Source organism: Agarivorans sp. Z349TD_8 (assembly GCF_050870825.2).
GTDB lineage: Bacteria > Pseudomonadota > Gammaproteobacteria > Enterobacterales > Celerinatantimonadaceae > Agarivorans.
The window spans coordinates 3,572,878-3,630,548 of record NZ_CP194037.2; the positions used below are offsets into that span (position 1 = coordinate 3,572,878).

At 45.5% G+C, this 57,671-nt stretch carries 47 protein-coding genes, 2 tRNA genes, 1 other RNA gene and 1 CRISPR repeat array (2 of these 51 only partly in view); of the genes, 8 read left to right on the forward strand and 42 right to left on the reverse strand.

Translation table 11 applies throughout. From position 1 onward, the window contains the following. The 12 genes from truB to rlmE all read right to left on the reverse strand — a co-directional run. Nucleotides 1-439, reverse strand: partial view of a tRNA pseudouridine(55) synthase TruB gene (gene truB, locus ACRRS1_RS16130; protein ID WP_432467395.1) — the 5' portion only. It extends 509 nt beyond the left edge of the window; only the first 439 of its 948 coding nucleotides appear in the window; the start codon lies at nucleotides 437-439; its stop codon lies beyond the left edge, outside the window. Then, nucleotides 439-867: a 30S ribosome-binding factor RbfA gene (gene rbfA, locus ACRRS1_RS16135; RefSeq protein ID WP_432456153.1), complete on the reverse strand. Its 429-nt coding sequence runs from the start codon at nucleotides 865-867 to the stop codon at nucleotides 439-441. Before rbfA ends, truB begins: the two co-directional genes overlap by 1 nt. A gap of 91 nt (nucleotides 868-958) precedes the next feature. Further along, a complete protein-coding gene (gene infB, locus ACRRS1_RS16140) occupies nucleotides 959-3,610 on the reverse strand; it encodes a translation initiation factor IF-2 (RefSeq protein ID WP_432452180.1) in 2,652 nt (883 codons plus the stop codon). Between the two features lie 23 nt (nucleotides 3,611-3,633). Then, the gene (gene nusA / locus ACRRS1_RS16145; protein ID WP_432452179.1) at nucleotides 3,634-5,130 is read right to left on the reverse strand and encodes a transcription termination factor NusA; all 1,497 of its coding nucleotides are present in this window, start codon (nucleotides 5,128-5,130) and stop codon (nucleotides 3,634-3,636) included. A gap of 12 nt (nucleotides 5,131-5,142) precedes the next feature. Beyond that, nucleotides 5,143-5,601, reverse strand: coding sequence for a ribosome maturation factor RimP (gene rimP / locus ACRRS1_RS16150; protein WP_432452178.1), 459 nt, complete (start codon nucleotides 5,599-5,601; stop codon nucleotides 5,143-5,145). A 145-nt stretch (nucleotides 5,602-5,746) separates the two neighbouring features. Next, nucleotides 5,747-5,823: transfer RNA gene (locus ACRRS1_RS16155), tRNA-Met, on the reverse strand. A 54-nt stretch (nucleotides 5,824-5,877) separates the two neighbouring features. Further along, nucleotides 5,878-5,963, reverse strand: a tRNA-Leu gene (locus ACRRS1_RS16160). 8 nt (nucleotides 5,964-5,971) lie between these two features. Next, nucleotides 5,972-6,316, reverse strand: coding sequence for a preprotein translocase subunit SecG (gene secG, locus ACRRS1_RS16165; RefSeq protein ID WP_432452177.1), 345 nt, complete (start codon nucleotides 6,314-6,316; stop codon nucleotides 5,972-5,974). 171 nt (nucleotides 6,317-6,487) lie between these two features. Beyond that, nucleotides 6,488-7,825: a phosphoglucosamine mutase gene (glmM, locus tag ACRRS1_RS16170; protein WP_432467394.1), complete on the reverse strand. Its 1,338-nt coding sequence runs from the start codon at nucleotides 7,823-7,825 to the stop codon at nucleotides 6,488-6,490. Beyond that, entirely contained in the window at nucleotides 7,825-8,655 is an 831-nt protein-coding gene (gene folP / locus ACRRS1_RS16175; protein WP_432463649.1) for a dihydropteroate synthase, read from the reverse strand. Before folP ends, glmM begins: the two co-directional genes overlap by 1 nt. A 61-nt stretch (nucleotides 8,656-8,716) precedes the next feature. After that, nucleotides 8,717-10,639 carry an ATP-dependent zinc metalloprotease FtsH gene (gene ftsH, locus ACRRS1_RS16180; protein WP_432452174.1) on the reverse strand — a complete coding sequence of 641 codons (1,923 nt, stop codon included), beginning with the start codon at nucleotides 10,637-10,639 and terminating at the stop codon, nucleotides 8,717-8,719. A 47-nt stretch (nucleotides 10,640-10,686) separates the two neighbouring features. Then, nucleotides 10,687-11,316 carry a 23S rRNA (uridine(2552)-2'-O)-methyltransferase RlmE gene (rlmE, locus tag ACRRS1_RS16185; RefSeq protein ID WP_432452173.1) on the reverse strand — a complete coding sequence of 210 codons (630 nt, stop codon included), beginning with the start codon at nucleotides 11,314-11,316 and terminating at the stop codon, nucleotides 10,687-10,689. Nucleotides 11,317-11,430: 114 nt separating this feature from the next. Between rlmE and yhbY the strand changes: the two genes are divergently transcribed. Further along, nucleotides 11,431-11,727, forward strand: a complete 297-nt coding sequence (gene yhbY, locus ACRRS1_RS16190) for a ribosome assembly RNA-binding protein YhbY (protein ID WP_432452172.1) — start codon at nucleotides 11,431-11,433, stop codon at nucleotides 11,725-11,727. Between the two features lie 386 nt (nucleotides 11,728-12,113). On the opposite strand, the gene ACRRS1_RS16195 is transcribed toward yhbY, so the two are convergent. The 11 genes from ACRRS1_RS16195 to dnaK form a co-directional block, all read right to left on the reverse strand. Beyond that, on the reverse strand, nucleotides 12,114-12,719 hold the full coding sequence (locus ACRRS1_RS16195) for an HAD family hydrolase (RefSeq protein ID WP_432452171.1): 606 nt from the start codon (nucleotides 12,717-12,719) through the stop codon (nucleotides 12,114-12,116). A gap of 60 nt (nucleotides 12,720-12,779) precedes the next feature. After that, nucleotides 12,780-13,256 carry a transcription elongation factor GreA gene (greA, locus tag ACRRS1_RS16200; protein WP_432452170.1) on the reverse strand — a complete coding sequence of 159 codons (477 nt, stop codon included), beginning with the start codon at nucleotides 13,254-13,256 and terminating at the stop codon, nucleotides 12,780-12,782. A 145-nt stretch (nucleotides 13,257-13,401) separates the two neighbouring features. Next, complete coding sequence (gene carB / locus ACRRS1_RS16205; protein ID WP_432467393.1) at nucleotides 13,402-16,620, reverse strand: carbamoyl-phosphate synthase large subunit; 3,219 nt, start codon at nucleotides 16,618-16,620, stop codon at nucleotides 13,402-13,404. A gap of 19 nt (nucleotides 16,621-16,639) precedes the next feature. After that, the gene (gene carA, locus ACRRS1_RS16210; RefSeq protein ID WP_432467392.1) at nucleotides 16,640-17,782 is read right to left on the reverse strand and encodes a glutamine-hydrolyzing carbamoyl-phosphate synthase small subunit; all 1,143 of its coding nucleotides are present in this window, start codon (nucleotides 17,780-17,782) and stop codon (nucleotides 16,640-16,642) included. Between the two features lie 460 nt (nucleotides 17,783-18,242). Next, nucleotides 18,243-22,211, reverse strand: a complete 3,969-nt coding sequence (pulA, locus tag ACRRS1_RS16215; protein WP_432467390.1) for a pullulanase-type alpha-1,6-glucosidase — start codon at nucleotides 22,209-22,211, stop codon at nucleotides 18,243-18,245. A 333-nt stretch (nucleotides 22,212-22,544) separates the two neighbouring features. Continuing rightward, nucleotides 22,545-23,357: a 4-hydroxy-tetrahydrodipicolinate reductase gene (gene dapB, locus ACRRS1_RS16220; protein WP_432467389.1), complete on the reverse strand. Its 813-nt coding sequence runs from the start codon at nucleotides 23,355-23,357 to the stop codon at nucleotides 22,545-22,547. Between the two features lie 444 nt (nucleotides 23,358-23,801). Further along, on the reverse strand, nucleotides 23,802-24,422 hold the full coding sequence (locus ACRRS1_RS16225) for an FKBP-type peptidyl-prolyl cis-trans isomerase (RefSeq protein ID WP_432452165.1): 621 nt from the start codon (nucleotides 24,420-24,422) through the stop codon (nucleotides 23,802-23,804). Nucleotides 24,423-24,488: 66 nt separating this feature from the next. Continuing rightward, a complete protein-coding gene (locus ACRRS1_RS16230; protein ID WP_432467388.1) occupies nucleotides 24,489-24,962 on the reverse strand; it encodes a GNAT family N-acetyltransferase in 474 nt (157 codons plus the stop codon). A 4-nt stretch (nucleotides 24,963-24,966) separates the two neighbouring features. Then, the gene (locus tag ACRRS1_RS16235) at nucleotides 24,967-25,791 is read right to left on the reverse strand and encodes a M48 family metallopeptidase (RefSeq protein WP_432452163.1); all 825 of its coding nucleotides are present in this window, start codon (nucleotides 25,789-25,791) and stop codon (nucleotides 24,967-24,969) included. Between the two features lie 327 nt (nucleotides 25,792-26,118). Further along, complete coding sequence (dnaJ, locus tag ACRRS1_RS16240) at nucleotides 26,119-27,258, reverse strand: molecular chaperone DnaJ (RefSeq protein ID WP_432467386.1); 1,140 nt, start codon at nucleotides 27,256-27,258, stop codon at nucleotides 26,119-26,121. Nucleotides 27,259-27,371: 113 nt separating this feature from the next. Continuing rightward, a complete protein-coding gene (gene dnaK / locus ACRRS1_RS16245) occupies nucleotides 27,372-29,288 on the reverse strand; it encodes a molecular chaperone DnaK (protein WP_432467385.1) in 1,917 nt (638 codons plus the stop codon). Between the two features lie 290 nt (nucleotides 29,289-29,578). Here dnaK and ACRRS1_RS16250 point away from each other — a divergent pair, with 290 nt between their 5' ends. After that, nucleotides 29,579-30,913 carry a dicarboxylate/amino acid:cation symporter gene (locus ACRRS1_RS16250; RefSeq protein WP_432452160.1) on the forward strand — a complete coding sequence of 445 codons (1,335 nt, stop codon included), beginning with the start codon at nucleotides 29,579-29,581 and terminating at the stop codon, nucleotides 30,911-30,913. 54 nt (nucleotides 30,914-30,967) lie between these two features. On the opposite strand, the gene can is transcribed toward ACRRS1_RS16250, so the two are convergent. The 3 genes from can to grpE all read right to left on the reverse strand — a co-directional run bounded on the left by can (nucleotide 30,968) and on the right by grpE (nucleotide 32,927). Further along, nucleotides 30,968-31,576 carry a carbonate dehydratase gene (can, locus tag ACRRS1_RS16255; RefSeq protein WP_432467383.1) on the reverse strand — a complete coding sequence of 203 codons (609 nt, stop codon included), beginning with the start codon at nucleotides 31,574-31,576 and terminating at the stop codon, nucleotides 30,968-30,970. 83 nt (nucleotides 31,577-31,659) lie between these two features. Then, nucleotides 31,660-31,917 (reverse strand): DUF1289 domain-containing protein, encoded by a 258-nt coding sequence (locus ACRRS1_RS16260; protein WP_432467382.1) that lies wholly within the window; start codon nucleotides 31,915-31,917, stop codon nucleotides 31,660-31,662. A gap of 380 nt (nucleotides 31,918-32,297) precedes the next feature. Further along, a complete protein-coding gene (gene grpE / locus ACRRS1_RS16265) occupies nucleotides 32,298-32,927 on the reverse strand; it encodes a nucleotide exchange factor GrpE (RefSeq protein ID WP_432452157.1) in 630 nt (209 codons plus the stop codon). Between the two features lie 153 nt (nucleotides 32,928-33,080). Between grpE and nadK the strand changes: the two genes are divergently transcribed. Then, nucleotides 33,081-33,962, forward strand: a complete 882-nt coding sequence (nadK, locus tag ACRRS1_RS16270) for an NAD(+) kinase (protein WP_432452156.1) — start codon at nucleotides 33,081-33,083, stop codon at nucleotides 33,960-33,962. Between the two features lie 34 nt (nucleotides 33,963-33,996). Next, entirely contained in the window at nucleotides 33,997-34,701 is a 705-nt protein-coding gene (locus ACRRS1_RS16275; protein ID WP_432452155.1) for a flagellar brake domain-containing protein, read from the forward strand. A gap of 57 nt (nucleotides 34,702-34,758) precedes the next feature. On the opposite strand, the gene ACRRS1_RS16280 is transcribed toward ACRRS1_RS16275, so the two are convergent. From ACRRS1_RS16280 to ACRRS1_RS16300, 5 genes are all read right to left on the reverse strand, one after another. Beyond that, nucleotides 34,759-35,967, reverse strand: a complete 1,209-nt coding sequence (locus ACRRS1_RS16280; protein ID WP_432467381.1) for a multidrug effflux MFS transporter — start codon at nucleotides 35,965-35,967, stop codon at nucleotides 34,759-34,761. 299 nt (nucleotides 35,968-36,266) lie between these two features. Continuing rightward, nucleotides 36,267-37,121, reverse strand: coding sequence for an ABC transporter permease (locus ACRRS1_RS16285; RefSeq protein ID WP_432452153.1), 855 nt, complete (start codon nucleotides 37,119-37,121; stop codon nucleotides 36,267-36,269). An 11-nt stretch (nucleotides 37,122-37,132) separates the two neighbouring features. Next, nucleotides 37,133-37,990 (reverse strand): ABC transporter permease, encoded by an 858-nt coding sequence (locus tag ACRRS1_RS16290; RefSeq protein WP_432452152.1) that lies wholly within the window; start codon nucleotides 37,988-37,990, stop codon nucleotides 37,133-37,135. Beyond that, on the reverse strand, nucleotides 37,980-39,095 hold the full coding sequence (locus ACRRS1_RS16295) for an ABC transporter ATP-binding protein (protein WP_432452151.1): 1,116 nt from the start codon (nucleotides 39,093-39,095) through the stop codon (nucleotides 37,980-37,982). The genes ACRRS1_RS16290 and ACRRS1_RS16295 overlap by 11 nt, the downstream gene beginning before the upstream one ends. 57 nt (nucleotides 39,096-39,152) lie before the next feature. Beyond that, nucleotides 39,153-40,223, reverse strand: coding sequence for an extracellular solute-binding protein (locus tag ACRRS1_RS16300; protein WP_432459872.1), 1,071 nt, complete (start codon nucleotides 40,221-40,223; stop codon nucleotides 39,153-39,155). A 560-nt stretch (nucleotides 40,224-40,783) separates the two neighbouring features. On the opposite strand from ACRRS1_RS16300, the gene recN reads away from it, so the two are divergent. Both recN and ACRRS1_RS16310 read left to right on the forward strand, forming a co-directional pair. Continuing rightward, complete coding sequence (gene recN, locus ACRRS1_RS16305) at nucleotides 40,784-42,451, forward strand: DNA repair protein RecN (protein WP_432467380.1); 1,668 nt, start codon at nucleotides 40,784-40,786, stop codon at nucleotides 42,449-42,451. Between the two features lie 77 nt (nucleotides 42,452-42,528). After that, complete coding sequence (locus ACRRS1_RS16310; RefSeq protein WP_432452148.1) at nucleotides 42,529-42,894, forward strand: outer membrane protein assembly factor BamE; 366 nt, start codon at nucleotides 42,529-42,531, stop codon at nucleotides 42,892-42,894. 49 nt (nucleotides 42,895-42,943) lie between these two features. Here the strand turns inward: ACRRS1_RS16310 and ACRRS1_RS16315 are convergent, their stop codons facing one another. Both ACRRS1_RS16315 and ACRRS1_RS16320 read right to left on the reverse strand, forming a co-directional pair. Beyond that, complete coding sequence (locus ACRRS1_RS16315; protein ID WP_432467379.1) at nucleotides 42,944-43,285, reverse strand: RnfH family protein; 342 nt, start codon at nucleotides 43,283-43,285, stop codon at nucleotides 42,944-42,946. A 2-nt stretch (nucleotides 43,286-43,287) separates the two neighbouring features. Continuing rightward, nucleotides 43,288-43,716, reverse strand: coding sequence for an SRPBCC family protein (locus tag ACRRS1_RS16320; protein ID WP_432452146.1), 429 nt, complete (start codon nucleotides 43,714-43,716; stop codon nucleotides 43,288-43,290). A gap of 101 nt (nucleotides 43,717-43,817) precedes the next feature. Between ACRRS1_RS16320 and smpB the strand changes: the two genes are divergently transcribed. Beyond that, nucleotides 43,818-44,303, forward strand: coding sequence for an SsrA-binding protein SmpB (gene smpB / locus ACRRS1_RS16325; protein WP_432452145.1), 486 nt, complete (start codon nucleotides 43,818-43,820; stop codon nucleotides 44,301-44,303). A gap of 86 nt (nucleotides 44,304-44,389) precedes the next feature. Beyond that, nucleotides 44,390-44,756: a transfer-messenger RNA gene (ssrA, locus tag ACRRS1_RS16330) on the forward strand. Nucleotides 44,757-44,824: 68 nt separating this feature from the next. Beyond that, a CRISPR array of direct repeats spans nucleotides 44,825-47,288; the repeat unit is 32 nt; unit sequence GTTTCAATCCACGCCCCTGCGTGAGGGGCGAC. A gap of 162 nt (nucleotides 47,289-47,450) precedes the next feature. Here ssrA and cas2 read toward each other — a convergent pair. The 9 genes from cas2 to ACRRS1_RS16375 all read right to left on the reverse strand — a co-directional run. Next, nucleotides 47,451-47,744 (reverse strand): CRISPR-associated endonuclease Cas2, encoded by a 294-nt coding sequence (cas2, locus tag ACRRS1_RS16335; protein ID WP_432452144.1) that lies wholly within the window; start codon nucleotides 47,742-47,744, stop codon nucleotides 47,451-47,453. Between the two features lie 10 nt (nucleotides 47,745-47,754). Beyond that, nucleotides 47,755-48,783: a type I-C CRISPR-associated endonuclease Cas1c gene (cas1c, locus tag ACRRS1_RS16340; RefSeq protein ID WP_432452143.1), complete on the reverse strand. Its 1,029-nt coding sequence runs from the start codon at nucleotides 48,781-48,783 to the stop codon at nucleotides 47,755-47,757. Then, complete coding sequence (gene cas4 / locus ACRRS1_RS16345) at nucleotides 48,780-49,406, reverse strand: CRISPR-associated protein Cas4 (protein ID WP_432467378.1); 627 nt, start codon at nucleotides 49,404-49,406, stop codon at nucleotides 48,780-48,782. Before cas4 ends, cas1c begins: the two co-directional genes overlap by 4 nt. A 3-nt stretch (nucleotides 49,407-49,409) precedes the next feature. Further along, complete coding sequence (gene cas7c / locus ACRRS1_RS16350; RefSeq protein WP_432467377.1) at nucleotides 49,410-50,279, reverse strand: type I-C CRISPR-associated protein Cas7/Csd2; 870 nt, start codon at nucleotides 50,277-50,279, stop codon at nucleotides 49,410-49,412. A gap of 4 nt (nucleotides 50,280-50,283) precedes the next feature. Further along, a complete protein-coding gene (cas8c, locus tag ACRRS1_RS16355; protein ID WP_432467376.1) occupies nucleotides 50,284-52,323 on the reverse strand; it encodes a type I-C CRISPR-associated protein Cas8c/Csd1 in 2,040 nt (679 codons plus the stop codon). After that, a complete protein-coding gene (gene cas5c, locus ACRRS1_RS16360; RefSeq protein ID WP_432467375.1) occupies nucleotides 52,320-53,024 on the reverse strand; it encodes a type I-C CRISPR-associated protein Cas5c in 705 nt (234 codons plus the stop codon). The genes cas8c and cas5c overlap by 4 nt, the downstream gene beginning before the upstream one ends. 12 nt (nucleotides 53,025-53,036) lie before the next feature. Beyond that, entirely contained in the window at nucleotides 53,037-55,511 is a 2,475-nt protein-coding gene (gene cas3, locus ACRRS1_RS16365) for a CRISPR-associated helicase Cas3' (protein ID WP_432467374.1), read from the reverse strand. A 116-nt stretch (nucleotides 55,512-55,627) separates the two neighbouring features. Beyond that, nucleotides 55,628-56,446 carry a helix-turn-helix transcriptional regulator gene (locus ACRRS1_RS16370; protein WP_432467373.1) on the reverse strand — a complete coding sequence of 273 codons (819 nt, stop codon included), beginning with the start codon at nucleotides 56,444-56,446 and terminating at the stop codon, nucleotides 55,628-55,630. 391 nt (nucleotides 56,447-56,837) lie between these two features. Then, a protein-coding gene (locus tag ACRRS1_RS16375; protein ID WP_432467372.1) for an alpha/beta hydrolase crosses the window boundary here: on the reverse strand, nucleotides 56,838-57,671 show its 3' portion. Its footprint extends 126 nt past the window's final position; the window shows 834 of its 960 coding nt (coding positions 127-960); its start codon lies beyond the right edge, outside the window — the gene reads right to left on this strand; the stop codon is at nucleotides 56,838-56,840.

Consider the following 57,671-nt stretch of genomic DNA (forward strand, 5'->3'; position numbering starts at 1 on the left):
TCGAGATCCCTTCCCGGGCATAACTATATAAAGGCTTACCATTATGTTTTAGGGCTGAAAACATCGATGGGACCTGATTAATGGGTCCGCGAAATGAAGCTAAAGCCTGCTCAATTTGAGTTTTAGTCACCTGAACCGGACGCGTGTCGACCACTTCACCATCCGAGTCTGAAGTATTGGTTCGAACACCTAACTGAGCCGTCACCTGATAACGCTTATCTGAATCGAGTAAAAACTGAGAAAATTTAGTCGCTTCACCTAAGCAAATCGGTAACATACCGGTAGCCAGTGGATCAAGTGCGCCAGTGTGTCCAGCCTTCTGGGCGAAATAAATACGCTTCACTCGCTGAAGGATACCGTTTGAGGAGACCCCCGTCGGTTTGTTTAGCAGTAAGATGCCATCAATCGCACGGCCCTTTTTTCTGCGCCCTTGCACCATTACTCGTCCTCTTTCGCTTGCTCATCTGATTGTTCTTGTTCAAGAGTACGACCCGATGCAGCGGCTTTCTGCTGATCATTTTTCACTGCGCTACTCGCCAACTCAGTCATCCTCAAACCTTCACGTAAAGAACCATCATATTGGAAACGTAGTTCCGGCACTGCACGTAGACGCATTGCTTTGGCTAACAAGTGGCGAACATAGGGTTGATGTTCACTTAACGCTTCCAAGCTAGCTTTAACCGCTTCTTCGCTGTCATCTAAGAAAGTGACAAACACTTTGGCATAGGATAAATCACGGGTCACATCAACGGCAGACACCGTGACCAGACTTAAACGGGAATCACGTACTTCGCGTTGTAATATCACCGCGACTTCTTTCTGAATTTGTTGGGCCACCCGGTCTGGACGGCTAAATTCTCTAGGCATCATTATTCTCCTGATACCACTCCCATAGGGAGCGTAGAAACAACAATGGGGGCGCAAGCCCCCATTTAAGAGATATCGTTAAACCTTACACCTAAAGTGTACGTTGAACTTCAACAATCTCAAATACTTCAATTTGGTCGCCAGCACGAACATCATTATAGTTCTTCACGCCGATACCACATTCCATACCGTTACGAACTTCGTTCACATCATCTTTAAAGCGACGTAATGATTCAAGCTCGCCTTCATAGATAACAATATTATCACGTAATACACGAATAGGATTTGAGCGCTTCACGCTACCTTCCAGAACCATACAACCAGCAATCGCACCCAGTTTTGGTGACTTAAATACGTCACGAACTTCAGCTAAGCCCATAATTTGTTGTTTGAATTCTGGCGCTAATAGGCCGGTCATTGCGCTCTTCACTTCATCGATCAGATCGTAAATTACACTGTAGTAATGTAAGTCAACGTTTTCTGATTCGATAATACGGCGAGCGGTCGCATCGGCACGAACGTTAAAGCCAAGCACAATCGCATTTGAAGCGGCAGCTAAAGTCGCATCAGTTTCGGTAATACCACCAACACCACGGCCAATGATACTAACTTTGACTTCATCAGTAGACAATTTTTGCAATGAATCCGAAATCGCTTCTAGTGAACCTTGTACATCAGACTTCAAGACAATATTTAATTCTTGAACTTCACCTTCTTCCATGTTGGCAAACATGTTTTCTAGTTTAGATTTTTGCTGACGCGCTAGTTTCACATCACGGAATTTACCTTGGCGATACAAGGCAACTTCACGCGCTTTTTTCTCATCACGAACAACCGTTGCTTCATCACCCGCTTGCGGAACACCAGAGAGACCAAGAATCTCTACAGGAATAGACGGTCCGGCACCTTCGATGTCTTTACCATTTTCATCTTTCATGGCGCGAATACGTCCGTACTCTAAACCACAAAGTATAATGTCACCACGTTTCAATTGGCCATGTTGAACCAAGATTGAAGCTATCGGGCCGCGGCCTTTATCAAGACGAGATTCGATGACCACACCCGATGCAGCACCGACATGACTCGCTGTAAGCTCTAATACATCAGACTGCAATACAATGGCTTCTAAAAGCTCATCGATCCCTTCACCACTTTTCGCCGAGACGTGAACAAACTGAACATCACCGCCCCAGTCTTCTGGGATAACTTCGTGTTGAGAAAGCTCATTTTTGACCCGATCCGGATCAGCGCCTTCTTTATCCATCTTGTTCACAGCAACCACTAACGGAACGCCAGCTGCGCGAGCGTGCTGGACGGCCTCTACAGTCTGTGGCATCACACCGTCATCAGCAGCAACGACTAATACCACGATATCAGTCGACTTAGCACCACGAGCACGCATAGAGGTAAACGCCGCGTGTCCCGGAGTATCTAAGAAGGTGATCATGTTACCATTAGTTTCTACATGGTAAGCACCAATGTGCTGGGTGATACCGCCAGCTTCACCATCGGCAACTTTAGCGCGACGAATATAGTCAAGTAAGGATGTTTTACCGTGGTCAACGTGGCCCATGATGGTCACAACTGGCGCACGGGTTGTTTTCTCACCCGTCGATTCAGCTTCTTGCATCACTTGTTCTTCAAGCGCGTTTTCTTTAACCAGCACCACTTTATGACCAAGCTCTTCAGCAACCAAAGTTGCAGTTTCTTGATCGATGACTTGGTTAATGGTTGCCATTGCACCCATCTTCATCATCGCTTTAATGACTTCGGTCGCTTTTACCGCCATTTTAGAGGCTAGCTCGCCGACAGAAATGGTTTCACCAATGCGCACTTCACGTTCTACTGGTTGAGCTGGTTTGTTAAAACCATGCTGCATTGCTGTAGGCGTAGCCACTTGACGTTTGTTTCCTTTGCGGCCACCACGACGAGAGTTGTTATCGTCGTTTTGCTTCGCTTTACGCTTCTTACGACGAGGAGCTTCGGCTTTTTGCTCTTGCTCATCTTCAGCAGCACGCGCATAAGTAGACGTTGTTACATGGTAATCAGCTGACTCTTCTCGCTTCTTACGTAGTTTTTCTTCTTCAGCCCAGCGCGCAGCGTTTTCAATCGCTAGCTTTTTAGCTTCTTCTGCTTTTTTCTCAGCTTCAGCTTCAGCTTTAGCCACTGCAGCTTCTTCTTGCTTGCGTAAAATATCAGCCGCTTCTTTCTCTGCAGCTAATTGCTCTGGTGATTTTGCTGCATCGGCCTGTTGCTTCTCAGCTTCCTTCGCTTTAGCGGCTTTCGCTGCAGCGGCAGCTTTTTCTTCGCGTTTCACTTTTTCTTCAGCTTCGCGCTTAGCATTTTCTTCAGCCGCTTTCTTAGCCGCTTCAGCTGCAACTAAACGTGCTTGTTCTTCCGCTTCAAGACGCGCTTTTTCTTCGGCTTCTTGTTTCGCTTGCTCTTCTACGGTGCTACGTTTGACATAAGTGCGTTTTTTACGCACTTCAACTTGCACTGCGCGCTTACCGCCGCTACCCGCGACACTCAAGGTGCTCTTGGTGGTGCGTTTAAGTGTCATACGGCTTGGAGAGCTCTCTTCGCCGTGCTGTTGTTTTAGATGCTCAAGAAGCTTAGCTTTCTCTTCTTGAGTCACCGAGTCCGTTAAAGATTTCTGAATGCCTGCATCTGCAAATTGCTGAATTAGCTTATCTTCGTTTGTTCCCACGTCGGTCGCGAGTTGTTTAATTGAAACTTCTGTCATCGGGCTATTATCCTCCGTCGACCTTATTCTTCGTCGCCAAACCAGCAAATCTGTCTGGCAGCCATAATTAGTTCGCCGGCTTTTTCGTCCGACAATTCTTCAATATCTTCTAGCTCATCAATCCCTTGTTCTGCGAGATCTTCAAGGGTCACAATCCCCTTACTTGCCATAACAAATGCCAAGTGGCGCTCCATTCCCTCGAGAGCGAGTAATTCTTCGCTAGGCTCAGCATTATCCAAAGACTCTTCTTTCGCTAAAGCTTCGGTCACCAATGCCGCCTTGGCTCGTTCACGCAAGGCATTAACCGTGTCTTCATCAAGACCATCAATACTTAACAGCTCATTCACTGGTACGTAAGCGATCTCTTCTAAAGTGGTAAAACCTTCATCAGCCAGTACCGTTGAAAACTCTTCATCAATATCAAGGTATTGAATAAAAGTATCGATGGCTTTTTGTGCTTCCGCTTGATGCTTGTTATTTGCCTCTTCAACTGTCATTACGTTCAGTTCCCAGCCAGTAAGCTGTGAAGCCAAACGAACATTCTGACCGTTGCGGCCAATTGCTTGAGCTAGATTATCTTGTTCAACGGCGATATCCATAGAATGGCTATCTTCGTCGACAATGATAGAAGCAACTTCCGCTGGAGCCATTGCGTTAATCGCAAACTGTGCGGCGTTGTCATCCCATAATACAATATCAACACGCTCATTATCCAACTCACCCGAGACGGCTTGAACACGTGCACCACGCATACCAACACAAGCACCCACAGGGTCAATGCGTCGGTCATTACTCTTCACCGCAATTTTTGCACGAGAACCAGGATCACGAGCAGCCGCGACGAGATCGATCATCTCTTCAGCGATTTCTGGAACTTCAATGCGGAATAACTCAATCAACATTTCCGGACGAGTACGGCTCATAAATAACTGAGCACCGCGAGCTTCCGGCTTCACTTCGTATAGCAAACCGCGTACTCGGTCACCGGGGCGAAACGCTTCACGCGGTAGCGATTCTTCGCGATGGATAACCGCTTCTGCATTGTTGCCTAAATCAACAATGATATTTTCGCGGCTTACTTTTTTAACAATACCGGTTACTAATTCATTCACTTGATCAAAGTACTGTTCGACCACTTGAGCACGTTCTGCTTCACGTACTTTTTGAACAATAACTTGCTTAGCTGTTTGCGTGGTAATCCGGTCAAATACAACCGACTCAATTTGTTCCTCAACGTAATCACCAAGTTCGATGCTAGGCTCTTCATATTGAGCCGCATCTAGGGTGATTTCACGATATGGATTTTCAATGGCTTCTTGATTTTCTACCACTCGCCAGCGACGGAACGTTTCAAAACTACCGTCTTTTCGGTCAATATCGACACGAACTTCGATATCACCTTCGTATTTTTTCTTGGTTGCTGTAGCTAAAGCCACTTCCATAGCTTCAAAAATCTTCTCGCGCGGCAATGCTTTTTCATTCGATACCGCGTCAACAACCAACAAGACTTCTTTGTTCATTCCTCACCCTCTTCAATCAAATTGGGGAACTAGATGCGCTTTTTGCACGTTGCCTAGCGCTATCCGATGTTGTTCTGATGCAACTGCGAGCACGACGGTGTCGTCTTCAACAGCAATGATTTCGCCCTGCCATTTTCGACGGTTACTCACTGGCATACGTAATTGAATAAATACAATTTCGCCAATAAAACGTTGATAATGCTCTGCTTTAAACAGAGGACGTTCTAAACCAGGAGATGACACCTCAAGGTTATATTCTGTACTAATTGGATCTTCTACATCCAATATGGCGCTAGCTTGTCGACTAACATCCGCGCAATTGTCTACATTAATCCCATCTTCATGATCGATGAAAAGACGAACAATAGAATGCTTGCCAGCACTTACGTATTCGATGCCTAACAACTCAAACCCTAGCGCTTCAACCGCTGGTGTAAGCATGTCAGTGAGTCTTTGTTCTACAGTTGCCAAGGTTTCCCTCCAGAAACAAAAAAAGGGCGTAATAGCCCAGTTCTAGCACCTAAGGTGCGGCGAAAAAATAACAAAAAGCCCCGATGAAGCGGGGCTTTTAAATTTCTGAGCCTTTAAAAACTATTCACACCAGGTGTTGAATAGTTGGTTGCGGGAGCCGGATTTGAACCGACGACCTTCGGGTTATGAGCCCGACGAGCTACCAGACTGCTCCATCCCGCGTCCGAATTGCCGAAGATTATACCAATCACTCGTCAAGGATGCAAAAATAACTATTGGTGCCGAGAGCGGGACTTGAACCCGCACGTCCATAGGACACTACCCCCTCAAGGTAGCGTGTCTACCAATTCCACCACCTCGGCAGTTTAAACTAGTTTGGAACGTCACTACCTGGTGTAGCCGGCAATGCTGGTACATCACCTTCAGGTACTACTTGCTCAGCAACTGGCTGAGACAAATCGCTCCACTCATCAACTTGTTTACTTTGTTTGGCTGAAAGGTTGCCTAACGCCAAGCTGATAAGAATAAATAACATTGCACAAATAGCGGTTGAACGAGTTAGGAAGTTACCTGAACCAGAAGAACCAAATACTGTGTTAGATGCACCGGAACCAAAAGATGCACCCATATCAGCGCCTTTGCCTTGTTGGATCAATACGAGACCAATCAACGACAATGCCACTAACAAATAAACTACTAATAAAATTTCGTACATTCTCTTTCACCTAAGTGTGGGTCGGTCATTATTCCGACCGTCAATTAGTGAAACACAAGTCACCAAAGCGGGCGAGATATTAGCGAACCTATGCGTTTAATACAAGCAACAACTTAAAAAAAGTCACATTCTTCGTTCAACCGTTTAAATATCGTGCACTTCAAACAAATATTAAGCACATGCGGCGCGCACGGCTTCGGCAATATCATTGGCACATTGTTCAACCAGAGCTGAATCAGCCCCTTCGACCATCACTCTTAATAACGGCTCGGTTCCAGACTTGCGCAATAAAACTCGACCACTATCGGCCAATTGTTGTTCAGCTTTCGCCTGCGCTAATTTAACCAGTTCACTATTTAAGGGATCCGACTCACCTTTAAAACGAACATTCACCAATAACTGAGGATAAAGAGTGAGCTCAGCCAACAAACCACGTAGGCTTTGCTTTTGAGCCAACATCGCCGCTAATACTTGTAAGGCGGCAACAATACCATCACCGGTGGTGGTATGTCCTAAACAAATAATATGTCCTGAGTTTTCTCCACCGAAAGACCAACCTTTCTCTGAGAGCTGCTCCATGACATAGCGGTCACCAACTTTGGCTCGACTAAACGGAATATCCATGCCAAAAAAGGCTTGCTCAAGCGCCAAATTACTCATCAGAGTCCCCACAACACCACCGCTTAGGCGCTGACCTAACTGGGCATCTTTGGCTAAAATATAAAGGATCTCATCACCATCAACTTCGACACCATATTGGTCAATCATCATGACGCGGTCACCATCACCATCGAGGGCAATTCCTAAATCTGCTTGATGCTCTAATACTTGCTCCGCCAATAAACGGGTATCGGTCGCACCACACTTGTCATTGATGTTTAATCCATTGGGTTGGTTACCAATAGCGACAACCTCGGCACCCAGTTCACTGAAGACCTTCGGCGCAATGTGGTAAGTCGCACCATGCGCACAGTCAACCACAATTTTTAAGCCCGCGAGACTAAATTTGTTAGGAAACGTACTCTTGCAAAATTCGATATAACGACCAGCTGCATCTTCAATACGTCTGGCCTTCCCCAAGCTGGCTGAATCGACACAAGTCATGGGATTGTCCAACTCTGCCTCAATCGCCAGTTCAACATCGTCAGGTAACTTGGTTCCACCCGCAGAGAAAAATTTAATGCCGTTATCGTAATAAGGATTATGTGAAGCGCTAATCACAATGCCAGCTTCGGCTCTAAAGGTGCGTGTTAGATAAGCCACCGCAGGAGTGGGCATAGGCCCCACAAAACTGGCTTGAACACCGGCTGCGGATAAACCTGCTTCTAGGGCCGATTCCAACATATAACCAGAAATCCGCGTGTCTTTGCCAATTAATACTTTTCGAGTGCCAGTACTCGACAATACCTTCCCTGCAGCCCAACCCAATTTTAATGCAAATTCTGGGGTAATTGGGTAATCACCCACCTTACCGCGGACACCATCCGTGCCAAAATATTTTCTTGTCATTATTTACTCATCTGTACCATAGAAAAAACCTTTAAAGCGTCAGCCGTGGCTTGCACATCATGCACACGAAAGATCTGCGCCCCTTGTTCAGCAGCCAGCATAACGCCGGCAATACTCGCAGCCAACAACTGTTCCGTCGGCCGATCCAGCAACTTACCAAACATGCTTTTACGAGACATACCGGCCAACACTGGCAGTTGCAACTGTTGACACTCGGCTAAGCGCGCTAACAGTTGATAATTATGCTGTACGCTCTTACCAAAACCAAAGCCAGGATCAACAATTATATTAGAACGAACGATTCCTGCTGCTACACAGTTCTCAACTCGCATTTTTAGATAATCAATCACCTCTGTAACAACATCCTTATATTCTGGATTCGCCTGCATGGTTCTTGGTTGCCCTTGCATATGCATTAAGCAAACGGGTACCGCTAGCTCTGCCGCGACTTCCAATGCTTGAGGCTGACTCAGTGCACAAATGTCATTAATCATGTCAGCGCCATTTAATACCGTTTGACGCATCACTTCAGCCTTGCTGGTATCGATAGATACCAGGCATGAAAAGCGCTGTTTAATCGCCGCAACTAAGTCTACGGTGCGGGCTAATTCGTCTTCTAGGCTCACCGCTGGCGCGCCAGGGCGAGTTGATTCCCCGCCAATATCGATAATGTCGGCACCCTCAGCCAACATTTGTTCAACTCGCTGCAATGCCCGCTGCTTAGAGAGATACTGACCACCATCTGAAAATGAATCAGGGGTAACATTAAGAATGCCCATGATAACTGGACGAGTGAATTGGTGAGGGCCAATTTGAAAGGATTGTGTCATATCATTTTACTTATAAAAAAGCCCTGTAAGTAACTTACAGGGCTAATAGCTCAATGAGCAATTACTGTGCTGGATCTTCGCCCATAGACTTAGGCTGATCTACCGAATCAGACGAGTTGTCATCTGGCTTAATATCCGCTTTAGAAGGAGTGTCTCCATCATCCCAATCCGCTGGTGGACGAGGCGTTTTACGCATCATCAAATCATCAATCTGTTTCGCATCAATCGTCTCGTATTTCATCAAGGTGTCTTTCATGGCATGCAAAATATCTATATTTTCTGCAAGCAAGGATTCAGCACGGTGATAATTACGATCAATGACCGAGCGAATTTCAAGATCAATGGCTTTCGCAGTATCGTCGGACATATGCTTGGTTTTCGCTGCAGTACGCCCTAAGAACACTTCACCTTCTTCATCAGCGTACAACAATGGCCCCATCGATTCCGACAGGCCCCACTGAGTCACCATTTTACGAGCAATTTCAGTGGCGCGTTCGATATCATTACTGGCACCTGTGGAAACTTTCTCATCACCATAAATAATCCGCTCCGCGAGGCGTCCGCCATACAAACTCGAGATCATGCTCTCAAGATGCTGTTTACTATGGCTCACCCGATCCTGCTCAGGCAGGTACATGGTTACCCCCAGTGCGCGGCCACGTGGTATAATACTCACCTTATAAACTGGATCATGCTCTGGCACCAAGCGGCCAACAATCGCATGACCCGCTTCGTGATAGGCTGTCATTTCTTTTTCGCTTTCAGTCATCACCATTGACTTGCGCTCAGCACCCATCATGATTTTGTCTTTGGCTTTTTCAAACTCTTCCATGGCGACCACTCGCTTACTACCACGAGCAGCGAATAATGCGGCTTCATTGACCAGGTTAGCCAAATCGGCACCAGAAAAACCAGGCGTTCCACGAGCAATGACACTTGGATCGACGCCATCGCCTAAAGGCACTTTACGCATATGGACTTTAAGGATCTGCTCACGACCGCGAATATCTGGTAAACCAACAGTGACCTGACGGTCAAATCGACCAGGACGTAACAAAGCGGGGTCAAGTACATCGGGGCGGTTGGTTGCCGCAATCACAATAATCCCTTCGTTACCTTCAAAACCATCCATTTCGACTAACATTTGGTTTAAAGTCTGTTCACGCTCATCATGTCCGCCGCCGAGACCAGCTCCACGCTGGCGACCAACTGCATCGATTTCATCGATGAAAATAATACAGGGCGCTGACTTTTTAGCTTGTTCAAACATGTCTCGTACCCGTGAGGCACCCACACCAACAAACATTTCAACGAAGTCTGAACCAGAAATGGTAAAGAAAGGTACTTTTGCTTCACCAGCAATCGCTTTGGCGAGTAGCGTTTTACCTGTACCAGGAGGACCTACCATCAAAATACCAGTGGGAATTTTTCCGCCCAGTTTTTGGAATTTAGTTGGGTCACGCAAGTAATCGACTAACTCAGCAACTTCTTCTTTTGCTTCATCACAACCAGCTACGTCAGCAAAATTAGTCTTAATTTGATCTTCGCTCATCAAGCGTGCTTTGCTTTTACCAAAAGACATTGCCCCTTTACCACCGCCGCCTTGCATTTGACGCATGAAGAATATCCATACCCCAATCAGCAGTAACATAGGGAACCACGAGATGAAGATCTGCGCCAACATGCCTTGCTCTTCTGGCTGCTCGCCCAACACTTTCACATTATGATTAATCAAATCATTTAGTAAGTCTTTGTCGTGTAAAGGAATAATGGTGGTAAACTGCTCGCCAGTACGCTTAGTACCTTTAATATCTTGCCCACTAATTCTCACTTCACGGATCTGCTCTTGATTCACATCCTTAACAAAGGTTGAGTAATCCATTTGCCGACCATTGTTTGAATCAGGACTAAAGCTTTGAAATACGGACATCAATACAACCGCAATCACTAGCCACAGAATCAGATTTTTTGCCATGTCACTCAAGACGAAAACCTCATCGGTTATTTAAATACGAATTATTACCTAGCGTACTATAGTTTAAAGCCACTAGCTACTATATAGACCTCTCTAGAGCGAGCCCTAGAGGAATCTGGTTTGCGCGTTTTTACACTACTGAACATAGAACGCACATCTTGCAGATATCGATCAAAGCCTTCACCTTGAAACACCTTCACCACAAAGCAGCCTTTGGGGGCTAATACTTCACGGCACATCTCTAAAGCTAACTCAACCAGATACATCGCTCGTGATTGGTCAACATTACTATTACCACTCATATTCGGTGCCATATCAGAAAGCACCACATCTACTTTCTTCTCACCGACTCGTTCGAGCAGAGCATTTAACACGTCTTCTTCACGAAAATCTCCGCATAAGAAATCAACGCCAGCAATCGGGTCCATTGGTAAGATATCGCAAGCAATTACATGCCCATTCAAGCCTAGTTGCTCAACACAATATTGCGACCAACCGCCAGGAGCGGCACCTAAATCAACCACCGTCATACCAGGTTTTAATAACTTATCTTTATTTTGGATCTCTTCTATCTTAAACACTGCGCGAGAACGCAGCCCAAGTTTCTGAGCTTTTTGAACATAATGATCATCAAAATGTTCGGTTAACCAGCGTTTGGAGCTCGCCGTATGTTTTTTATTGGTCACAGATAGTTTCCACTATAGTTACAAAACCACACCGTATAGTGATTATAAAATAGTATTCATCCATAGATGGCGCTAGAATGTGCCTTTTTCAACCCCGAGTAAGCAGAAAGTTTCATGCGACTGACTAACAAACAAAAACAGCACCTAAAATCCTTGGCTCATAACCTTAAGCCAGTTGTGATGCTTGGGTCGAATGGACTCACCGAAGGAATTCTAGCAGAAATTGATATCGCCTTGGCGCATCACGAGCTGATTAAGGTGAAAATTGCAACCGACGACAGAGAAATGAAACAATTAATTGCCGATACCATCGTCAGCAAGGCGGAAGCGGTCAAGGTCCAAGTGATTGGTCACATTTTAATTCTTTACCGTCCGAGTGAAGCGCAAAAAATAGAATTACCTAAGAAATAAAAAAAGCGGCAATAGCCGCTTTTTTTATACTGCAAATTTCAGTACTTGAGAAAACGCTGAGCTTGGATGCTGGCTAGCACCCTATTTTGCGTGAAATTAACCAACTCTGATGGCGGTTACTGCAGCAAGTCATCAATGATGCGAGAAACAACGCGTTAGTTTAAGAGCAACACCCAGCTTTTTTTCGCGGGTATGCTCCCATCGATTGCCAACTAAAACACCTCTTTGCCCCGACTCGACGAGCAGCCGTTTTACCGATAAATTTCGAGCGATTACCGAGTATGTAAAGGCTCATGGCGCTGAGCAACTCTCTCTATATGCCTTAGCCAACGAAGCGAAATCGTCAACGAGTATCACCACCAGATACAACAAACGCTCGCATTTATTTAACCTGCGGCAACAAACTCAGCCAAACTAAAATCTTTCACCAGCACACAATCCATTTTCGCATTTTGTGCGGCCTGTAAGCCAAAAGGGGTATCTTCAAACACCAAACAGCGTTTGGCAGGCACATTCAACCGCCTTGCGGCTTCAAGAAAGGTATCAGGTTCAGGCTTATGCGCATTCACATCATCGGCACTGACCAAAGCCGAAAAATGTCCAGTTAAATTTAAATTATCCATAATACGCTGCATATTAACTCGCTCGGCTCCTGTTCCCAATGCAAAGCGCTTATGCCCTTTAAAGCGATCCAAGAGTTGGCAAGTCACTTCTATCTTATTTACCTGTTCCCAGTGGCCTTCAAAGCAGGCTCGCTTATCCATCAATAACTGCTGAGCATCGAGTGTGAGCTGAAAATGCTGCTGATATTGTTGGGCAATTTTTAAGGTCGGCATACCGCCTCGTTGGCCGATAAAGTCGATATATGCCGGTAGATTTTGCTTTGCCAAGGCCTGTTCCCAAGCCGCTAAATGCGCAGGCATCGAATCAACTAAAGTCCCATCCATATCAAAAATTAAAGCATCGTATTTCGAGTAATCAATATCTAACACTGCGCATCTCCAACAAAAAACGCAGCAAATTGCTGCGTTTAAGTGAATCAAATAACTAGGTTATTTATATTCAACATTAACAATTTCGTATTCAACTTCACCGCCAGGGGTAATCACATTGACACAGTCATCCATTTCTTTACCGATCAACGCTCTGGCAATTGGTGAATTAACTGAAATAAGATTCTTTTTAAAATCAGCCTCATCATCACCCACAATACCATAGGTAACTTCTTTATCGGTCTCAACATTTAACAAGGTGACCGTGGCACCAAAAATCACTTTACCAGCATTCACTATCTTCGTAACGTCAATCACCTGAACATTACTCAACTTGCCTTCAATATCTTGAATTCGGCCTTCACAAAAACCTTGCTGCTCGCGAGCCGCATGATATTCAGCATTTTCTTTTAAATCACCATGCTCACGAGCAGTGGCAATATCTTCAATAATTCTAGGGCGAACAACCGTTTTCAGATGTTCTAACTCTTCACGTAATTGCGTCGCACCACGCACCGTCATTGGAACAGGTTTCATATTCACTAACTCAATCAAACAAGAAAAACAGAAAAAAATTGGCTGTCGATGACAGCCAATTTACTTTTATTTATAGATGCAGTGTAACGCGATTTTAAGCTGCGGTGAAGTGATTCACCGCCAAAGTCATCGCGATTACTAATGATTACACAATACGTTTATGCAAATCTTGGAGGGAAGTCACAGTACCACGGTCATCGGCACTATGTGCCAAACAAGTTGCAAAGGCCCCATTTAAAGTGGTGGTATAGTTTATTTTTTGCACCAAAGCAGCCCGCCGCAATTGACGAGAATCTTCAATAGATTGACGCCCTTCAGTGGTATTGATGACATAACTGTACTCACCATTTTTTAAACGGTCCAAAATGTGTGGCCGACCTTCGTGTACCTTATTCACCAAACGAGGATTAATACCCGCTTCGCCAAGCGCCACAGCTGTACCATGAGTAGCATCGAGTTGATAACCCAACTCGACCAGCTTAGCCGCAAGCTCTGCCACACGCTTCTTATCGGAATTACGCACCGACAACAACACACGACCACTCTTCGGTCCGTCATTGCCAATCCCTAGCTCAGCTTTAGCGTAGGCTTCAGCGAAAGTATCACCTACCCCCATCACTTCACCCGTAGAACGCATTTCAGGGCCTAAGATAGGGTCAACACCGTGGAATTTGTTAAACGGCAATACCACTTCTTTAACAGAATAAAAAGGAGGGATCACTTCTCTGGTAATGCCCTGCTCAGCTAAGGATTTACCAGCCATAACCCGAGCAGCCACTTTAGCAATTGGAACCCCGGTTGCCTTAGAAACAAATGGCACGGTACGCGCAGCACGAGGGTTGACTTCGATTAAGTAAATTTCGTCATCTTTCACTGCAAACTGGGTATTCATTAAGCCAATCACACCCAGCTCTAAAGCTAAGGCTTTCACCTGTTCACGCATTCGATCTTGAATTTGTGGGCTTAAGGTATAAGCAGGCAATGAACAGGCAGAATCACCCGAGTGAACTCCCGCTTGCTCAATGTGCTCCATAATGCCGCCAATCACCACATCTTTACCGTCACAAATGGCATCAATATCGATTTCAATGGCATCATTTAGGAAGCTATCAAGCAGTACTGGCGAGTCATTCGATACACTAACCGCTTCTTTGAAGTAGCGACGTAAATCGATTTCGTCATAAACAATTTCCATGGCTCGTCCGCCTAACACATAAGAAGGACGTACCACCAAGGGGTAACCAATACGCCCTGCAGAAATGACGGCTTCTTCAGTCGTAGTTACCGTATCATTTTCAGGTTGTTTAAGCTTCAAACGATCAACGGCTAATTGGAAACGTTCACGATCTTCAGCACGGTCAATCGCATCCGGCGAAGTACCAATAATCGGCACGCCAGCCGCTTCCAGCTCACGTGCGAGCTTCAACGGGGTTTGGCCGCCATATTGTACAATCACGCCTGTCGGCTGTTCAACACGGACAATTTCCAGCACGTCTTCCAAGGTGACTGGCTCAAAGTACAAGCGGTCAGAAGTATCATAATCGGTCGATACCGTTTCTGGGTTACAGTTCACCATAATGGTTTCGTAGCCGTCTTCTCGCATCGCAAGCGCGGCATGAACACAACAGTAGTCGAATTCAATCCCTTGCCCAATACGGTTAGGACCGCCGCCTAAGACCATAATTTTTTTATTATTCGTAGGATTGGCTTCACACTCTTCATCGTAAGTTGAATACATGTAAGCGGTGTCAGTTGCAAACTCTGCCGCGCAAGTATCCACCCGTTTGTAAACCGGCAGCACTGCTAAACGATGGCGAAGCTTACGTATTTCTTTCTCTGAAACACCAGTCAATTTGGCTAAGCGTGCATCGGCAAAACCTTTGCGTTTAAGTTTACGCATCGTCGCCGCATCAAGGCTGGCTACGCCGGCTTTGGCAACTTGATTTTCCAGCAGTATAATGTCTTCAATTTGTACCAAGAACCAACGGTCAATATTGGTCAGGCCAAAGATATCTTCAACGCTCATTCCGGCACGGAATGCGTCTGCGATATACCAGATACGGTCACAGCCTACGTTTTGCAATTCGTGACGAATAGTTTCCATGGCATCAGGCGCATTTAAATCAACAATCGGGTCAAAACCATCCACCCCAACTTCTAGGCCGCGTAGCGCTTTTTGCAGTGACTCTTGTTGGTTACGACCAATCGCCATCACCTCACCCACCGACTTCATCTGGGTGGTTAAGCGGTCGTTAGCACCAGCAAACTTCTCAAAGTTAAAGCGAGGGATTTTAGTGACTACATAGTCAATGGAAGGCTCAAACGACGCTGGTGTCTGACCACCGGTAATATCGTTTTGCAGCTCATCAAGGGTAAAGCCGACGGCTAACTTAGCTGCAATTTTTGCGATGGGGAAACCGGTTGCTTTAGACGCGAGTGCAGATGAGCGCGATACCCGCGGGTTCATCTCAATAATCACCATACGGCCAGTGTTTGGACAAATCCCAAACTGAACGTTAGATCCACCCGTTTCTACGCCAATTTCGCGTAAAACCGCTAACGAGGCATTACGCATCAATTGGTATTCTTTGTCAGAAAGCGTTTGTGCAGGAGCAACCGTGATTGAGTCACCGGTATGTACGCCCATTGGGTCGAAGTTTTCAATAGCACAGACAATGATACAGTTGTCGTTTTTATCACGAACCACTTCCATCTCGTACTCTTTCCAACCAATTAAACTTTCGTCAATCAATAACTCACTGGTTGGAGAAAGGTCTAAGCCTCGAGTACAAATTTCATCGAATTCTTCTTTGTTATAAGCGATACCGCCACCGGTACCCCCCATGGTGAAAGAGGGTCGAATAATACAAGGGAAGCCGACTTCGTCTAAGACCTTGTAAGCCTCTTCCATAGAATGAGCAATACCAGCATTTGGACAAGCTAAACCAATACTTTTCATAGCCTTGTCGAAACGGCTGCGATCTTCTGCTTTATCAATCGCGTCCGCTGTAGCACCAATCATTTCAACATTGTATTTTTCGAGTACGCCTTTGCTCTCAAGCTCTAGCGCACAGTTCAATGCGGTTTGACCACCCATCGTCGGCAGAACTGCATCCGGACGTTCTTTGGCGATAATTCGTTCTACAACTTCCCAATGAATCGGTTCGATGTAGGTGGCATCAGCCATCTCCGGGTCAGTCATAATGGTCGCGGGGTTAGAGTTAACCAAAATGACTCGGTAACCCTCTTCACGCAAGGCCTTACAAGCCTGGGCACCAGAGTAGTCAAACTCACAGGCCTGACCGATAACAATCGGGCCTGCGCCCAATATCAAAATGCTTTTTATATCATTACGTTTTGGCATAAGTTCTGCTGCTCTCTACCTACGCTTGGCCGTTAAGGCGCTGCTCAATTAATTCAATGAAATGGTCAAACAATGGCGCTGCATCATGCGGACCAGGGCTCGCTTCAGGATGACCCTGAAAACTAAACGCAGGCTTATCGGTGCGATGAATCCCCTGTAAGCTTTGGTCAAACAGTGAGAAGTGGGTCATTGTTAGCGTATCTGGCAAGGTTTTTTCGTCAACGGCAAAACCGTGGTTTTGTGCGGTAATCATGACTCGATTCTGCTCAATGTCTTTCACCGGATGGTTCCCACCATGATGACCAAATTTCATCTTCACGGTTTTAGCGCCACTGGCTAAAGCAAGAATTTGATGACCTAAACAGATCCCAAATACGGGGATATCTGTTTCGAGGAAGCGTTGAACCGCCGCAATGGCATAATCACATGGCTCTGGATCACCGGGGCCGTTTGATAAGAAGATGCCATCGGGATTCAGTGCTAAAACCTCTGCTGCAGAAGTTTGCGCTGGCACCACCGTAAGCCGACAACCCCGATCTACTAACATACGTAAGATATTACGCTTCACGCCAAAGTCGTAAGCAACCACATGAAATTTATTATCTTCACTGTCTACCGGTAAGCCATTGACTAAGTCCCAACTGCCTTGCGCCCAGGAATAAGACTCCAAAGTTGTTACTTCTTTAGCCAAATCCATGCCCTTTAGACCCGGGAAAGCTTTCGCGTCCGCTAGAGCTTTTGCTTGGTCCAGATCTTCCCCAGCCACAATACAACCCGCCTGAGCACCTTTCTCTCGTAAAATACGGGTTAACTTACGGGTATCAATGTCAGCGATCCCCACCACATTACGAGACTCTAAATATTCACTCAAACTTTGCTGGCTGCGGAAATTGCTCGCTAACAAAGGTAAATCACGAATCACTAAACCACAGGCATGAATACTCGAAGACTCTTCATCTTCAGGTGTTGTTCCGTAGTTTCCAATATGGGGGTAAGTGAGGGTGACTATTTGGCGAGCGTATGAAGGGTCAGTTAAAATTTCTTGATATCCGGTCATCGAAGTATTAAAAACAACTTCTCCAACGGCACTTCCATTGGCTCCGATTGCAGTACCACGGAACACGGTACCGTCTTCTAATACCAGCAGCGCTGATTTGCTCAAGGCAACCTCCTAACAAAGAATTGTCGATACGACAAAGTTGAACTAAAGCCTAACTTTAGCCCAACACAATAAAAATTTGGCAAATTCCGCGGATTATAGAAGAGATAAGGCAAGAGATCTATTGTTTTTTATACAAACTTATGAAAATAAGTTATTTAGCTGAAAATACGACTTTAATAGCGATAAATACAATTTTCCCACTCCAATTGAAAACTTAAAATGATAAAAACAATAATATAAGAATGCTAATTATCCACATAAATATTCTAACAACTTTTACTAAACAAAAAGCGGATTTTCACCTACAACGTTCTGACACAAGCTTATCAATTCAGTCTTGGGCCTGTACTTCATTCATCAAATAACAATAAATGTAATAACTATGTAAACCAACTGAAATTTATTGCGCATAAAAAAGCCGACCTTAAGGGTCGGCAATTAATCAGTTTAAGAAATTTTGTTATTGGCTCACAGTTAACACTGGTGCATCCGCATTAGCGGTATTAAGTGTGAAAGTATAACTCCCCGCTTCCGTAACCGAGAACTTCATATTGGCACTTGCGCTGCCGCCATCTAAAGTCACTGGTGAGTCTAGAGCGACGCTAGTATCTGCCCCAAAATTAACAGCTGCGGTCCACGCTGCATCTGCAATCTTCATCTCGTAATCTCCAACCGTAAGGTCCAAGGTCAAACGATAAGCATTAGTAGCAGTGTAAGCAAATTTGGCACTTGAATCCTCTGCAGGCGTATCCCAAGTGGTAATGGTTCCGCGCAAGAAAATATCGGAGCTATAAGTTGGAGTTAAGCTTTGCTCAGATTTTGTTACTGAAACAATCGCTTTATCATCCTCACTGTCAGTTTGTACATATTTCGCATCTAAAGTGAACTTATACAGACCGTCTTCGCTTACTGGCAATTTACAGTTTTCCGCATCACCTAAACTAATTGAAGTTTCGGCCTGAGTCGCCCAATCACAGCCAATATTTGGGCTCGACCAAGATGAATCAGCAAACTTAAACTCATAACCATCATTGGCATTCAAACTAACCGTCAACTCATAGATGCCATCCCCTTTAAAGGTCATGGCATAGTCATCGTTATCGGCCCAGTCATTCATACTACCTTTCACATAAACGGTCTGGTTAAATGGCGGTATTGTGGTTAAGTCTTTATTACTGGTATTCACTGGTAAACCGGCACCTTGCGCGCCATCTTGCGGTTGTACAAATACCGCGGTGGTGCGTGCTGGCACAGTAAAGCTTGCGTTAGCGAAACTTGCGCCTTGCACAACATCATCAGCAGAATTTTTCTGAACGGGGTGTAACTCAAAACCGCTAGCACCCGCTATTTCAAAGCTTTGCTCCTCATCTGTAGCATTCAGTACCACAACAATCGCATCATTGTTTGCATCCAAGTCTGAGCCAGCACTCGTGCCATCATCAATCGACATCACGATCAGGCCTTGCACCTGTTCTTTACCAACGTTGCGGAAATCAACCCTCGCTTTAACCGCATCCGCATCTTTCAATCTAAATAGTTCACTCCCTGAGCGTATTTTTAATAACTCAAGGAACTGCTCTTTAGTTAATGCGATATCAGCAGGCTTAACTTGCGTCGTCTGGTCGGCGATAATCTTCTTGATTAAGTCCCAGTTTGCCTCATCTTTATCGGCTCTCGGTAGGCCTACATTCCAGTTATTGCTTTGACCTGAGAAGTCGACTCGGTTAAACCAATCACCCGAATCATAACTATCTCGTTGCATCGACTTAGAACGCAGTAATTCAGATCCCATGTGAATAAATGGGATCCCTTGACCTAACATCACCGTCGATAAACTCACCGTTTGCATCCGGGCACGATCCGCGGGAGAAGTTCCAGTGGTCGCTTTATAGGCATTGTTATCCCAAAGCGTTTGGTTATCGTGCTTAGAAACATAGGAGATATTTTCCGAAGGACTCAGTGTATAACCCGCTTTTGCGCCGTTATAATCGACATCTTCACCGCGCTTGGTATTCCCCTCTGCATCCAACAACACAAATTTCTGTAAGTTGCCAGCCATTCCCAAACGAATTAAGTCTTGATTGTGGAGTGCATCAGCACGGAAGCTATCCGCATCGGAATTGAGATCGTTCAGCGTGTCCGCATTACCAAAGCCTTGAGTTTTACGAATGCCATCACCACTATCAAATGGACTCCCCCCACGTACCGCGTCGCGTAAACGATCGGAGAAGGTACCAATACCAGTGCCGGCCATATTCCATTGGGTTGATTGCTCGAAACGAGCATTATTAGAGACTTCACCGAAGTCCCAACCTTCCCCATAGAAATAAGTATCATCATCCACTTTTCTAACTGCAGCCAAAGAATCAACCATTAAATCTTTCGGCTGATGCCCCATCAAATCAAAACGGAAACCATCAATTTTATACTCTTTAGCCCAAGTCACTAATGAGTCGGTCATGAGTTTACCCATCATCAGATTTTCGGTAGCAGTGTTGTCACAACAGGTTGAGGTTTCCACATCGCCAGTATTAGGATTTCGACGATGATAGTATCCGGGGACAATTTTATCGAGTACCGACTTATCCTCTACTCCCGAAGCATTGGTATGGTTATACACTACGTCCATAACAACCTGCAGTCCCATATCGTGAGTTGCCTTCACCATTTCTCGGAACTCTTTGATCCGAGTCGTGCCTTCTGCATCTGTTGCGTAACTACCTTCAGGCACGGTGTAATGATAAGGGTCATAACCCCAGTTAAAACTATCTAAAGCACGTAAATCTCCCATCAGTGCTTGTGCGTCACCCGTGGTTGGGTCGTAAGAATCTAATAGATCTTCAATAACTTTGCCTTTATCGGCAGTCTCACAAACTTGAGCACTGGGTTTTAAGTCACATAGCTTAGCCACAGTATCGGTGATGTTCACCACCTTATCGGGGTCTTCATCTACTGTTGCAATATCAAAGGCAGGCATAATATGTAAGGTGGTTAATCCAGCTTGTTGCAACTCTTTAAGATGAACTACCGAATCCCGTTCAGCTTCCGTCAAAGCTAAGTACTTACCATTGTATGCCTTGGTACCAAGACTATCACTGGCGCTAAAATCACGCAGATGAGATTCATAGAGTACATGGTCAATATCTTTGGCTAGCTTGGGTACTTCATCACTGTCCCAACCCGTTGGTTTTAAATCCGTAGACTCTAAATCAACCACTTGAGAATAAGCGGAATTAGCCGACAAACTTAAGGAGTAAGGGTCGGTCACCATACGCGTTTCAATGTTACTGGTTGTAGGATGATAAACCGTCACTTCATAGCGATAGTATTTACCAACGACGTCCGATTGCTGAGCCGACCACACGCCGTTTGCAGCTTGAGTCATCACAACAGGCTGACCAAAAGCCTTGAGTTGGTCGTCATACAGATACAGTTTTAGATTTTGCGCCGTAGGTGCCCACACCTTAAAGGTCACACCATCATCGCTCACAATAGCACCGAGCTCTTCCGACAGAGCACCTTTGTCACCCTGTACAAACACAGCGTCAATCACCCCCGCTTTTTGCACTTGAGTGGCTGCGGTCGCTTTCCCTTCGGCATTTTTTGCCACCACCACAATTTGGCTCTTCAAAATAGTTTTAAGCGTTGCATCATCAACGTCAATACTGGCCGCGGCTAAACTCGCTAAATGTGGAAAACGCTTTTTAACTGCATCACTCAAGGTTCCTTCACTCAAAGTAACTGCGGTACCACCGCTAACTTCTTTGGTTTCTGGATCCATTGCGATTTTATTTTCAAGATCATAGCGTAGCTCTAAAGAACTCGCGCTACCAACAGATTCCCAGGCGATGGTTTTTGCATCCACCCAGTGCGCTTTAGCACCATCAATTGCCACCGGGCGTTCGGCAATCGGCGCATAGAAAATCTCGCTACTGCCATGAAAACCGAATAAACCTTGAGACTCACCCAATTTTGTTAATTCTACTTTTGAATTTGCACTTCCAAATGCCTTGTCATCTCCATTATGCAGAATAAAATTCATACACTGATATGGGTCATTAGCATCGGGATCAACTTTTAATACATAATAGGCACCGTAAGTTTCACTAATACCCGTAGCAAGATAAGGTGAAGACCAATCCGTTCCCGCTTCGGCGACACCCATCGCTTCCAAATCAGTACTGGTACAGCCCTCACCATTCCACAAATGCAGCCCCCAACCTGCATAGGCTGATTCATTAACCTTTGCCTGTGCATCATCGCGCTTATAATAGATAACGACTTCATTTTCAGCGGCAGAGTACAGCCCATCAATCACTCCACTATTACCTGAACCACTCGAATCATCACTACTCCCACAACCCATCATTGCTACTGCCGCAATAAATGGCATGGTGAGCTTTGCTAGCTTCGTTATTTTTATGTCCATGTTAACCTTCCTTTCCTCATTGCTAATCCAATCTTCAACAACTCTGTTTAGATTTTTTTGGTTCTCGCCTTCCATTGGACGAGATGACAATAAGGTAGAATTTCAACAAAAAAAGGACTGTGACTTCAGCGTAACTTTATGTAACACAGCGTAAGTCACCTGTATTTTTTATAACCTTTGTGAGGCCGATCAAGCACATAATTCTTGAAAACGGTTTCAAAACATTCTTTGATAACGCTTTCAAATATCATTTTAGTATATTATATCGATAGTTAAATTCAGCTCCAAAAAAAAACGCCGCAAAGCGGCGTTCTAAAATCCAATAAGAAAACCTTAATCGTTTAAATTTAATACATCACGCATATTAAACAATCCCGACGGTTTATCTTGTAACCACACTGCAGCCCTTACAGCGCCATTGGCGAAGGTCATTCGACTAGATGCTTTATGAGTTATTTCAACTCGCTCACCAATATCGGCAAACATCACGGTATGTTCTCCCACTAAATCTCCAGCACGAATGGTTGCAAAACCAATCGTCTCTCGATCACGCTCGCCAGTGATCCCTTCTCGACCGTAAACGGCTACTTTTTTCAGGTCTCTGCCCAAGGTGTCAGCAATCACCTCACCCATTCCTAAAGCCGTTCCCGAAGGCGCATCTACTTTATGTCGATGGTGACCTTCGATGATTTCAATGTCGGTGTAATCTCCCATCACTTGGGCTGCGATTTCCAACAACTTAAAGACTAAGTTCACACCAACACTCATATTCGGCGCAAACATAATGGCAATATCGTCGGCCGCTTCTTCTAGCTGTTGTTTTTGTTCATCGCTAAAACCAGTGGTGCCAATCACCATCTTTTTGTGGTTAGCCCGAGCCCATTCAACATGAGATAAGGTAACGGCTGGGGCGGTAAAATCAATAATCACATCGATGTCATCTTTCACTCGTTCCAAATTCTCGACAATCGCTATATTCAGCTTGCCAAAACCCGCTAAGTCACCCACATCAACCCCAATTAAACTGGAACCGGGTCGTTCTGTTGCGGCCCCCAAGATCGCAGCATCACTATGATTCACAGCCTCCAGTAAATTTTTCCCCATTCGTCCATTGCATCCAACAATCGCTACTCTCACTTGCGACATTTTAACTCTCCTTTTCGAATCAGACTCTGCGACCGCAATTTGGAGTCGACTATAGCAAAGCAGATAAGATAAAACGAGGCTTCGCAATGATTTGAAAACACCTCAGCTAAAGCCACGAAGAGTAATCTTCTCCCCCAAAATCAACAGTAACAGCAAATCTAATACCAATCTGATTCACTATATAATCAACTTATTGCGCAGAATAAATCTGCCGCTAACGAGGCAGTAAGTGCCGTAACTAACGGCCAAAATTACAAGATGCATAACGCAGTGAGCGATGATGTAGTCCAATAAGAATCAACTGATAATGAGTTAGATTGATATAAACAGTGGGTCAAGCAAATACCAAACATCGCAAGATGCCACGCAAGCCATTCCTATTGCGCCGGGATCGCTGGCACAAAAAAACCGGCCATAAAGCCGGTTTATCAACAAAAGGTGCGATTAACCAAGAATGGCTAATAACTCAACTTCAAATACCAAAGCTGCAAAAGGAGGGATGGCTGCGCCAGCACCTTGAGAGCCATAGGCAAGTTCTTGCGGGATATATAGCTTCCACTTATCACCCACTTTCATGCGCTGTAGGGCTTCAGTCCAACCTTTAATAACACCATTCACAGGAAACTCTGCAGGTTGGCCTCGTTTTACCGAGCTGTCGAACACTTCACCAGAAATTAAAGTACCTTCATAATGAACTTGTACTTTACTGCTTGCGCTCGGCGTTTCACCATCACCTTCAACCAAGACTTCATATTGAAGGCCAGTTTCGGTTTTATTGATTTCTGGGCGTTGGCCATTTTCCATTAAGAAATTTTCGCCTTCTGCCATTGCATCTTTATGTTGCTCGGCTTTCTTGGCTTCGATTTCTTTGGTGATTTCTTGGAATGCTGCGGCAATTAAAGCCTCTTCAACTTGCGGCTCCGCACCTTGCATGACGTCACGGATCCCATCTAGCATAGCGTTTACTTCTAAACCATCGAATGCGGCACGCCCAATTTGCTCACCAATTTGTAGGCCGTAGCCATAACTTGCTTGCGCAGCAGCGCCTTGATATTTATCGCTCATTTGCTCTCTTAAATCTACTTGCTAAAAACCACAAAGGTTAACATAAAGTTACTATAAAAACCGCGATTAGCGGACTAATTGCGCCTTTTTTTGAATAAAATGACTACCACAAAAATTAAATTCTCGTCGCTCATCACTAAATTCAAAACCGAGGTGTTGGTAAAACCCTTGCGCATGGTGGTTGTCTTCCATCACCCAACAATATAGTGCTTTAGAATTTACTTCATGGCAGGCATGCTCGAACAACAGCCTTCCCCACCCCTGACCAATCGCATCGGGGTCCAGATACAGTGCCGCAAGTTCGAGCTCCTGATCCACTTGCTCTAACATCAACAAACCTGAAACAAGCGGGGTATTCACTGTCCATGTACTACAATCTGTTGAGGCTATACGCTGCATCCACAACCGTTGATGTAATGAGACCGGTAAAGCCTGCAACATATTTTCTATCAACTGATGGTCATAAACGTGTTGCCAACTTCGCCGCTGCACCAAACAAATAGCGGCAGCATCGGCAGCCTGTGCTAACTGGATTTTCATTCGTTCAGCTAGGCTTAGCAGGCCGAACGCACTGCGGATTTTTCCCTTGCGCAAGAGCTTGCTTAGTCAATTGTTCCGCCCGCGGGAGCCGAGTTTCTAAATCACCAATTCGGGTCGTATTTGAGGGATGAGTAGAAAGAAATTCAGGAACCGAAGCTCCGCCAGCTTTCGCCATGTTCTGCCACAAAGTCACGCTAGCCTTTGGGTCAAAACCAGCGCTCGCCATTAAATCTAAACCCATCAAATCGGCTTCGCTCTCTTGAGTTCGGCCATAGGGCAACATCACCCCATATTGTACGCCTAAGCCAAGAGCCGCCATCGCCAAGCCTTTATTATCGATGCTGTCACTCACCCCAATAGCCACCGCAGCAACCGCTGTTCCAACACCAACAATTTGTCCGCGAGATAAGCGCTCATTACTATGTTCAGCTAAAACGTGAGAAATTTCATGGCCGATCACTGTCGCCAATTGATCCGGTGTTTCAGCAAGCTCAATTAAGCCCGTGTAAACACCAATGTGCCCTCCTGGTAAAGCGAAAGCGTTCACTTGTTCTGAATCGAAGACCACAACTTCCCATTGTTGTTGACCATAGTCACCTGGGATCTCTGCGGTCACGGCATTCGCCACGCAACTCACATAGGCATTGGTCGCCGGATCGTGAAAGATTTTCTCTTGTTTTTTGATCTCATCAAAAGATTGGGCTCCCAATGAACTCATTTCCGAGTCATCATAAAGTAATACCCGCTTTCGCCCTGTTGGCGAGGAAGAGCAGCTAAGTAAAACTAACAATGAGCTGGTTAACAGCCCCAATTTAAGCGATTTATTCATGAAATAATTCCATATTTGACAGTGCAGCAAGCCACCCAGATATCAATATCCTCAGTCTAGTCCACCATTTGAGCCAACGATAAGACCAAGCCACTAAAGCCATTGCTCTGGTCACGAACAAAAGGGGGGACTCTGCCATTAACCACAAGTCGTGTCCTCGACTCGCTATAATAAGTATTCTCTAGTCGCCGCCCTCGCCACACAAAGCACCCTTTGCCAAAATCATAACATAGACCAATATCGCCTGAGTATTCGATTTAAGAATTCCGAGCCCTAAAATGAAGACATAAAAAAAGCGGCTATCGCCGCTTATTCATCTATAACTCGTTAGCTAGTGAGGTCATCAAAGAACTTTTTTACCCCATCAAAAAAGCCTTCAGCCTTAGGCTTATGTTTACTGCTGGCAGAGCCTCCACAGCTATCTTCAAGATCTCGAAGCAATTGTTTTTGAGTCTCATTAAGCTTCACTGGCGTCTCAACTATCACCTTACAGATCAAGTCTCCAATTGGACCACCACGAACCGACTTCACACCTTTACCACGCATTCTGAACATCCGTCCGCTTTGCGTTTCGTTCGGCACTTTTAAGCTCACGCGACCGTCTAAAGTTGGAACCTCTATTTCTCCACCGAGAGCTGCTAGGGTAAAGCTAATAGGAACTTCACAATAGAGGTTATTTTGCTCACGTTGGAAAATAGGGTGTTCTTTCACATGAACTTGAACATACAAGTCACCCGCTGGGGCACCATTTTCGCCCGCTTCACCTTCACCGGATAAACGAACTCGGTCACCTGTATCAACGCCTGCAGGAATACTAACCGACAAAGTTTTAGAGCGCTCATAACGACCTTCGCCATGACACTTATGGCATGGGTCAGAAATAATCGAACCTTTACCTTTACAGGTTGGACAGGCTTGTTGCACCGCAAAAAAACCTTGGCGCATTTGCACCTGGCCCTGACCATGACAAGTACCACAGGTTTTTGGCTGAGAACCTTTCTTCGCACCACTCCCGTTACACTGTTCACAGTGAACTAAGGTTGGCACCTTAATCTCTTTCTTAATACCTTTAACGGCTTGTTCTAAACTTAACTCTAAGTTGTAACGTAAATCTGAGCCACGTTGCGGTTGACGACGTCCACCACCGGCCCGACCGCCACCAAAGATATCACCAAAGATATCACCAAATGCGTCGCCAAAATCACCTTGTCCGCCGCCAAAGCCACCTGCACCACGGTTTGGATCAACCCCTGCATGACCATAATGATCATAGGCCTCTTTTTTATTGGCATTGCTAAGCACTTCGTAGGCTTCTTTCACTTCTTTAAATTTTTCTTCAGAAGCTTTATCCCCCTTAGTGCGGTCAGGGTGGAATTTCATCGCCAAACGTTTGTAGGCTTTTTTAATGTCTCGTTCAGTGGCATCTTTGCCTAGACCAAGAACTTCGTAATAATCGCGTTTTGACATAGTTGGTGTTCTACTTTCTGGCTACCGCAAGTATTGGCTGTGATAGATGATAGAGATACGGGCGTTGCTCGCACAACGCCCGTTATTGTGTTCATTTGAATCAGACTTAAGAATTACTTCTTATCGTCTTTTACTTCTTCAAATTCGGCGTCCACAACATCATCTTGAGTCTCGGCAGTTGGTTCAGCATCTGCAGCACCCGCATTCGCTTGTGCTTGTTGCTGAGCAACTTCCATTAGTTTTTGAGAGGCTTCGATCAGCGCTTGAGTCTTCGCTTCGATTTCGGCTTTATCTTCACCTTTACGCGCGGTCTCTAACTCTTCGATAGCTGCTTCGATCTTCTCTTTATCATCAGCAGGAAGCGCTTCGCCCGCTTCTTCTACTTGTTTACGAGTACCGTGAACTAAAGCATCAGCTTGGTTACGAGCCTGTACTAACTCTTCGAATTTTTTATCTTCTTCAGCGTTAGCTTCTGCATCATTCACCATTTTACTGATTTCATCATCAGATAAGCCAGAAGAGGCTTGAATGGTGATTTTTTGCTCTTTGCCCGTATCTTTATCTTTCGCTGATACGTGTAAGATACCATCGGCATCCAAATCAAAAGTCACTTCAATTTGTGGTACACCACGTTGTGCAGGGCGAATACCTTCTAAGTTGAATTGGCCTAGAGATTTGTTATCTGCGGCGCGCTTACGCTCACCTTGAATCACGTGTACAGTTACTGCGCTTTGATTATCATCTGCAGTTGAGAATACCTGTGACCCTTTGGTTGGGATGGTGGTGTTTTTCTCAACAACACGCGTCATTACGCCACCCATGGTTTCAATCCCTAAAGATAGAGGCGTCACGTCAAGTAGCAATACGTCGGTTTTATCACCAGACAATACCGCACCTTGAATCGCTGCACCCATCGCTACCGCTTCATCAGGGTTAACGTCTTTACGAGGTTCTTGACCAAAGAACTCAGTAACCGCTTTTTGTACCATTGGCATGCGAGTTTGACCGCCAACCAAGATAACATCGTTAATATCGCCAACTGAAAGATCCGCATCTTTCAAAGCAATTCGTAGTGGCTCTAGTGAACGTTGTACTAATTCTTCAACCAAAGATTCTAACTTAGAGCGAGTCACTTTGATATTCAGGTGTTTAGGACCCGAAGCGTCAGCAGTGATGTATGGTAAGTTAACATCAGTTTGTTGTGCTGAAGACAATTCACATTTAGCTTTCTCTGCCGCTTCTTTTAAGCGTTGCATCGCTAGTGGGTCTTGCTTCAAGTCAAAACCTTGATCTTTCTTAAACTCATCAACTAAGTAGTTGATCAAACGGTTATCAAAATCTTCACCCCCAAGGTGAGTATCACCATTGGTCGCTAATACTTCGAAGGTTTTTTCGCCATCTACTTCATCAATTTCGATGATAGAGATATCGAAAGTACCACCACCTAAATCGTATACCGCAACAACATTGTCGCCTTTAGAGTTATTCACACCGTAAGCAAATGCCGCTGCCGTTGGTTCGTTAATAATACGTTTAACGTCTAGACCAGCGATTCGGCCAGCATCTTTAGTCGCTTGGCGCTGTGAATCGTTGAAGTATGCAGGAACCGTAATCACGGCTTCAGTAACTGCTTCACCAAGGTAATCTTCGGCAGTTTTTTTCATTTTTTTCAAAACTTCTGCAGAAATTTGTGGCGGCGCTTTTTTGTCACCTTTAGCCTCTACCCATGCATCACCATTGTCTGCTTCAGTAATTGCAAAAGGCATAATTTTGATATCACGTTGTACTTCTTCATCAGTAAAACGACGACCAATTAAGCGTTTAATCGCAAATAAAGTATTTTTAGGGTTAGTGACTGCCTGACGTTTCGCTGGCTGACCAACAAGAGTCTCGCCATCTTCGGTATAAGCAATGATCGACGGCGTAGTACGATCGCCTTCGGCATTTTCAATAACTTTAGGGGTATCGCCATCTAAAATTGCAACACAAGAGTTAGTGGTTCCCAAATCGATACCAATAATTCGACCCATGGTGGTGTTCTCCAAATTCTGTTTATTACTAATATTCTTTGTTGGATCATAAGTTGGGGGCGTCATTTTTCTTTTCAAGGGAAAAATCAAAAAAAATAAGCAAAATTTACTATCTCGTTATTTTCTTTCAGCGCACTTCCACTCACCAACAAACATCATTGGCAGTTAAATAAACCAATCAACCTATAGGATTAAGCAGCTAAAATGGATTTTCTTATAACCTGTGGTACTATGCGCCAAACTTAAAGCTATATACAGGCCAAAATCCTGCATAAAAATAGAGAAAAGAAATGATGAATACCTCTAAATTAAGTCTGACTCATAAGATATTAATTGGGATGATTACCGGCATCGCGCTTGGTGTGTTCTTGCAAACTTTTTTTGCTGAATCGACCTTTGTAAAAAGCTATATCGTGGATGGGATCCTCAACATTACGGGCTCTATATTTGTTGCCAGCTTAAAAATGTTAGTGGTTCCCTTGGTCTTTGTCTCGTTGGTGTGTGGTGTTGCCTCCATGAAAGACACCGCGCGTCTTGGACGATTAGGTGGCAAAACGGTGCTGCTTTATTTAGCCACTACCGCCATCGCCATTTCTTTAGCGATGGGCGTGGCTCTATTAGTACGCCCTGGTTCAGGTCTAGAAATGGTAAGCGATGCCGCTTTTCATGCCAAACAAGCGCCGAGCCTAAGCCAGGTGATCATCGACATGTTTCCGAATAATCCAATTGCCTCTATGGCAAAGGGCAACATGTTGCAAATCATTGTGTTTGCATTGTTATTTGGGGTCGCTATCGCGATTTCCGGCGAATCCGGTAAGCGTATTGCGAGCCATTTTGAAGATTTAAATGTCGTGATTATGAAATTAGTCACGATCCTGATGAACTTAGCGCCCTATGGCGTATTTGCCCTACTAGCCAAATTGTTCTTCGAGATAGGCTTTAGCGCAATTGCTAGCCTCATGAGTTACTTTATGGTGGTATTAGTTGTGCTGCTGCTTCACTCATTGGTGATCTATCCAGTACTCCTTAAAGTGCTAACCGGTTTAAATCCGTTTTTGTTTATCAAAAAAATGCGGGAAGCCATTGTATTTGCGTTTAGTACCGCATCTTCAAATGCGACTATTCCAGTCACCATGGAAACCGCAACCCATAAGTTGGGCGTACGTAACTCAACCGCTTCCTTCACCATTCCTTTAGGTGCAACGATTAACATGGATGGCACCTCTATTATGCAGGGCGTGGCAACCATCTTTATTGCAACAGTTTACAGTATCGATTTAAGTGCTGGTGATTTCATGCTGGTGATTGTGACCGCAACCTTAGCTTCGGTAGGTACTGCAGGAGTCCCCGGCGTCGGCCTGATTACTCTCGCCATGGTGTTACAGCAAGTAGGACTGCCGGTAGAAGGGATCGCCTTAATCATTGGCGTTGACCGCTTATTAGACATGGTTAGAACCGCAGTGAATATTACCGGAGATAGCATGGTGACCGTTGCAGTTGCTAAGTCTGAGGGGGACTTAAACTTAGAGACCTACAACAACCCTCTCGCGGGTTTATCAGAAGAAGAGGTGCGCCTGCCTCACGAATTAGCAAATGATATGCCGCGCGACATAGAAAAAGCCTAAAGCCGAACCAATAAAAAATGCGGTCCAATGACCGCATTTTTTATGCCGCAAAACTTAGCTTTGCTCCAAGCCACTTTGAGTGATATTTAAATTATTTAAAATGCCATTTTGAATCGAATAAATACAGCCGTGTACCGCCAAGAGTTGGCCCTTCTCCCAAGCATTTTGCACGATGGTGGTTTGGCAAACATTCTTTACTTGCTCAATCACGTTTAGTTCACATAGTCGATCGCCACGTTTGGTTTTATCTTCAATTGCATCCAATTCTGCTTGGTGAAAACGGTAAACATCTTTGATGTGACGTAACCAATTATCGATCATGCCTTTCTGTTCATCTTCCATCGAAGCCAATACGCCACCACAACCATAATGGCCGGTGACAATAATATGCTTCACCTTCAATACATCAACCGCATATTGAATCACCGAGAGACAGTTTAAATCGGTGTGCACAACCACGTTGGCAATATTACGATGAACAAAAACTTCCCCTGGCGGTAATCGCGCTAACTGATTGGCCGGAACCCGACTATCGCTGCAGCCAATCCATAAAAATTCAGGTGATTGTTGTTCGGATAGGTCAGTAAAAAAGGAGGGGTTCTGCTCTTTTATATCTTTTGCCCAACTACGATTATTGTTTATTAGCAGATCTAAACTATTCATTAACACCTCAATTACACTTACCTCGTTAATATTGGCCATTATATTGCCCGATGCAGCAGTTCACCGCTACTGTTTAAGTACAATTAAAAAGGAAACTCAGTTTGACTGGTGCCACTTTGTTGTTTTGCCTGCTCAGCAAGTAATTGACGTTGTTTTCGAATATAACGCTGCCGACGTTGCTTACTTAACCGCAAAATATTTTGTTGCTGGGAACTATCCAAAGTTTGCCAAGCAAATCGCTCTTGACGACTACGAAAGCACCCCAAACACAAACCACGACTATTGGTCTGGCAAATACCACGACAAGGATTGGGGATATCAAAAATCTCAAGCTGTTCCATCTAGCGAAGCCCTACGCCTACGACCAACAATACGAACAATTTCTATTTAGTTATTAACCATGGCATAGCTTACCCGATCAGGTCAAAAAAACATCGTAAATGCGGCTCAAGATAAGTCGTGGCAGCAGGTCATATCAATTTGATTAATGATATGCTCAACTTATTGCGCAGAATAAATCTATCGATAATCAGCCATAAAGTGCAGTAAGCAGTGGCTACAATTACAAGATGCATCATGCTGTTAGCGCTGATTTAGGCCAGCAAGAATCAACGGATAATGAGTCAGATTGGTACAAAATCAAGATAACTTTCTGACCAAATAAGGCCCACAAAAAAGGGACCATACTCGGTCCCTTTCATCAATCATCAACAAATCCAGCTTAGGCGTTGGTATCGACCGATGCAGCTTTGGAGATCATCACCATCGCGGGACGTAACAAGCGACCATTTAGCTCATAGCCTTTTTGCAATACCGCAACCACAGTATTAGGTGCGACACCTTCAACCTCTTGCATGCCCATTGCCTGATGTTTCGCAGGATCAAAGGTATGATCCTGTGGAGAAATCACTTCGATTCCGAATTTCTTCACTGCATCCAATAAAGCTTTCAGGGTTAATTCAACCCCCTCAATCATTGCAGCAAGCGCATCATCCTCATGATTGGCATGTTGCAAGGCCATCTCCATATTATCGATAACTGGCAGTAATTCATTGGCAAACTTTTCCAAAGCAAATTTACGCGCCTTATCAACTTCCTGAGCGGAACGACGACGAATATTATCCACTTCGGCTTTGGCTCGCACAACGCTGTCTTTTTGATCGGCAACGGTCTGCTCTGCTGTCGCTAAACGCTCCAATAACTCTGCAATACTAATTTCTTCAGCCGCCGACTCATTTTCTTCTGCGCTTTCTGGCTCGACAAGTTCTGCCTCAACGGCATCAACGACTTGTTCGTTGTCATTTTCTAGCGGCACGTCTTCAGTCTGTGGTTTGTTTTGCTCACTGCTCATGCAGGGTCTCCGTAATTCTTCACAAATAACACTAATCTGATGCATATTATGGGGATCAAAGCCGTTGTTTCAAGTGATAGTCACGATAAAACTAGCTGAGTTTGATTTACCCGCGTTATAATCGTCAGTAACACAACGTTAAATCAACAAGTTATGACTCAATCTTTCAACACTATTGGTTTGATCGGAAAACCTCACCACGAGGGAGCCAATAACACCCTAACTGCACTCTATCAGTGGTTAAAAAAGCAATCTTTTACAGTACTGGTAGAAGAAATTACCGGTGCCCAACTGGCAATTAGTGACTTACCTTTAGTCAGTATTACCAATTTGGGAGAACAGGCCGACCTAGCCATCGTGGTAGGCGGCGACGGCAATATGTTAGGCGCAGCTCGAGTATTGGCCGACTACGACATTGCGGTGATTGGCGTGAATCGTGGCAACCTTGGTTTTCTAACCGATTTAGATCCAGATAACTTCGAACAACCCTTACAACAGGTACTGAATGGTCAATTTGTTACCGAGAAACGTTTCCTATTAGAAGCACAAGTGCTTAGACATAACACGGTAAAAAGCAGTAATAGCGCGGTCAATGAAGTGGTATTACACCTCGACAAAGTTGCCACCATGCTTGAGTTTGAAGTTTACATCGACCAACACTTTATCTTAAGTCAACGTGCTGACGGAATTATTGTTACCACTCCCACTGGATCAACCGCCTATTCACTCTCCGCTGGCGGACCAATTTTAACCCCAAATTTAGATGCCATTGCTTTAGTTCCGATGTTTCCTCACACCTTAAGTTCACGCCCCATCGTGGTGAACAGTGAAAGTGAAGTAAAATTAAAATTGTCACATGACAACAGTGAACACATGCATATCAGCTGTGACAGCCATATCTCTTTGCCAGTGTTGCCAGGCGATGAAGTCATTATTCGCAAACAAGCTAATCCGCTGCGCTTAGTTCACCCAACCAACTACGACTATTTTAAGATTTTGCAAACTAAATTGGGCTGGGGAAGCCGACTTTTCTAATAACAACAGCAGCAGCTACAAAGGATTTGAGAATTTGACAAATACCGCCACGCCAATTGTTAAGAATCGCCAACAAGTGGTTGAGATCATGCGCCACCTCAAGTTTAGCGACATTTTAGACGTACAGTTTGTCAAACAAGGGAATGTGCGTATCAAGTGTAAATTGCTTGGTCTCGATGATACTAACTTTCTAATGTTTGCCATTCCTCGCTATGCGCAACAGGGTCACAATGATGTACTCGTCGAAGGCATGGACTGCATTGTACGCTCCATTATAGAAGGAGAAGCGGGCCAATGTATTGCCTTTCGCAGTGTAATTACCGACATCATCAAATCCCCCAAGCACCTAATTTTTGTAAAATACCCCAACGAAATAGAACATTTCAGCCTACGTAAGCAACAGCGGGTAGCGATTCGCCTCCCAGCCACAATTAGCCACCGCTCCTCGGTGAGCGACCAACAAGTAGAACATGATTTAAATTTTGAAGGGATTATTTTGGATCTGTCCGCTGGAGGCTGCCGCTTCAAACTGGAATGGCCAGAAAGTTACGGTCCATTTTTATTAGAAAACATCTTTGTTTATATCCGCTTCCCCACTCAAATGGACAATAATGTGGTGATCGAAGGGAGCGTAAAAAGCCAAAGCCGAGATGGTTTAAATCATCTCGCCGTTGGCATCAAGTTCGAAGGGAAAGTCGCGCTAGATAACATTTTCAAGCATCTAGCGCTCGACATATAAAGGCAAAGCAAGGCTTTATCCTTAAGTGCTAATGGTAATAAAACTATCGCAATAAAACTAAGCGACTTCGGCCTTCTGCGGATGATCAAACAACCGAATTACAATTAAGCTAACCAAGGCCACCAATAAAAAACCAAGTACAATCGGGTAACAGGTAAAATTAAAGCTAAAACCGATTAAACTGCCGATTGGGATCCCCACCAGAGTTGATATAAAAGCAACAAAAGCTGAGCCCATCCCCGCGATAGCCCCTAAAGGCTCCATCGCCAAAGAATTCAAATTACCAAATAAAATACCAATACAAAAGAATGCCGGCATCATATAAACCATCAATAAAAAGAGCGACGGGACGCCATTGGTACTGATGAGTACGCCAACAAACAAAACACTTAAACTCAGTAGGCACCACAACGCAATGTGGATCATTTTACGCATCCCAATACGGATCACCCAACGACCATTCACCAGCGATGCGACCCCAATCGAGCCAGCGGCCAACGCAAACAGTAAAGCAAAATTACTACCCTGATGGTAGAGTTGAATAAATAGCAGTGGCGCACTGTTCAAGTACCCCATAAATGCCCCAAATATCAAGCCAGAGACAAAGGTATAGGCCAAAGCAGCTCGCTCATTCATCAGTACTTTTAAACTATCCACAAAACTATTAAGCGTCAGCGGTCGACGCTTTTCTGGCACTAAAGTTTCTTCTTGAAAAAAGCCGAACCATAGAGCCGTCACAACCGCCATCAGTAGCAAGACGCCAAAAATCCAACGCCAATGAGCAATGCTCATCACTAACTGACCAAGTGCCGGCGCAATAATAGGAACCACAATAAATACCGAAAATATCACCGACATCACGCGCGCCATCGCCGCGCCTTTAAGCTGATCCCTCACCAAAGCCATGGTGATCACCCTTGGTGCCGCAGCCCCCATGCCTTGTAGCACCCGTCCAGCGATGAACCAAACAAATGAATCGGCCACAATGCACAAAATACTCCCCAAGATAAACAAACCAAAGCCTAAATAAATAGGGCGCTTACGGCCCACCGCATCCGACCAAGGGCCATAAATTAATTGGCCAATAGACAAGCCAACAAATAACCCGGTAATGGTCCACTGCACTTGAGTTGCAGGGCTGAGATTGAAGTCTTCGGCAATTGTCACTAAGGCTGGCAACATGGCATCGACAGCCAAGGCAACCAACGACATCATTAATGCCAACAGAACAATAAACCCTTTTGAGTGTGCCGGAGTCGTGCCCACAATAGCCCCTTTAAAAATGTGATCCAACTCAACTTATAACATGAGCTGAACAACAATTGCGATAAGCAATAACAATAATCCGCTTAGTTGCGCGAAAAATAAGCCAATCAAGCGACTCTTAGCTGTGCATGAAAAGCTCAGCCTGAACGCTGACAATTAAGCCAACAGCTAACGAGTAAACTCAACAGCAAAGCCTCAAGCAAAAGCAAAGCCTCGGCAGAGCAATCATCAAAATAAACCCGTTAAAACCCAAGGCGAGAAATAGTCCAGACTCTGTGTATTATAGTTCAGCCTGAGTACTAATCTTCAGACTTGCCATGACTCAATAACATCGAGAGCAAAGCCACTACCGCTGAGCTAAGCATCAGTAACAACGACACTGCATTCAGTACCGGTGTTGAGCCTTCTCTTAAACGGTCGTACATCGCAATGGTCAGTGGCGCATCCGATCCCACTAACATCAAAGTGGTATTAAAGTTTTCAAATGACATCAAAAAACTAACCACTGCGGCACCCACTAATGCTGGGCTTAAAAAAGGCAGTACCACAGTAAAAAAAGCAACCCAACGACTGGCGCCCAAATTGAGTGCAGCTTCCTCAAAACTAAAATCAAACTTACGTAAACGCGCCAAAATAATCAGCGTTGAAATCGTCGTAATAAAAGCCACCTGGCCAATAACCACTAAACTAAATCCCGGTCGCAACCACTCCCATTCCCATAAAAAATACTCTTCCAAACCATTGGCCAGCCGGCTACTGGCCACCAATATTGCAACCCCCAAAATGACTCCAGGGATGACCAAGGGCAATAACAAACCAATATATAACCAGTTTTTACCCGGAAAATCGAAACGTACAAATAGCCAAGCATTGGCCGTAGATAGCAATAACGAAAAAACCGTAACCAAACAGGCGATCATGGCGCTTACGCCAATACTAGACAGCAAAGGCTGATCGTAAAATATCCCCAGTTTGGGTTGCTGCTGACCGATAAACCAATCGAGGGTGAATCCCTGCCAAGGCAAAGACGCATACAAGCTATCGTTAAAAGCAAATAAACCAACAATGCTCAAAGGCAAAGCCAAAAAAACCAAAAATCCAACCATATAGAAACGGTAAACCGTGTTGGCTGGCCCGCGTAACTGATGCAACATACTAAAGTCCTTTAACGCCCCAGCGTCTTACTGAATGATTGGCCACTCAGTTTCAGCCCCAAGGCGACCACCGCAGAAGAAACCACCAATAACACCACCCCAAAAGCAGCCCCTAACTCCCAGTTAAAACGAGTAATAAACTGGGTGAAAATTTGCTCGGTAAACCATAGGCTATCTTTTCCGCCCAATAAGCGCGGCGTTAAGTAATTCCCTAAACACAGCATAAACACCATAATGCATCCAGAGACGATGCCAGGCATGGCATAAGGGATCACAATCGATTGAGTCACGTTCCAGCCGTTCCCACCTAAATCATAACCGGCTTCAATCAAGCTTTGATCTAAGCCTTCCAGCGTACTCACCAAAGGCACCACCATAAACAGCATGGAGGTATAAACCAAACCAATCAACATGCTCACATCATTGTATAAAAACTCGATTGGCTGCTCGGTTAAACCCAGAGCCATTAAGCCTTGGCTAATCACTCCAGATTCGCGCAACAGGATCATCCAGCCATAAGTTCGCACTAACTCACTCACCCAAAATGGCAATAAACAACTCAGCAATAACAAGCGCTTGCTACGTCCCTTAGCCACTTTTGCGATAAAAAATGCAACTGGAAAACTAATCACTAAGGTAATAAAGGTGGCCAATAACGACATCCACACGGTGCGTAACAAGGTGTGCCAATACAAGGGTTCAGAAAAGAACTGCTGATACTGATAAAGGCCAACACTGTCACCCACACTATAATCACGCTTGATTAAAGATAGCTCTAACATTTGCAAATGTGGCAATACAATCAACAGCACAAACCACAGCAGAAAAGGCAAGATTAATAAATAAAAGCCCAGAGTTTTAGCTTTCACCGTTCACCTCTTTCGTGATACAGCGCGCTTGAGATGCATTCCAATAAATACGTAATGGGCTACCGACCACAATATTTTGCAAAGCAAAGTCAGCGCCAGGAGAAACCCGATAAAGCTCATCATGATGCTGGTCTCTCACCATTAAGGTCGAGCTGGCGCCATCAAACAGACACTCCTCAACCTTCACATCAAACTGATTATCCGCTTTCACATCTTCACCCACCTTGGCGATACCAATCGCCTCTGGCCGAACAAATACATTTACGGTGGTTTGCGGACGCTGCTGCACATCGGTTTCAACGATCAAGTGTCGCCCTCGGGCGGTCTTCAATAGCGCCACCGCTTGCCGTTGCTCGACCACCACCGCCGATAGTTGATTGGTTTGTCCAACAAACTTAGCCACAAAGGCTGACTGCGGTTGATAATAAAGTTGCTGCGGACTTGCCACCTGCTCGAAGCGGCCACGGTTCATCACCGCTACTTTATCCGACATCACCAAGGCTTCAGACTGATCATGCGTAATGTAAATAAAGGTGGTACCAAACTCACGTTGTAAGTGTTTAAGCTCAACCTTCATCTTCTCTCTAAGTTTTAGATCTAAAGCACCTAGCGGCTCATCAAGTAATAATAAACGCGGCTCTAAGACCAGACTACGGGCGATCGCAATCCGTTGTTTTTGGCCACCCGACAACTGGGCAATTTGCTTCTGTTGGCTACCGTCTAAACCCACTCGGCTGAGTACATCTTTAATTTTTTCGCTTCGCTCAGCCGCTTTCACACCACGACGCTTTAAACCATAAGCGATATTCTCAGCCACATTCATGTTGGGAAATAAGGCCAAGTGCTGAAACACCATATTCACCGGACGCTTATTGGGCGCCAGCTCATTGACTCGCTTTTGATGGATACGGATCTCGCCCTCACTGGGGAATTCAAAACCAGCGAGCATCCTTAGCAAGGTGGTTTTACCACAGCCCGAAGGCCCTAAAATAGAAAAGAAAGACCCAGCTTCAACATTAAAATTTAAACCGTCTACTGCGGTAAAATCAGAAAAGTGTTTAGAGAGGTGTTCACATTCAAGATCAAATTTAGCGTTTCCCGCCATAGTACAAGTACATCCAAAGGTAAAAAAAGAAGGGCCTTACGGCCCATTGATAAGTGCTTATTGTGCCGCTTGCACGCGATCCAGCACCTTGCCTTCCATGGCTTCTAAGCCAGCAGGTACTGCGGGATACCATTTAATATTATCAATATCATCGCTACTAAAACTGGCATTAAACTGTGCTTTAGCCACTTCGTTCACATAGGCATCGGAGCCTTTCGAGGCGGTGAAGTTACCCGCAGACTCGGTAATTTTTGCTGCGATTTCTGGACGCATCACAAAATTGATCCATTGATAAGCGGCATCGACGGCTTTTGACTTGCGTGGAATCGCAAAAGTATCAATCCAACCTAGCGCACCAGACTTTGGTGCAACAAACTGAATATTGGCTTGATCTCGGTTTAACTTCCAACCGCCTGCATCCCAAGCCATCGCGGCAACCACTTCGTTGGCACGCATCAGGTTCATCAACTCATCACCACCAGACCAGTAAGTTTTCACGATGGGCTTACATTCCACAAGCTTCGCTTCAACCTTATCCAAGATCTGTTGGTATTTGGCAGGATCGGCGTAAGCCGCAAAAGGATCTTCGCCAAGAGCAAAAGCAAAAGCAATTAAAGTAGGACGTTTCAAACGATAAGAAATTTTGCCCTGATACTTGCTTTGACATAAATCGGTATAGTCAGCTACATCTTTGGCCATATTACCGTTCACCACCAAACCGCTGGTTCCCCAAACATGCGGAACACCAAATACTTTATCGCCCACGGCAGTATTTTTCTTGGTCGCATCGAGCATTGAACTAATAATTTGTTTCTGGTCAATTCGGGCTAAATCGATGGGCTGATAAATACCAAACTGTAGTTGCACACCAGTGATACGGTCTTGACTAGGTTGCGCCAAATCGAAACCAGAGCCGCCTGTTGCGCGTAACTTAGAAATCATATCTTCGTTGTTTGATTTGGTGACTTTTACTTCAATACCAGTTTCTTTTTGAAACAAATCGATCACCTCTTGAGGCGCATAACCGCCCCAAGTTAGTAAACGAAGTGTTTCGGCACTGGCTTGCACACTTGCCATGGCTCCCATACCAAGTAACAAGCTGCTTATTGCAAAACGTTTATTCAACATAATATCTTCCATGTATTTCTAAGGTTAATTGGGCTGCCGACTAATACAGCAGCGATACAACAACTATTTGATAAACATGCACTACTTTTATGACACAAATGTGAAGCTGCAAGCAACTAAAAAATGAATAAAAATCAAGCTAAAGCCAGCCTGGCCGCCTTAAAACAAGCGCTTACCTGACAAAACAACGGCCAAAAAAACCACCCATTGTGACAAAAATATGAATTCTAGATAACAGAATAACCAATGACCAGAAGTTAACGAGCAGTGAATTGTGCTACTTATATCGGCAATAGGCAGCTAACAATGCTACCTGCATACAATACCTCCAGTAACCACCAAATCATCGGCCATTTGCTACTTTATATAATTAAATCAATTAAATGAGTGACCGAGTTCCAGAGTAATCCTCTCTCTTATGGGCGGCGACATAAGCGTATAAAAATATCCCTTGCCCCATCCTTAGCACCAGTAAACCAGCTTTTTACGATTTGCACTTGCATGCACAAAAATACCGCTATATATTTATACAGCAACTGTATGGATAAACAGGTATAGGAATGCTCACTCAACTCAGCGTACAAAACTTTGCAATTGTTCGGTTCTTAGAGCTCGATTTAAGCCGAGGCATGACCACCATCACTGGTGAAACTGGCGCAGGTAAATCAATTGCAATCGATGCCTTAGGCTTGTGTTTAGGTAACCGAGCGGAAGCGAGCATGGTGCGCCAGGGTGCCAGTAAGGCAGAAGTCAGTGCGCAATTTGAGATCAGCCAGAACCAAGCCGCGCGGCTATGGCTGCAGCAAAATGAGCTGCGAAGCGACGATGATTGCATATTACGCCGAGTAGTCACCAAAGAAGGTCGCTCTAAAGCCTATATCAATGGTACTGCGGTCCCCTTGGCACAACTCAAACAACTAGGGCAATACCTCGTTAGCATTCATGGGCAACATGCGCATCAGCTATTGCTTAAACCCAGCCAACAACTGGCGATTGTCGATCAGTATGCCGCTCATCCGCAATTGCTGAGTGAAGTGAAACAAGCTTACCAGCATTGGAAAGGCCTCTGTAACGAGCAAGAACTTGCCCAACAGCAACAAAAAGAACTGCTGGCCCAACAACAACTGCTTGAATATCAGGTTAAAGAATTAGACGAGTTTTCTCTGGCAGAAGGGGAATACCAAACCATAGAACAACAACATCAGCGTCTTTCTCACAGCACCGAGCTGCAACAAAGTAGTTTTCAGCTTAGCCAGCTGCTAGCCTTAGATGAGCAAGTTAATGTACTAGACATGCTAGGCCAAGCCTGTAGAACTACCAGCCAGCTTCTCGCGCTCGATCCCAAACTCGAAAACATCAACAATCTGTTACACGATGCACAGATTCAGATTGAAGAAGCCGGCCAACAGTTAGGCCATTACAGCGAGCAACTAGACTACGACCCAGAGTTATTTGCCGAGTTAGAACTGCGACTCAGCCAAGCCCTTGAGTTGGCCAGAAAACACCATACCAACGCCGAACAACTGCCAGCACTACATTTGAATTTACAGCAACAGTTAGAGCAGCTGAGCCAACAAAGCCAGCGCTTCGAGCATCTTACGGAAGACATTGAGCAGGCATGGCAGATTTATCTAAGTAAGGCCAATAAACTATCGAAAAGTCGCGAACGTGCCGCCAGTAGTCTCAGTAAATTAATCACCAAAGAAATCCATAAACTCAGTATGGCGAAAGCCCAATGTGAATTTGCACTACAAAGTGATGCCAGCCAGTTCACCAATTCAAATGGCGTAGATCGCGTCGAGTTGCGGGTCACCACCAACCCTGGTCAGCCGATGCAAAGTATTGATAAAGTGGCCTCTGGCGGAGAGCTCTCCCGTATTGGTTTGGCCATTCAAGTGATTTGCTCAGCCAGTATTTTAACCCCAACCCTGATCTTCGATGAAGTTGACGTAGGCATTAGTGGACCAACCGCCGCAGTAGTGGGCGGCATGCTACGAAAACTTGGGCAACAGTGCCAAGTATTGTGTGTGACCCACTTACCACAGGTAGCGGGACATGGTCATCAACAGATGTTAGTGAGTAAGCAACAGAAGAAAAATGAAACCATCACCAACATGCTCACTTTAAACGGCCAACAACGTCTCGAAGAATTGGCTCGCCTGCTCGCCGGCGATGCAATTACCCCTTCAGCACTGGCAAATGCGCAAGAATTGTTGGTTGAAGACTAAATTCTTCGTAGTAGACGCTTCTTTTTCGGGCGGGGCTTGGTTATGATGCCTTCCTTAACAAGGAGCTTCGATTAACAATGCGTTTCACAGCTAAAATTTTTATTCTACTTGCCAGCCTCGGGCTTAGCGCCTGTTCAGCCTTCGATTGGATGGTATATAAGGTTGATATCCCACAGGGTAACTACATCGACGATGCCAAAGTAGAACAGCTCCGCGTCAACATGACCAAGGAGCAGGTTCAATTTGTATTGGGTTCACCGATGTTAGTCGATGCTTTCGACCAAGAACGTTGGTACTACCTATACAGTTACAAAAGTGGTAATGGCTCACTCGAACGAAGAAATTTGGTGGTTGAGTTTGTGAATAACCACCTAGCGCTGGTTGAAGGTGACTACCAAATTAGTAAAGACTTTATGGTACCTCTCGAAGACGAAACCAGCTAACTGCCCCCAAGCATATAAAAAAGCCAGATCATCGTTCTGGCTTTTTGGTTTAAGCTTCAGCGCGTTGCTTGGGCCTGCCACCAGTGGTTTTATCTGCCCTCCCCGCAGCTTTTGCGCGTTCAGCTCTAATTTTACGAAGCTCTTTAGGATCGGCAATTAAGGGACGATAGATTTCAATTCTATCGCCATCACGCAAAGTTTGATCCAGTTTAGCCGCTCGACTAAAAATGCCAACCGAAGCCGACTCGGGCTCAATCTCTGGAAAGTGATCCACAATACCCGACTGCTTAATGGCGGCCAAAATATCGCAGCCTTGTGCAACACTCAGAGCCAGTAATACTTGACGCGCTGGTAAGCCATATACCACTTCAATATTAATTTTTTCGCTCACCACTAATACACCTGTTTTGCTCGGTCGACAAAAGCCTGCACCATCGAGCCGGCCAATTCTTGAAAGACTCGGCCAAAGGCCGCTGCAATCAACTTGTTGCTAAATTCAAAGTTCAAATCCAGCATCACCTTACAGGCTTGCTCATCTAAAGCGACAAAATGCCATACTCCAGTTAAGGACTTAAACGGCCCATTCACCAAATTCATCTGAATCGATTGATCTTCAGTTAAAGTATTTTCCGTCACAAAGCTGTTTTTAATACCAGCTTTGGCCACCCCAACCTGAGCCACCATGCTCAACGGGCCTTGCTCAATAATTTCACTACTCACGCACCCCGGTAAAAACTCGGGATAAGCGTCAACATCATTCACTAATTGGTACATTTGCTTGGCGCTAAACATCACCAAGGCACTACGGTTTACTTGCGGCATAACCCACTCTTTCTTCAAATCTGGCAACATTTTAGCATTCGCACGGCTAAACCGCACAATATCAGTTTTAAACCCTCGCTGCATGCGTATAATAGCGGCCTATGAGTAAGAATAAATCAAAATCAAAAGCCGGTTCAAATACCATCGCGCTGAATAAAAGAGCGCGCCATGAGTACCGTATCGAAGATAAATTCGAAGCGGGTATTGAACTTCAAGGCTGGGAAGTTAAATCAATGAGAACCGGTAAGGTTAACATCGCCGAGAGCTACGTATATGTTCGCGACGGTGAAGCCTTTGTTTCCGGTTTAAATGTTCAACCCTTATTATCGGCTTCCACTCACGTGGTTGCCGACCCAACCCGGATCCGCAAACTACTGCTAAACCGACGCGAGTTAGATAAACTGATTGGCGCGGTTGAACGCCAAGGTTATACCATTGTTGCCACAGCGCTCTACTGGAAAGCCTCTTGGGCCAAACTAGAGATAGGCTTAGCCAAAGGTAAGAAAGATCAAGATAAACGCGAAGACGAGAAAGATCGCGAATGGCAACGCACCAAAGACCGAGTGATGAAACACAGCTTTAGATAAACACTCAACTGGACAAATAAACAGCATTTAAACCCAAGCCGCTATCGGTTTGTATCAGGCTTGTGTTAGAATGTTCTAGAAATTCCGGGGCTGAATTGGATTCGACAGGATCAGGAAGGCTTGTGGAGCATGTCGTGGGGCGGTTTGCCACGTAAAAAGCCGCAAAAAAATAGTCGCAAACGACGAAAACTACGCACTAGCAGCTTAATAACCTGCTAGAGCACTTCTACCCTAGCTTCCGCTTGTAAGACGGGGAATCATAGAAGTTCAAACCCAAACAAGATAGCGAGGGACGCTTTGACTAGAGAGCCGAACCGCGAAATAGAATTCTGGTATGTGAGTAAGTGGCGTGTTTGTTCGCAGCTTGCTAACGAGAATAAAGACAAACTAAGCATGTAGCGCCATTGGTTAGAATGGTTTTGGACGCGGGTTCGAAACCCGCCAGCTCCACCAATACCACAAAGAAAGACGTCTTAGGGCGTCTTTTTTTGTACCTGTAATTCGCCTTAGCAATACAAAGTATGTAAATCCACGCCCCTGCGTGAGGGGCGACTCGTAGATTATGGTGAGCGCTTGCTTGGCCTACGTGTTTCAATCCACGCCCCTGCGTGAGGGGCGACATGGCGATGATGTGTTGTAATGGTTGATGGATCGTTTCAATCCACGCCCCTGCGTGAGGGGCGACCTTTTTATGATGCAGATTTATCAAAAGGTGAAAGTTTCAATCCACGCCCCTGCGTGAGGGGCGACGACCTTTGCCCCTGCCATGCGTCCATATTCTTTGTTTCAATCCACGCCCCTGCGTGAGGGGCGACGTGATTCTGAGGGTGGCGCTAATGAAGCGTATTGGTTTCAATCCACGCCCCTGCGTGAGGGGCGACGTAACGATATTGGGTCGGTTTGCGTTTTGACATGTTTCAATCCACGCCCCTGCGTGAGGGGCGACCTTACACGTTCGGAACTGGCTTTAGCGAACCTGTGTTTCAATCCACGCACCTGAGTGAGGGGCGACGCAGGCATCCATATGGCATTGCAACATTAACTGGTTTCAATCCACGCCCCTGTGTGAGGGGCGACGCTTACCACTTTATTGATGCTAACCAATGGCGATGTTTCAATCCACGCCCCTGTGTGAGGGGCGACGTGTGTTCATTATACTTGCACTCTTGTTCCAGGGTTTCAATCCACGCCCCTGTGTGAGGGGCGACGTGTGTTCATTATACTTGCACTCTTGTTCCAGGGTTTCAATCCACGCCCCTGTGTGAGGGGCGACGATTCTATGACCTTGTATTCATTTGATAATGTTGTTTCAATCCACGCCCCTGCGTGAGGGGCGACCAGGCACATATAACGTCACTGGTGATTATCCGTGGTTTCAATCCACGCCCCTGCGTGAGGGGCGACAGGGTTGGTAAGTGAGTAAACAAATGAATCAACTTGTTTCAATCCACGCCCCTGCGTGAGGGGCGACGTGATGTAAGTGCCGCTCTTGGCCTGTTGTTACGTTTCAATCCACGCCCCTGCGTGAGGGGCGACTTCCCTCTGCTTACTGCTGACATGTGGCTAGCGTGTTTCAATCCACGCCCCTGCGTGAGGGGCGACCTTTACAGCTTTTAAAAAACTTGGATAAAAAATATGTTTCAATCCACGCCCCTGCGTGAGGGGCGACCTCAGTAGCGCATAGTTTAATGTCTGTCGGGCCGTTTCAATCCACGCCCCTGCGTGAGGGGCGACTTGACCAAGTTATTGCTGATGAAGCTCGTACTAGCGTTTCAATCCACGCCCCTGCGTGAGGGGCGACTGAATCTGCCGCAATGTTTTCAACAGACTTGAGAGTTTCAATCCACGCCCCTGCGTGAGGGGCGACCTCAACCAGCGGTTAAGGTACAAATGCGCAAGCTGGTTTCAATCCACGCCCCTGCGTGAGGGGCGACTGTGACAATCGGCGGCGTAGTGGTGGTGTATTGTTTCAATCCACGCCCCTGCGTGAGGGGCGACATGGCTACAATACCTGTTTATGATACATCAACAGTTTCAATCCACGCCCCTGCGTGAGGGGCGACTGAAGTTGATGGAAGTGCTGGCAGGTAACTACCGGTTTCAATCCACGCCCCTGCGTGAGGGGCGACATTGATACTCGGTCTGTGAGATAAGCACATAGCCAGTTTCAATCCACGCCCCTGCGTGAGGGGCGACATAGAAGATTCATAAGAGCCGCGAACCTTTGAAGTTTCAATCCACGCCCCTGCGTGAGGGGCGACCGTTTTCAAACTTAAATGTTAGTCAAATGACTAAGTTTCAATCCACGCCCCTGCGTGAGGGGCGACAAGATAAGCTTAATAAAGATATTCGAATTTATCGTTTCAATCCACGCCCCTGCGTGAGGGGCGACATTGATGTTGATGATTTCACTTGGTATCGAAGTGTTTCAATCCACGCCCCTGCGTGAGGGGCGACGGTGCTGAATTTAATAGTTTTGACAATGTTCAGGTTTCAATCCACGCCCCTGCGTGAGGGGCGACTGGAGTGAGTGGTAATTGACGGCCTTGCTCTAACGTTTCAATCCACGCCCCTGCGTGAGGGGCGACGTTTGCACTTAATGGATTGAGTTTATGCTGACAGTTTCAATCCACGCCCCTGCGTGAGGGGCGACGTTGCAAATACTGCTAACATTGCTGATTCTGTTGTTTCAATCCACGCCCCTGCGTGAGGGGCGACATTTGCTGGGGTCATTGGTGGCCCTCCATGTCAGGTTTCAATCCACGCCCCTGCGTGAGGGGCGACTCCTTAAGGCGCATAATGTGACGTAGATTATGTAGTTTCAATCCACGCCCCTGCGTGAGGGGCGACCATAGCGACTGGGATTGCCAGACATAGTAATTCGAGTTTCAATCCACGCCCCTGCGTGAGGGGCGACCGCTGAGGTACCCGCTGCTGTTAGTACTGGACTTACGTTTCAATCCACGCCCCTGCGTGAGGGGCGACACAGGTGTAGCTTAACCTGAGAAGCCATGATTCGCTAGCCTAGTCATTAAGAACCCGAGTTCTCACGCTGCAACGGTCACTATCTCGATTAAACCTTTATTATTCAATGCGCTAAAAAAGCGCTAAACTACCGTGTTTTTAAAGAGCACTGGGGGTTAGCGTTCAAATAATCAAACTATCTTTGAATATGTCTAGTGCAGGCTTTGCACCATGGTGCTCAACCTTGCTTCGCCAGCCCTTGCCAAGCTTATAGAATCTCAGGCTATCGACTTCTTCATCATAAATATTAAGCAACTTCGCCTTAAAACTTAACCATTGTGCGTAGGTAATCTCACACTCAAAAACCGAGTACTGCACCCGCACACCGTAATCTAAACAGGTTTTCGCCAAATGACGTAAACGGCGTTGCCCGCCATCATCTTGCAAGCTTACATCGTAAGTAATCAGTACCATCATAAAAGTCTACCTATCGCGAATAAAAGGGAGGGTAATTCGCTAAATCACCTCGAATATGCCGCGCTAAAAGCATCGATTGCACATGGGGTAATAAGCCGATTTGAATTTTTTCTTTCAAAAATGGATGAAGAATTTCTTCTTGCTTTTTAGCCTGATAAGACTGGAGTAACAGTTTTCGCGTCTCATCTTTCATGGTAACCCCGCCAAGCATGTCTACCGTAAAATCTTTAGCCTTTATTTGTTGTCGGTTCACTAAAGTAAGTACTGTTCGATCCACAATATAGGCTCGAAATTCTTCCAATAAATCTTGAGCCAAACTGTCTCGACCTGGTCGCTCTGCATGTAAAAAACCAACTTGTGGATCGAGCCCTACACCTTGCAGCGCTCCGCTGATTTCCTTCCCTAATAGGGAGTACAAAAAAGAGAGCATGGCATTAATGGGATCTTTCGGTGGCCGTCGACTTCGACCATTAAACCGCAGCGCTTGATCATCCACTTTTATCAAGCCTTGAAAAACACCAAAATATTGGCTGGCAGCTTCTCCCTCCAAGCCTCTAATCTTATCTAAATCGGATTGAATTTTTAGCGCTTCGACAATTTGTTTCATTCGCTTTAAGGTTCGACTAAGAGCTGCGTTTTCTCCATGATTTCGCCGGTGACGTAACAGCAGCGCGCGTGAAGACTGTACTTTAGCGGCGACAATATCTCTCGCAATTCCCACTTTTTGGGGGTTGACCAACGCAAACTGAGCCCGTCGCAATAAAACATTGCCGCTTTGTTGACCCACCAGCCGTCCCTGAAATCGACCGAACTGATCGAAAAATGCCAGGCCAGTGCCATTTTCTCCGCAAAATCCCATCAATTGTGGCGATACCATGACATTGCCAAAGCAAAAAATACCACTGATCGAGTGGATGGGCACCTGCATCAATTTTTGCTTCACTCCATCAACCCGCTGCTCTATTAGCAAGGTTTCTCGTGCTTTGTGTAAATAAGCACCATCGCGGGTAATATACAGGGTATTTTGAAGTTTCTTCACTGGCTAACCTCATCATCGTAAAGCTGGCGAATATAAACCGAACTGGGATCGTTAGCTGATAGCAGTGGTTGGCAGGGTTCAATTAAAGAGCAAGCTTTGCAGCGTTTTGTATACTCCGCTACTGGCGTTTGCTTTGTCGAGAATAAATCATGAACTTGAGCAATCACGGCTAATGTTTGTTGCCGCAACGAAGCATCAATAGTAACCAGCTCTCGACGACGAGTTTGCCAATACCACAGCGCTCCCTGCTCTACCGAAGTGGCTGTCATCTCTTCTAAACACAGCGCCTGTGCGCAGAGCTGTATAGCATCAATATTGTCTTGTTTAGCTTTCCCTCGCTTATACTCCACCGGTGTTAATTGACCAGAAGCCAGATCTTTTTCCACTAAATCCAGCTTACCAGTCAATCCGAGCGTCGGAGCATTCACATGTACACCACGCTCGAAACGAACGCCTTGGCGTGTTTCTGGTTCTCCACTATCCACTCGCTGATGCAACAACTGGCCGTGAGCCGTGAGGTAGTTTTCGGCCCAAAGCTGCTCGTTGTGGATCAGAGCACACTGCCTTGGGCAAAACGCATAATGCTGCAAGGCAGAGAGTGGTATAAGGCGCTGGTCTGTCAAAGGTCAAAAACCTTCCAATATTTCTGGTTCCAAGTCGCCAAGAACCGTCGCCAAAGAGTCTCGTAAGTTTGAGGTATCAATTGGCTTATCGCTCTCAATATGATCCCGCAGCGTTTGATGAACCTTCGCTGATGAATATTGACCGAGTTTAGAGTTATGTCTCCACCAGATAACATGGGTTACGGCCATCGAACCCTCAGGACGTGCAGAAGAGGCATCGCCTTCAAACAAACGTGGTAACAATTGCTTGATAGTTTCAGCATCGGACTCACTGAATCCGGTTTTTTCAGCTAGTTGGGGCGACATTGCGCCAAAGGTGGCGTAAGTTGCCTTGTCTACACGGTGCTTCATTCCCATGGTGTCTGATCCTTTTTTACTACCATCTCCTTCCCCACTCACACTTTTAGTGATTTGCGTGCTGGTAATACTTACAGGCTCTAAAGAAAAAGCTGATTGAAGCGACACTGGACCACGAATAGGAATAGACACGCCATCCTTTCCGTCTCCCTTAAAGGCAAACAGTTGCCCAAAGGTGCGTACATCAAACCATTTCTCGCAGGCTTTTTTAGCCGCTACATCTGGCGATGTCTTTTTCGCATTAAAGGTCTCTTTTCCTAAACCAAACTCATCCGATTCGGCGCGATTCTTTAAGCTTGTCATGCCGTCATTTTTTTTCTCATCAGACTGCACAAATATCGCGTGCCCCGCTTCCTGCAACCGGTCTCGTAATTTACGTTTAATACATACGTCTGATATTTCTCCATACCCCTCGTAATCAGTGCGTGGCCGATTACCATTCAGTGGATCACCGTTAGGGTTGGCATTTTTGACAGAAAAAATGACAGCAAAATCGATTTTGTTTTGTAAGCTCATGTTGTTATCCTTCTTGAATTTCGGTGACTGAATCGGTATTACTTTTAGTACTGCTTTCACGTAACGCTAAGCGCTGACAATGAAATCCCAGCAAGTATTCACCACTTAATGCTTTATCATTAGTGAAGTCATCACCCCAAAATAGCCCCATAATGTCGTCCATCTCTCTGCTACTATTGACCAAAAATCCAGTCCGAGAATTCTGCAGTTGCTGCAGATACGGCTGTAGCTGCTGATTAACCGTACGCCACGTTGAAAAGGGGCGGTCGGCGAAGCGCTGCATCAAACGATTTGCCGTCGTTGGGCGATTAACCTTAGCGGCATTTAAAGCAACGCTTTCAATTCGTTCGGCCATAGCCAGCAACCTGCCATATAAGTAATCACGCGATGTATTGGTTCGATCTAATGCCATGGAATATTTCCTCCGTTCCGACAGTTTTGGTTGGCGCTGGTAAAATCCCCGGTAAAGCGCACAGGCTACACCAAGGTCTCGTTCCCAAGCAGCCTGCTCACTTTGAATAGTTGAGTATTGCTCAGGCATGCGCTTTCGCTGAGTATTTGATACAGACCTAATTACACTATTAAGGATATCGAGAGGGATGTTTCGACCTTCGACGATACAAGGCAGTAAGCGCTCATATAGATTTTTCTTAAGGGTTTCGTTACTTTTAATAATGTCGCCATAGGCGGTGTTAAGGATCAGCCACGGCGTTGGTGCAAAGGGCAGCCAGACCGTTGTTTCTTTCGGTTTACCTCTCAATTGAGGGATTTCTATTTTATGACGCTGGGGCCAAGCAAAATCGCGATGCCAGCGTGCAACCACATCAATATAGTCATGTGGCGCATGCTCGCGGTAATAAACCACTCCCATTCGTCCCGGCGTGGCAGAGTCAATAGCCATGACCACCACGGTGTCATCGGCTCGATCCAATTTAGCTTTATAACCCGCCATGGTTTGGTTTAATTTTTGTGCGAAGGTAAATCCCAAATCACGGGTGAAATCTTTTGATTCAGGCACATCGACCTCAGCCGCAGATTCATTAACCGACAGGTCGTCCAAGTCATACTCAAATGGTTCTTCTAGCGGCGATGGTATCTCTGTGCACGATACGGCCCAGGCAACAATAACTTGATCACCATTGCGCTTGCCTTGCCGTTCAATTAACCAGCGTAAGGCATTATGGGCTTTTTGAGTAGTTAAACTACCAATTGCTGCCCCCTGATAACCGTGTTTTTCTACTGATTTTTTGGTATCCGTAAATCGCCCTTTGAATGTAAAGCCTGTTAAATCATTTGCCGAGATTAACTTCGCTTTATCACCTGAATGCCTTAGTTTCGCAGGGTGGTTTAACGCGATGGGTTCACTATGACCACTTGCTAAGCACAGTTTCGAGTCGGTACTGGATTGAGCCAGAAACTGATTCCACGTCCTATATAGCTGAGGATCTAGCCAAGTTTTTGGACAGCGCACTTCCGATGACTCAACAGTCCAACACACCAACGCACTACCAAAATCAAACTTCTTCTTATCTTTAGGTAATATTTTGACAAGCTGAGGTACGTCAACGTTTTTGTCATCAGCCCACTGTGTCAATAGTTGCCCTGTATCATCAAGATAAACCAGCTGATGCTCAACTAAATCTTGGATGACCCTTTTCCTACTGATATAAGCAAGAACTGCTTTCAAACTTGGGTGTGAGAAATCGGACTCAACCCAAGCGTTCAACAACCGTTGATAGCTACCAAAATATGCTCCTTTGAGCCCCCCAAAATCCGAATAATCTCCAGCGACATACTGCAATTTATCACTTAATGGGTGAGGTTCTTCACCACTCGTTCTACCTGCAGATTTTTCTGTCGCAGGCAATAGTATTTGAGTTTTTTCCAGCACCGAGGCACGTCGAAACTCACCGGAGCCATTTATCACTATATTGATATGTGCATTCTGAACCGTATGGCAAATCGGAGATAACTTTTCTGCTATATCAACTTCTAATTCAAGCGCTTGATCATACGTACGATAGAGTCTTTCCATCCAACTCATAGCGCCTCCTCTTGCATCGCTATCGGTAAGACGTTCTCATCGAGTTCAAATTCCTTAACTGCCATTTTGCGAACAAACCGGCGGTGTTCGCATTGTTCTGGCCTGGGGAAGTTCAATACGCCCTGTTTCAGTGTGGGTGACCAAAAACGGCTGAACAATTCGTCGGTACCGGTTTCGTCAGGATAATCAAACCCATGAAACATGATGCCAAACCCAAGTTCAGGAATATCGTCGTAGGCCCCCACCCCTTCACCAAATTCACAGGGTTCGACATAGGCCTGACACTCTCGAGTGCCTAAAAATATGTCTTGTCGCCCCCCCTTGGATAACGCACGTTTAGCGATGGCAAAGTGCTTACCGTTAATCCGATCTGCTGCTAATTCTGGTCGATGAGTATTCCACTCAAAGTGCGCTTCAATTTGATATTCAACTTCATGCAAAAAGGTATAAATAGCTAGGCTGTTTCCGCCGTTCATCACTAAGGGCTTAGTACCTTTGGTTTGCGTTCGAAGTGGTTTAATCACTCTGACTCTATCCACATGCCAAATCAGTGTTGGCTTCCAGTAAATCGACTTAAGCACGCCCTTTAGCGCCTCGTATGTGGGCAAGTGATAGGAGCACTTTTCCCCGCCCAACTTGGTAATCGGGTCGGTAAACAGTGCGTACCGCCCCCATAACCTAAAGCTAATGCTATTTTTCATTGGCATCTCCCCTTAACAGATCAATTCATTGAACAACGAGCAGGCTTGAGTGCTAAGCCCAAACTCCTTGCTGTAAAATTCGGATTTTAAGTAGTAAATCCCTTCCCCTTGCTGAGTTTCAACAACCGCCTCGGCTTCAAGTAACATTTGCCAGACATTGGGGAAAACATTGACACTATATGCCTGCGCCAACTTCAGTGTTTGATAGTAGGTTTTTGCATCATATTCTTTAGCTAATGCACACAACCTTGTGACCAATGCAATGCCATCACCGTGCGCAGCAATCACACTTTGGGTTGGTGCATCTATGGCTTTAAACGCTTTGCCAGCGGCCATAAATGAATGTTGTAAAAGCGGTAGTTTTCTTTGTTTTACTCGCTGGCTATTCTTCGCACCATTGTTGGTCGAGTTATTAGCTAATAATGAAAGCATGGTCGTTGCCTGCTTAGGCAATGGGTAGGTCATGTCTTTGCTGCGCTCAAAAAAGAAATAGTCAAAATAACGGCTAAGAACTGAAGGAGTAAGCAGCTGGTCACTCGCTACTTCTGCAAAAATGCGCTCAGAGTTACGCTGCCCTTCTTTAATGTCCACCAATATATCGATGGGTTCATCTCGTGGATTAATAACGCTGACCTGGCCCCGCACATAGCCCCCCGTGGCGTCCTTTAATTTGCCATTGCGATTGCAACGCCCCGCAGCCTGTGCAATCGAATCGAGCCCTGCCAAAAAGCGAATGACTGTAGCAAAATCAACATCAACCCCAGCTTCTATCAACTGAGTGCTGATACAGAGCACAGGTAAACCTTGGTCCAGCCGATTTTTAATATCACCAAGCAGTTTTTTGCGGTGGGCCGGATATTGATTGGTACTTAGGTGAAACAAAGCGCCGCTATCAACTGAAGCTCTGCAGTTAACATAGATACGCTGCGCCCAATCTTTCGTATTCACGATCACTAAGCAGCTTTTTGTTTGGTTAAACCGCTCAATAACCCGTTCAATTATATCTTGCTCGCTCCAACCACCGACTCTGCATTCATTGACGACGTCAACTCGGCGCAACGATTGCGATAACAGTTCGGCGTCCACCAGTTCATAATGGTCACTTAGTTTTAACTGACCGTTTTCAGGCGAGCGAAGTCGGTCTAACACCGGCTGGGTCGCCGTGCATAATACGGCTGTTGTTCGAGAGTGTTGGGTCAAAAAATTAAGCGCATTACAAAAAAGATGGGTACAGTTAATCGGCAGAGTTTGGATTTCATCAAAAATAAGTACGCTATTTGCGAGCTGATGTAGGCGTCGAACTCCCCTAGTGCCCCCACTAAACAAGGTTTCCAGGAATTGCACCATTGTGGTAAATACAATCGGGGCGTCCCAATTCTCTACTGCTAGCTTTGAATGCCACGTTTGTTTTTCTGGCTCGATATTAGAGTGATGTTCCAATACCCACGGAAATTCATCCCCTGCTTGCTCTAATACCTCTCGAACAGCCTGCGCATTTTGTTCAATTATGGAGGTATACGGAATAATGTAGATGATCCGCTCTAAACGATGATGCTTAGCGTGATGTATCGCATAACGCAAGCTAGTTAATGTCTTTCCGCCGCCAGTCGGTACTGTGAGTGTGTAACAACCCTGCTGATCGCACGCTCGATTTAAACAGGTATTTGATATCTGGCGGCGTATCTTGTCTATCGGTTTGTCCCCTCGAAATGCAGCCAGTTTCAGTTCAAGGCGGTCTATAGCCACTTGCCAATTGAAGCACTTTGCTTGCTTCTCGCGATAACGCTTACGCTCTGGTTCTTCAAATTCTGCGCTATTTAACCGGTCAGCATCAATTAAGCAGCTGAACAGAAATCGAGTAAAGAAACCCAGAGAAAATGCATCCGGCTTAGATAACTCGCCGTTATTTCGAGCCGCAGATTGAAAATCGATTATTTCTCGTAGCCTACCGAATAACACCCCAACCGTGTTCTGACTTAACAGCCCAATAGCAAGCTGCACGATGCGATTATCCGCATTACGTTCGCATTCTGGTAAGTGCGTTTTATCAAACGGTTTATCCATACGCTTCGCGAATGTGTTGTCGCCATCCAATGCTAAGCTATCGATTAACCCGCTGTGATGCGACGCCACACATAGCGCTAAGATCTGTGCACAAATCTCACCCTGTCCACTTCCGCCAAATCGGCTTAGTTCTCGATAAATAAGTTGCGCGCCAGCTGAAGAGTGATCCACTTTCCCCCTTTGGGATTTAGCATCAACATAATCATCCTCATCAGGATCGATCCAACCTGTTGCTGAACCGATATATTGTTGGAACTGTTGACTATACTTGCCAAAATCGTGAAGCAAGCCAATTATCCGACCAGCATCACCGATGTTCAACTTATCGGCAAATGATGCAGCAAGTGCAGCGACGTCATTAAGGTGTTCTTCAACTGATTGCAGCTCATGATCACTTTTTCTAATATGCGCTATAGGTTCCATAAACATTGCCTCATCTGAACGGTTCCTTAAAATTACTATTAACCACGGACCATTTAAATACTGAGTAAAAAATCAGGTAAACTCACTTTACATGTTTTACGTGTATGGCACGGTATTCACCCAATCAGCCAGGGTTTAATGTCATCTAAATTGTCTAACATTAATTGCTGAGCCTGTGGGTTTGCGTCGATCATTTTGGTATTTACCTGCATCTGCTTGAGCAAATAGCTAACGAGGGCTGCCCGAGTGGTCATATGCAGCTGGCCCTGCTGCATTTGGTAATCCTCGGCAATTACCGCTTGCTGGGCAGGGCTTAAACGCAGATCTGGCTTAAAAATCAGCTCTATTTGGGTATTCCATGCCACGTCGTGACTCACACCTTGTGAAGAACGCTCTGCAAGTTCGGGCTTGCCTCGAAAACGGCTCAACACAAAATCGCGATACTCGGCATGTTTCTCACACCAGGCGCGCAAATGCCAACGCGCGCCGGTATCAACAAAGGTATGCGGCACGATGATCCGGCCCTCCCGATCGGGGTGAGACAAAGACACATAGTCAACTTCCAAGCGACGTTGTTGGCGCATTGCTGCGACCAAGCCACGCATCACGTTCGGTGATACCTGCCGTTGCGGGGGCGACAATTGAAAGGTATGTTTCGCGGTTTCGGTCATACTGCTATAGGGGGAATAAGAAGCGAGCCAAGTGAGATATTCATCGGCCTGAGTAGTAAGCAATAGGGGGCTAAAATTGTCGGGGGGTACAAAGCCCTTTACCGAGGCCGTATATACTAACGGAGTTGCGCTCGCCTGATTATAGGCACCCAGATCTTTGCTGGCTTGTTGGCGACTAATCCCAAACTGTTCGCATAAATGACGAGTAGTTAAGCGCCCTTCCCAATAGGCGATCAATTCGATAAACCAATCTCGACGGCTCATTTATTATCACCACGCTGGATTTAATATCTTTTATATCAAAATAGAAAAAATAAGAAAGCGTTTGGCGGTGATCGTTGCAAAAACTTAGACAAGCATTTGATTAAACGCAAAAAAAGCCCTTCGATACAGGGCGATACTCACAACAATTCAAGCGTGGTTGCACTCTACCGAAAAAAGTAAAATTGCAAAATGAGTATTTTCCTGTAATTGAACTGCCCGTTTTTAAGCAAGTGAGCAGGCTTTAGCCCTTGCCCATCCCTGATGTTGATGCCCATTGCGGTATCACCCGACAGATCACGATGCGGCGGCATGCAAATCTTAAAACTCCCAACCAGTCGATGGTCGGGAGGATTGATAATGAAAGCTCAATACACCCCGACCTTCACTAAACTTACTCGGCAATGGCCGGATTGCTGCGATTCAAAAACTCGGCAATGCTCTGATATACCTTGGCGCACTCTTCTTCAACTAAGTTTTCCATATTGATAAAGGTATGGATCATGTCTGAAAAATGTAGCTGCTCGACCGCCACCCCGGCCTGCTTGGCCTTTTCACAATAGGCGATGGCTTCATCTCGTAAGGGACAAAACTCAGCGGTAATGATGAAGGTGCTGGGTAAATTGGCACTAAAGTCACCGTATAAGGGAGACGCCTGCCTCCGATCCTCATGGTGCTGAAAATAGTTGTCGAAGTACCAAGCTATTTTGCCTTTTTGCAATAAATAACCGCTGCCATTTTGCTCCATGGAATGACTATTCATCGTGTAGTCGAGACTTGGATAAATCATCACCTGCTTGTCGATCTGCAGCGATTTATCAAATTGAGCTTTTGCACTAACGCTTGCAACTAGTGCGCCACCACCGGAGTCTCCCACAAGCGACAAACGAGGAAGATAGCGTACATTGAGTCCCGCTAAAGTTGCCCCTATATTTTTAGCCACCGCATAAGCGTCATTCACCCCCGCGGGATAAGGGCATTCTGGTGCGAGGCGATATTCAACCGACACCACAATATGCTGCGACGCTTGAGCAAGCTTACGACAAATCGGGTCATAAACCGTCACACTCCCCGCCATATGCCCTCCGCCATGATAGTAAATCACGACAGGCAGGGCTTGTTCGGGCGCCAGATGATAAATTCTAACCGGTACGTTATATTCGTCACTCAAGACCAAATCGTCGTGAACCCATGCGATAGCTGGGCTATCGCCCACCAGTCCTCGGGT

Coding starts and splice junctions, on each gene's coding strand:
- ACRRS1_RS16250 (WP_432452160.1), top strand. CDS start 29,579: ATGATGAATACCTCTAAATTAAGTCTGACTCATAAGATATTAATTGGG.
- nusA (WP_432452179.1), bottom strand. CDS start 5,130: ATGAACAAAGAAGTCTTGTTGGTTGTTGACGCGGTATCGAATGAAAAA.
- dapB (WP_432467389.1), bottom strand. CDS start 23,357: ATGTCGCAAGTGAGAGTAGCGATTGTTGGATGCAATGGACGAATGGGG.
- cas8c (WP_432467376.1), bottom strand. CDS start 52,323: ATGAGTTGGATGGAAAGACTCTATCGTACGTATGATCAAGCGCTTGAA.
- folP (WP_432463649.1), bottom strand. CDS start 8,655: ATGACACAATCCTTTCAAATTGGCCCTCACCAATTCACTCGTCCAGTT.
- ACRRS1_RS16235 (WP_432452163.1), bottom strand. CDS start 25,791: ATGAATAAATCGCTTAAATTGGGGCTGTTAACCAGCTCATTGTTAGTT.
- ACRRS1_RS16310 (WP_432452148.1), top strand. CDS start 42,529: ATGCGTTTCACAGCTAAAATTTTTATTCTACTTGCCAGCCTCGGGCTT.
- ACRRS1_RS16285 (WP_432452153.1), bottom strand. CDS start 37,121: ATGTTGCATCAGTTACGCGGGCCAGCCAACACGGTTTACCGTTTCTAT.
- dnaJ (WP_432467386.1), bottom strand. CDS start 27,258: ATGTCAAAACGCGATTATTACGAAGTTCTTGGTCTAGGCAAAGATGCC.
- ACRRS1_RS16370 (WP_432467373.1), bottom strand. CDS start 56,446: ATGAGCCGTCGAGATTGGTTTATCGAATTGATCGCCTATTGGGAAGGG.
- smpB (WP_432452145.1), top strand. CDS start 43,818: ATGAGTAAGAATAAATCAAAATCAAAAGCCGGTTCAAATACCATCGCG.
- glmM (WP_432467394.1), bottom strand. CDS start 7,825: ATGACAAGAAAATATTTTGGCACGGATGGTGTCCGCGGTAAGGTGGGT.
- ACRRS1_RS16230 (WP_432467388.1), bottom strand. CDS start 24,962: ATGAAAATCCAGTTAGCACAGGCTGCCGATGCTGCCGCTATTTGTTTG.
- ACRRS1_RS16225 (WP_432452165.1), bottom strand. CDS start 24,422: ATGAGCGATAAATATCAAGGCGCTGCTGCGCAAGCAAGTTATGGCTAC.
- ACRRS1_RS16295 (WP_432452151.1), bottom strand. CDS start 39,095: ATGGCGGGAAACGCTAAATTTGATCTTGAATGTGAACACCTCTCTAAA.
- nadK (WP_432452156.1), top strand. CDS start 33,081: ATGACTCAATCTTTCAACACTATTGGTTTGATCGGAAAACCTCACCAC.
- yhbY (WP_432452172.1), top strand. CDS start 11,431: ATGCGACTGACTAACAAACAAAAACAGCACCTAAAATCCTTGGCTCAT.
- ACRRS1_RS16320 (WP_432452146.1), bottom strand. CDS start 43,716: ATGCCGCAAGTAAACCGTAGTGCCTTGGTGATGTTTAGCGCCAAGCAA.
- secG (WP_432452177.1), bottom strand. CDS start 6,316: ATGTACGAAATTTTATTAGTAGTTTATTTGTTAGTGGCATTGTCGTTG.
- rbfA (WP_432456153.1), bottom strand. CDS start 867: ATGCCTAGAGAATTTAGCCGTCCAGACCGGGTGGCCCAACAAATTCAG.
- recN (WP_432467380.1), top strand. CDS start 40,784: ATGCTCACTCAACTCAGCGTACAAAACTTTGCAATTGTTCGGTTCTTA.
- cas7c (WP_432467377.1), bottom strand. CDS start 50,279: ATGAGCTTACAAAACAAAATCGATTTTGCTGTCATTTTTTCTGTCAAA.
- carB (WP_432467393.1), bottom strand. CDS start 16,620: ATGCCAAAACGTAATGATATAAAAAGCATTTTGATATTGGGCGCAGGC.
- can (WP_432467383.1), bottom strand. CDS start 31,576: ATGAATAGTTTAGATCTGCTAATAAACAATAATCGTAGTTGGGCAAAA.
- cas3 (WP_432467374.1), bottom strand. CDS start 55,511: ATGGAACCTATAGCGCATATTAGAAAAAGTGATCATGAGCTGCAATCA.
- grpE (WP_432452157.1), bottom strand. CDS start 32,927: ATGAGCAGTGAGCAAAACAAACCACAGACTGAAGACGTGCCGCTAGAA.
- ACRRS1_RS16300 (WP_432459872.1), bottom strand. CDS start 40,223: ATGTTGAATAAACGTTTTGCAATAAGCAGCTTGTTACTTGGTATGGGA.
- cas2 (WP_432452144.1), bottom strand. CDS start 47,744: ATGATGGTACTGATTACTTACGATGTAAGCTTGCAAGATGATGGCGGG.
- ACRRS1_RS16260 (WP_432467382.1), bottom strand. CDS start 31,917: ATGGAACAGCTTGAGATTTTTGATATCCCCAATCCTTGTCGTGGTATT.
- pulA (WP_432467390.1), bottom strand. CDS start 22,211: ATGGACATAAAAATAACGAAGCTAGCAAAGCTCACCATGCCATTTATT.
- cas5c (WP_432467375.1), bottom strand. CDS start 53,024: ATGAAAAATAGCATTAGCTTTAGGTTATGGGGGCGGTACGCACTGTTT.
- dnaK (WP_432467385.1), bottom strand. CDS start 29,288: ATGGGTCGAATTATTGGTATCGATTTGGGAACCACTAACTCTTGTGTT.
- infB (WP_432452180.1), bottom strand. CDS start 3,610: ATGACAGAAGTTTCAATTAAACAACTCGCGACCGACGTGGGAACAAAC.
- greA (WP_432452170.1), bottom strand. CDS start 13,256: ATGAAACCTGTTCCAATGACGGTGCGTGGTGCGACGCAATTACGTGAA.